Source organism: Mogibacterium sp. CM50 (assembly GCF_000293155.1).
Lineage (GTDB): Bacteria > Bacillota > Clostridia > Peptostreptococcales > Anaerovoracaceae > Mogibacterium > Mogibacterium timidum.
On the sequence record NZ_ALNL01000023.1, the window covers coordinates 1 to 57,671 of the forward strand.

Annotated in this window: 60 protein-coding genes and 1 tRNA gene (1 of these 61 running past the window's edge); 52 read left to right on the top strand and 9 right to left on the bottom strand. The window is 44.9% G+C overall.

The window, feature by feature from the left end; all coding sequences use genetic code 11:
* The 10 genes from HMPREF1152_RS03480 to thiC all read left to right on the top strand — a co-directional run.
* On the top strand, positions 1–753 hold a 753-nt coding region (locus HMPREF1152_RS03480; RefSeq protein WP_039883480.1), incomplete at its 5' end, for an EF-Tu/IF-2/RF-3 family GTPase.
* Between the two features lie 193 nt (positions 754–946).
* A complete protein-coding gene (locus tag HMPREF1152_RS03485; protein ID WP_009643808.1) occupies positions 947–2,137 on the top strand; it encodes an endonuclease/exonuclease/phosphatase family protein in 1,191 nt (396 codons plus the stop codon).
* Positions 2,138–2,250: 113 nt separating this feature from the next.
* Entirely contained in the window at positions 2,251–3,237 is a 987-nt protein-coding gene (locus HMPREF1152_RS03490) for an ornithine cyclodeaminase (protein WP_009643801.1), read from the top strand.
* A 366-nt stretch (positions 3,238–3,603) separates the two neighbouring features.
* On the top strand, positions 3,604–4,440 hold the full coding sequence (locus HMPREF1152_RS03495) for an energy-coupling factor transporter ATPase (RefSeq protein ID WP_009643792.1): 837 nt from the start codon (positions 3,604–3,606) through the stop codon (positions 4,438–4,440).
* Positions 4,431–5,291 (top strand): energy-coupling factor transporter ATPase, encoded by an 861-nt coding sequence (locus HMPREF1152_RS03500; protein ID WP_009643817.1) that lies wholly within the window; start codon positions 4,431–4,433, stop codon positions 5,289–5,291. The genes HMPREF1152_RS03495 and HMPREF1152_RS03500 overlap by 10 nt, the downstream gene beginning before the upstream one ends.
* Before the next feature lies 1 nt (position 5,292).
* Entirely contained in the window at positions 5,293–6,090 is a 798-nt protein-coding gene (locus HMPREF1152_RS03505) for an energy-coupling factor transporter transmembrane component T family protein (protein ID WP_009643835.1), read from the top strand.
* Between the two features lie 23 nt (positions 6,091–6,113).
* Entirely contained in the window at positions 6,114–8,003 is a 1,890-nt protein-coding gene (gene trmB, locus HMPREF1152_RS03510; protein WP_009643840.1) for a tRNA (guanosine(46)-N7)-methyltransferase TrmB, read from the top strand.
* 225 nt (positions 8,004–8,228) lie between these two features.
* The gene (gene thiE, locus HMPREF1152_RS03515; protein ID WP_009643820.1) at positions 8,229–9,005 is read left to right on the top strand and encodes a thiamine phosphate synthase; all 777 of its coding nucleotides are present in this window, start codon (positions 8,229–8,231) and stop codon (positions 9,003–9,005) included.
* Positions 8,998–9,912 (top strand): bifunctional hydroxymethylpyrimidine kinase/phosphomethylpyrimidine kinase, encoded by a 915-nt coding sequence (gene thiD / locus HMPREF1152_RS03520; RefSeq protein WP_009643827.1) that lies wholly within the window; start codon positions 8,998–9,000, stop codon positions 9,910–9,912. Before thiE ends, thiD begins: the two co-directional genes overlap by 8 nt.
* A gap of 12 nt (positions 9,913–9,924) precedes the next feature.
* On the top strand, positions 9,925–11,238 hold the full coding sequence (gene thiC / locus HMPREF1152_RS03525) for a phosphomethylpyrimidine synthase ThiC (protein WP_009643849.1): 1,314 nt from the start codon (positions 9,925–9,927) through the stop codon (positions 11,236–11,238).
* 296 nt (positions 11,239–11,534) lie between these two features.
* On the opposite strand, the gene HMPREF1152_RS03530 is transcribed toward thiC, so the two are convergent.
* The 3 genes from HMPREF1152_RS03530 to HMPREF1152_RS03540 form a co-directional block, all read right to left on the bottom strand.
* Positions 11,535–12,482 carry a GTP-binding protein gene (locus HMPREF1152_RS03530; RefSeq protein ID WP_009643788.1) on the bottom strand — a complete coding sequence of 316 codons (948 nt, stop codon included), beginning with the start codon at positions 12,480–12,482 and terminating at the stop codon, positions 11,535–11,537.
* 86 nt (positions 12,483–12,568) lie between these two features.
* The gene (locus HMPREF1152_RS03535; RefSeq protein WP_009643837.1) at positions 12,569–13,630 is read right to left on the bottom strand and encodes an NAD(P)-dependent alcohol dehydrogenase; all 1,062 of its coding nucleotides are present in this window, start codon (positions 13,628–13,630) and stop codon (positions 12,569–12,571) included.
* 500 nt (positions 13,631–14,130) lie between these two features.
* The gene (locus tag HMPREF1152_RS03540) at positions 14,131–14,871 is read right to left on the bottom strand and encodes a helix-turn-helix domain-containing protein (RefSeq protein ID WP_009643830.1); all 741 of its coding nucleotides are present in this window, start codon (positions 14,869–14,871) and stop codon (positions 14,131–14,133) included.
* A 498-nt stretch (positions 14,872–15,369) separates the two neighbouring features.
* Here HMPREF1152_RS03540 and HMPREF1152_RS03545 point away from each other — a divergent pair, with 498 nt between their 5' ends.
* From HMPREF1152_RS03545 to ahpC, 3 genes are all read left to right on the top strand, one after another.
* Positions 15,370–15,945 carry a peptidylprolyl isomerase gene (locus HMPREF1152_RS03545; protein ID WP_009643832.1) on the top strand — a complete coding sequence of 192 codons (576 nt, stop codon included), beginning with the start codon at positions 15,370–15,372 and terminating at the stop codon, positions 15,943–15,945.
* Positions 15,946–15,989: 44 nt separating this feature from the next.
* A complete protein-coding gene (locus HMPREF1152_RS03550; RefSeq protein WP_009643815.1) occupies positions 15,990–17,165 on the top strand; it encodes a hypothetical protein in 1,176 nt (391 codons plus the stop codon).
* 478 nt (positions 17,166–17,643) lie between these two features.
* The gene (ahpC, locus tag HMPREF1152_RS03555) at positions 17,644–18,207 is read left to right on the top strand and encodes an alkyl hydroperoxide reductase subunit C (RefSeq protein WP_009643793.1); all 564 of its coding nucleotides are present in this window, start codon (positions 17,644–17,646) and stop codon (positions 18,205–18,207) included.
* 184 nt (positions 18,208–18,391) lie between these two features.
* On the opposite strand, the gene gdhA is transcribed toward ahpC, so the two are convergent.
* Positions 18,392–19,738, bottom strand: coding sequence for an NADP-specific glutamate dehydrogenase (gene gdhA, locus HMPREF1152_RS03560; protein ID WP_009643784.1), 1,347 nt, complete (start codon positions 19,736–19,738; stop codon positions 18,392–18,394).
* Positions 19,739–20,113: 375 nt separating this feature from the next.
* On the opposite strand from gdhA, the gene HMPREF1152_RS03565 reads away from it, so the two are divergent.
* The 21 genes from HMPREF1152_RS03565 (at position 20,114) to HMPREF1152_RS03665 (ending at position 44,144) form a co-directional block, all read left to right on the top strand.
* Positions 20,114–22,441 carry an ATP-dependent helicase gene (locus tag HMPREF1152_RS03565; protein ID WP_009643799.1) on the top strand — a complete coding sequence of 776 codons (2,328 nt, stop codon included), beginning with the start codon at positions 20,114–20,116 and terminating at the stop codon, positions 22,439–22,441.
* Between the two features lie 110 nt (positions 22,442–22,551).
* A complete protein-coding gene (ligA, locus tag HMPREF1152_RS03570; protein ID WP_009643838.1) occupies positions 22,552–24,513 on the top strand; it encodes an NAD-dependent DNA ligase LigA in 1,962 nt (653 codons plus the stop codon).
* A 76-nt stretch (positions 24,514–24,589) separates the two neighbouring features.
* Positions 24,590–25,984: a magnesium transporter gene (gene mgtE, locus HMPREF1152_RS03575; protein ID WP_009643821.1), complete on the top strand. Its 1,395-nt coding sequence runs from the start codon at positions 24,590–24,592 to the stop codon at positions 25,982–25,984.
* 206 nt (positions 25,985–26,190) lie between these two features.
* Complete coding sequence (locus HMPREF1152_RS03580) at positions 26,191–27,021, top strand: transketolase (RefSeq protein WP_036380607.1); 831 nt, start codon at positions 26,191–26,193, stop codon at positions 27,019–27,021.
* Positions 27,021–27,953 (top strand): transketolase family protein, encoded by a 933-nt coding sequence (locus HMPREF1152_RS03585; protein WP_009643826.1) that lies wholly within the window; start codon positions 27,021–27,023, stop codon positions 27,951–27,953. The genes HMPREF1152_RS03580 and HMPREF1152_RS03585 overlap by 1 nt, the downstream gene beginning before the upstream one ends.
* Before the next feature lie 335 nt (positions 27,954–28,288).
* Positions 28,289–29,638 carry a peptide MFS transporter gene (locus HMPREF1152_RS03590; RefSeq protein WP_009643856.1) on the top strand — a complete coding sequence of 450 codons (1,350 nt, stop codon included), beginning with the start codon at positions 28,289–28,291 and terminating at the stop codon, positions 29,636–29,638.
* A 403-nt stretch (positions 29,639–30,041) separates the two neighbouring features.
* A complete protein-coding gene (locus HMPREF1152_RS03595) occupies positions 30,042–30,404 on the top strand; it encodes a hypothetical protein (protein WP_009643787.1) in 363 nt (120 codons plus the stop codon).
* Between the two features lie 255 nt (positions 30,405–30,659).
* The gene (locus HMPREF1152_RS03600) at positions 30,660–31,376 is read left to right on the top strand and encodes an amino acid ABC transporter permease (RefSeq protein WP_009643855.1); all 717 of its coding nucleotides are present in this window, start codon (positions 30,660–30,662) and stop codon (positions 31,374–31,376) included.
* Positions 31,376–32,095, top strand: coding sequence for an amino acid ABC transporter ATP-binding protein (locus tag HMPREF1152_RS03605; protein WP_009643795.1), 720 nt, complete (start codon positions 31,376–31,378; stop codon positions 32,093–32,095). Before HMPREF1152_RS03600 ends, HMPREF1152_RS03605 begins: the two co-directional genes overlap by 1 nt.
* Before the next feature lie 322 nt (positions 32,096–32,417).
* Entirely contained in the window at positions 32,418–33,146 is a 729-nt protein-coding gene (gene ftsE / locus HMPREF1152_RS03610; RefSeq protein ID WP_009643813.1) for a cell division ATP-binding protein FtsE, read from the top strand.
* Complete coding sequence (gene ftsX, locus HMPREF1152_RS03615; RefSeq protein WP_009643782.1) at positions 33,136–34,029, top strand: permease-like cell division protein FtsX; 894 nt, start codon at positions 33,136–33,138, stop codon at positions 34,027–34,029. Before ftsE ends, ftsX begins: the two co-directional genes overlap by 11 nt.
* An 11-nt stretch (positions 34,030–34,040) precedes the next feature.
* A complete protein-coding gene (locus HMPREF1152_RS08955) occupies positions 34,041–35,183 on the top strand; it encodes a murein hydrolase activator EnvC family protein (protein WP_009643828.1) in 1,143 nt (380 codons plus the stop codon).
* A 3-nt stretch (positions 35,184–35,186) separates the two neighbouring features.
* Positions 35,187–36,839, top strand: coding sequence for a single-stranded-DNA-specific exonuclease RecJ (recJ, locus tag HMPREF1152_RS03625; RefSeq protein WP_009643844.1), 1,653 nt, complete (start codon positions 35,187–35,189; stop codon positions 36,837–36,839).
* Positions 36,802–37,977 (top strand): S41 family peptidase, encoded by a 1,176-nt coding sequence (locus HMPREF1152_RS03630; protein WP_083844316.1) that lies wholly within the window; start codon positions 36,802–36,804, stop codon positions 37,975–37,977. The genes recJ and HMPREF1152_RS03630 overlap by 38 nt, the downstream gene beginning before the upstream one ends.
* 107 nt (positions 37,978–38,084) lie before the next feature.
* Positions 38,085–38,747, top strand: a complete 663-nt coding sequence (locus HMPREF1152_RS03635) for a 4'-phosphopantetheinyl transferase family protein (protein ID WP_009643857.1) — start codon at positions 38,085–38,087, stop codon at positions 38,745–38,747.
* A 164-nt stretch (positions 38,748–38,911) separates the two neighbouring features.
* Positions 38,912–39,451, top strand: a complete 540-nt coding sequence (locus HMPREF1152_RS08960) for a regulatory protein RecX (protein WP_009643805.1) — start codon at positions 38,912–38,914, stop codon at positions 39,449–39,451.
* A gap of 133 nt (positions 39,452–39,584) precedes the next feature.
* On the top strand, positions 39,585–40,676 hold the full coding sequence (locus HMPREF1152_RS03645) for a DNA recombination protein RmuC (protein ID WP_009643807.1): 1,092 nt from the start codon (positions 39,585–39,587) through the stop codon (positions 40,674–40,676).
* A 2-nt stretch (positions 40,677–40,678) separates the two neighbouring features.
* Complete coding sequence (locus tag HMPREF1152_RS03650) at positions 40,679–41,413, top strand: metallophosphoesterase (RefSeq protein ID WP_009643842.1); 735 nt, start codon at positions 40,679–40,681, stop codon at positions 41,411–41,413.
* Positions 41,414–41,520: 107 nt separating this feature from the next.
* Positions 41,521–42,477, top strand: coding sequence for a diacylglycerol/lipid kinase family protein (locus tag HMPREF1152_RS03655; RefSeq protein ID WP_009643845.1), 957 nt, complete (start codon positions 41,521–41,523; stop codon positions 42,475–42,477).
* A gap of 129 nt (positions 42,478–42,606) precedes the next feature.
* Positions 42,607–43,938: a D-alanyl-D-alanine carboxypeptidase family protein gene (locus HMPREF1152_RS03660; RefSeq protein WP_083844318.1), complete on the top strand. Its 1,332-nt coding sequence runs from the start codon at positions 42,607–42,609 to the stop codon at positions 43,936–43,938.
* Positions 43,939–44,052: 114 nt separating this feature from the next.
* A tRNA-Ser gene (locus tag HMPREF1152_RS03665) sits at positions 44,053–44,144 on the top strand.
* A gap of 52 nt (positions 44,145–44,196) precedes the next feature.
* Here the strand turns inward: HMPREF1152_RS03665 and HMPREF1152_RS03670 are convergent.
* From HMPREF1152_RS03670 to HMPREF1152_RS08965, 4 genes are all read right to left on the bottom strand, one after another.
* A complete protein-coding gene (locus HMPREF1152_RS03670) occupies positions 44,197–45,348 on the bottom strand; it encodes a site-specific integrase (protein WP_009643816.1) in 1,152 nt (383 codons plus the stop codon).
* 146 nt (positions 45,349–45,494) lie between these two features.
* Positions 45,495–46,442, bottom strand: coding sequence for an Abi family protein (locus tag HMPREF1152_RS03675; RefSeq protein ID WP_039883484.1), 948 nt, complete (start codon positions 46,440–46,442; stop codon positions 45,495–45,497).
* Between the two features lie 167 nt (positions 46,443–46,609).
* On the bottom strand, positions 46,610–47,674 hold the full coding sequence (locus tag HMPREF1152_RS03680) for a type I restriction endonuclease (protein ID WP_009643847.1): 1,065 nt from the start codon (positions 47,672–47,674) through the stop codon (positions 46,610–46,612).
* A gap of 67 nt (positions 47,675–47,741) precedes the next feature.
* Entirely contained in the window at positions 47,742–48,431 is a 690-nt protein-coding gene (locus HMPREF1152_RS08965) for a helix-turn-helix domain-containing protein (protein ID WP_009643786.1), read from the bottom strand.
* A gap of 116 nt (positions 48,432–48,547) precedes the next feature.
* On the opposite strand from HMPREF1152_RS08965, the gene HMPREF1152_RS03690 reads away from it, so the two are divergent.
* Positions 48,548–48,760, top strand: a complete 213-nt coding sequence (locus HMPREF1152_RS03690; RefSeq protein WP_009643846.1) for a helix-turn-helix domain-containing protein — start codon at positions 48,548–48,550, stop codon at positions 48,758–48,760.
* Positions 48,761–48,878: 118 nt separating this feature from the next.
* On the opposite strand, the gene HMPREF1152_RS03695 is transcribed toward HMPREF1152_RS03690, so the two are convergent.
* A complete protein-coding gene (locus HMPREF1152_RS03695; protein WP_039883486.1) occupies positions 48,879–49,184 on the bottom strand; it encodes a hypothetical protein in 306 nt (101 codons plus the stop codon).
* Between the two features lie 73 nt (positions 49,185–49,257).
* Here HMPREF1152_RS03695 and HMPREF1152_RS03700 point away from each other — a divergent pair, with 73 nt between their 5' ends.
* The 17 genes from HMPREF1152_RS03700 to HMPREF1152_RS03775 form a co-directional block, all read left to right on the top strand.
* Complete coding sequence (locus tag HMPREF1152_RS03700; protein WP_009643802.1) at positions 49,258–49,440, top strand: hypothetical protein; 183 nt, start codon at positions 49,258–49,260, stop codon at positions 49,438–49,440.
* 46 nt (positions 49,441–49,486) lie between these two features.
* The gene (locus HMPREF1152_RS03705; RefSeq protein WP_009643791.1) at positions 49,487–49,834 is read left to right on the top strand and encodes a helix-turn-helix domain-containing protein; all 348 of its coding nucleotides are present in this window, start codon (positions 49,487–49,489) and stop codon (positions 49,832–49,834) included.
* 76 nt (positions 49,835–49,910) lie between these two features.
* Positions 49,911–50,138, top strand: a complete 228-nt coding sequence (locus HMPREF1152_RS03710) for a hypothetical protein (protein WP_009643848.1) — start codon at positions 49,911–49,913, stop codon at positions 50,136–50,138.
* 14 nt (positions 50,139–50,152) lie between these two features.
* A complete protein-coding gene (locus tag HMPREF1152_RS09720) occupies positions 50,153–50,296 on the top strand; it encodes a hypothetical protein (RefSeq protein WP_009643796.1) in 144 nt (47 codons plus the stop codon).
* A gap of 26 nt (positions 50,297–50,322) precedes the next feature.
* On the top strand, positions 50,323–50,532 hold the full coding sequence (locus HMPREF1152_RS03715) for a hypothetical protein (RefSeq protein WP_009643809.1): 210 nt from the start codon (positions 50,323–50,325) through the stop codon (positions 50,530–50,532).
* Positions 50,523–50,918 (top strand): hypothetical protein, encoded by a 396-nt coding sequence (locus HMPREF1152_RS09825; protein WP_242822272.1) that lies wholly within the window; start codon positions 50,523–50,525, stop codon positions 50,916–50,918. Before HMPREF1152_RS03715 ends, HMPREF1152_RS09825 begins: the two co-directional genes overlap by 10 nt.
* A 27-nt stretch (positions 50,919–50,945) precedes the next feature.
* Entirely contained in the window at positions 50,946–51,299 is a 354-nt protein-coding gene (locus HMPREF1152_RS03725) for a hypothetical protein (RefSeq protein WP_009643804.1), read from the top strand.
* 8 nt (positions 51,300–51,307) lie between these two features.
* Positions 51,308–51,487 (top strand): hypothetical protein, encoded by a 180-nt coding sequence (locus HMPREF1152_RS03730; RefSeq protein ID WP_009643780.1) that lies wholly within the window; start codon positions 51,308–51,310, stop codon positions 51,485–51,487.
* Positions 51,488–51,496: 9 nt separating this feature from the next.
* Entirely contained in the window at positions 51,497–51,673 is a 177-nt protein-coding gene (locus tag HMPREF1152_RS09540; protein ID WP_009643829.1) for a hypothetical protein, read from the top strand.
* The gene (locus HMPREF1152_RS03735) at positions 51,661–52,038 is read left to right on the top strand and encodes a hypothetical protein (RefSeq protein WP_039883489.1); all 378 of its coding nucleotides are present in this window, start codon (positions 51,661–51,663) and stop codon (positions 52,036–52,038) included. The genes HMPREF1152_RS09540 and HMPREF1152_RS03735 overlap by 13 nt, the downstream gene beginning before the upstream one ends.
* Before the next feature lie 140 nt (positions 52,039–52,178).
* Positions 52,179–52,493 (top strand): Cas9 inhibitor AcrIIA9 family protein, encoded by a 315-nt coding sequence (locus tag HMPREF1152_RS03740; RefSeq protein ID WP_009643806.1) that lies wholly within the window; start codon positions 52,179–52,181, stop codon positions 52,491–52,493.
* Between the two features lie 280 nt (positions 52,494–52,773).
* The gene (locus HMPREF1152_RS03745) at positions 52,774–53,973 is read left to right on the top strand and encodes a PcfJ domain-containing protein (RefSeq protein WP_198004076.1); all 1,200 of its coding nucleotides are present in this window, start codon (positions 52,774–52,776) and stop codon (positions 53,971–53,973) included.
* Between the two features lie 18 nt (positions 53,974–53,991).
* Positions 53,992–54,915, top strand: coding sequence for a DUF3102 domain-containing protein (locus HMPREF1152_RS03750; protein ID WP_009643803.1), 924 nt, complete (start codon positions 53,992–53,994; stop codon positions 54,913–54,915).
* 306 nt (positions 54,916–55,221) lie between these two features.
* Positions 55,222–56,049 carry a rolling circle replication-associated protein gene (locus tag HMPREF1152_RS03755; protein ID WP_009643822.1) on the top strand — a complete coding sequence of 276 codons (828 nt, stop codon included), beginning with the start codon at positions 55,222–55,224 and terminating at the stop codon, positions 56,047–56,049.
* 26 nt (positions 56,050–56,075) lie between these two features.
* Positions 56,076–56,498 (top strand): DUF1492 domain-containing protein, encoded by a 423-nt coding sequence (locus HMPREF1152_RS08970; RefSeq protein ID WP_009643833.1) that lies wholly within the window; start codon positions 56,076–56,078, stop codon positions 56,496–56,498.
* Between the two features lie 43 nt (positions 56,499–56,541).
* Positions 56,542–57,483: a terminase small subunit gene (locus tag HMPREF1152_RS09235; RefSeq protein ID WP_009643836.1), complete on the top strand. Its 942-nt coding sequence runs from the start codon at positions 56,542–56,544 to the stop codon at positions 57,481–57,483.
* A 147-nt stretch (positions 57,484–57,630) separates the two neighbouring features.
* Positions 57,631–57,671 carry the start of a phage portal protein gene (locus HMPREF1152_RS03775; protein ID WP_009643810.1) on the top strand. 1,189 nt of this gene lie beyond the right edge of the window, so only the first 41 of its 1,230 coding nucleotides appear in the window; its start codon is at positions 57,631–57,633; its stop codon lies beyond the right edge, outside the window.

Below are 57,671 nucleotides of genomic sequence, written 5' to 3' on the forward strand. Positions count from 1 at the left end.
CTGGATCTCGTAGAGATGGAGGTAAGAGAGCTTCTTGACGAGTATGAGTTCCCCGGAGATGACACACCGATCGTGAGAGGATCGGCACTCAAGGCACTGGAGGATCCGGAAGGCGAGTGGGGAGATAAGATTCTCGAGCTTATGGAGGCAGTAGATACATACATTCCTGAGCCACAGAGAGCAAACGACCAGGCATTCCTGATGCCGATCGAGGACGTATTCTCGATCACGGGACGTGGAACGGTAGCAACAGGAAGAGTAGAGAGAGGAATGCTCAAGGTTGGGGACGAGGTAGAGCTCGTAGGACTGACAGAAGAGAAGAGAAAGGTAGTAGTAACCGGAGTAGAGATGTTCAAGAAGACTCTTGATCAGGCTGAGACGGGAGACAACATCGGAGCACTGCTGAGAGGTGTACAGAGAGACGAAATCGAAAGAGGACAGGTACTCTCGAAGCCGGGAACGATTCACCCGCACACAAAGTTCAAGGGACAGGTATACGTACTCAAGAAGGAAGAGGGTGGAAGACACACACCATTCTTCAACGGATACAGACCACAGTTCTACCTGAGAACAACAGACGTAACAGGAGATCTGCAGCTGCCTGAAGGAACAGAGATGTGCATGCCGGGAGATAACGTAGTAATGGAGATTTCTCTAATTACACCAATCGCTATCGAAGAGGGACTGCGTTTTGCTATCAGAGAAGGCGGAAGAACAGTAGGCTCCGGCATAGTAACGGAGATCATCGAGTAATCCCGATATAGAGGGAATACCACCAAAGGAATAAGGCAGGGGTGCGGATGCGCCCCTGTTTTTATGTTCAAACATATTTGATATGTGGTATCCTATTAGGGATATGATTAACATTCTATGATAAGCTTAACAGACGTTGTATCTTACAAGTATACACGTGTATGGCAATATATCTGCTTCGAGGAGATAAAAAATGACAGATAATTTAGCAAATATTTCTAATAGTGGATTGAACAACAAAGGCACTAACGAATTCGGCAGCAGCTCTCATAACGGAAATGATGGCAGCTCTAATAATAACGGAGGGAATGGCAGATCCGTTATTAAGAAGATACTGAAGGCCATAGCAATCATCATACTTATAATAGTGATTGCCTTTGCCGGGCTGATAGCGTTTATATCACTGACCGAATATAAGCCCGAAACAGTTGAACGCGTAGCTATCAACGGCAAGGCTGCATATGAAGTCTCACGAGGGAAAGCACTCAAGGTTATGACATGGAACATAGGGTATGGAGCACTCGGGGATAATGCAGACTTTTTTATGGACGGAGGCACACACGTCAAGACGTCCAGCAAGCAAAGAATAAAGGAAAACATCAAAGCCGTCTCGCGGGAGATAGATGAGGTATCGCCGGACATTGCGATGCTGCAGGAGGTAGACAAGGATTCAACTCGCTCTGAGCACATAGACCAAGTGTCGAGGATCGGGGCAGCTGCGGGTGACTATGAAAATTCATTTGCAAGAAATTTCAAGGCGGCGATAGTGCCTTATCCGCTACCACCGATAGGTAAGGTGGATAGCGGAGTTATGACTCTGTCCAAGTTCAAGGCCGGCGGTGCCTCGAGGGTTAGCCTGCCTGTGTCTTTCAAATGGCCGGTGCGCACAATCAACCTCAAGCGCTGCTTGCTTGTGAACCGTGCGAAAGTCAATGGTAGCGACAAGGAGTTTGTGTACATCAATTTGCATCTGGAGGCATATGACAACGGCGAGGGTAAGAAGGCCCAGACTGAGGCTCTCAACAAGCTGCTCAAGGAGGAATCGGATAAAGGAAATTACGTGATAGCGTGTGGAGATTTTAACCAGACGTTCAACAACGTATACATTGGAAACTATCCCGTGCATAAGGGGCTGTGGAAGCCCGGGAAAATAGATATCAGCGAGTATGATTCGTCATTGAATTTCGTGATGGATGGCACTAATCCTACGTGTAGGTCGCTGGACAAGCCGCTCAAGGGAGCGGACAAGTCGAAGTTCCAGTTCTATGTGATAGACGGAATGATCTATTCGTCGAATATAGAGATGAAGTCGTGTAAGACTCAGGATCTGGGCTTTAAGCACAGCGACCATAATCCGGTTGTTGCAGAGATAAGGCTAAAGTAGAGAGCGATCACTGATAGAAGCCGAGAATCTACTTTGTGGAATTTGAATAGCTGCGGTTTAAATGGCAGTTTAGATGAAAAATTTATAAACGAACTTAACGGGGGGGAGTAATCATGCTTTTATTAAATGAAAAGGATATCAGAGCTGTATTTACAATGGAAGATGCAATTGAGTCAAATATCGAGGCGTATAAGATCTTTTCGAGCGGTAATGCCGTAGTTCCGCTGCGACAGGTTTTGGCAGCAGACGGAGATAGAGGCAATTTCGCATTCATGCCTGCTTACAGCTCCAAGCTGGGGGCGGCCGGGATCAAGATAGTAAATATATTTCCGGGAAATAGAGAGCTGGGAGAGGCTACAACCAAGGGTCAGGTACTGCTCATGGATGATAGAAACGGAGAAATCGTAGCACTGATGGACGGAAGCTTTATCACTAAATTCCGCACAGGAGCGGCTTCGGGCGCGGCATTTAAGCTTTTTGCGAGAAAGGATGCTAAGGTCGGCTGTCTGATCGGCACTGGTGGACAGGCGGATTGTCAGTTGGAGGCTATGCTTGCGGCATGCGATCTGGATGAGGTTAGAATCGTCGCCAGGGATTTTGCCAAGACGGAGAAGTTTGTCGCTGATATGAAGGCGAGGTTCAAGGCTTGCGAGACAGAGCTGATCGCGTATAATGATACAGATGAGGCTGTAGACGGAGCAGATGTAATTGTAGTGGTGACAGTTGCAACTGAGCCTGTATTTGATGCCGGGAGAGTCAAGCAGGGGGCAGTTGTAAGCGGTGTCGGTTCATACACCGCCGAGATGAACGAGATTGATCCGGAACTGTTCGGCAGGGCTGACAAGATCTACTTCGATTCAAAGGATGCGTGCATTGCAGAGTCAGCTGATATTCAGATTCCTCTGCGGGAGGGAATCATAACCGAGTCGGAGCTTACAGGAGATATCGGTGAATATGCGCTTGGAGATATTGTCGGCAGGGAGAACGATGATGAGATTATTATCTTTAAGAATGTCGGGCTCGGTATCCTTGATCTCGTGATTGCAAAGCTGATTTACGACAAGGCGGATGGTAAGAATGTAGGGCTGCGGTGGGGTTAAGCGATCGGTGCCGCTGCGCCAGTATTAGATGAAGAATAGTAGAAATTTTACAATAATAAGCAAGAGGTTCACGATAAGTTTGTGAAATTGTACAAAGAATCCCATTGACAATTGAAAATTGGTCGACTATAATTTTGATATCGATAAGTGAAAAGGGTTGAAATACAGATCGATGTCACCAGGAATAGGGGAATTCCTGGTACCTCAATGCGTTCGTTATAGCCATTGCGAACAATAGCCGGAGGCGTGACCTTCGGCTTATTTATTTGCTTGCAATTGGCTTGAATTCACTCATTATTTGCCGCAATTCACTTATGCCGTTGATATAGCCAATGTGCTAATATATAATTAAACCTCGGAGGCGTTATGGCAGAGTTTATAAAAATACAAGATTTGGTTTATGAATATGCTCTCGAGCAGGGCGCGGAGACGCGGTGCCCTGCTGTTGATCATGTGTCTGCTGAGATTAGGCGTGGAGAGTTCGTAGCTATCGCCGGCTCCAACGGTTCCGGTAAATCCACGTTGGCCAGATGTCTCAACGGGTTGCTTATCCCGACAGAAGGAGAGATTTTTGTCGATGGAATGGATACGAGGGACGATAATTTGATTTGGGATATAAGAAAGACTGTCGGCATGGTGTTTCAGAATCCCGATAACCAGATTGTGTCATCGATTGTTGAAGATGAGGTCGCATTTGGACCCGAGAACCTCGGGGTAGGAAATCCCGAGCTTCGTACGCGCGTCGAGGATGCCCTTAAGGCTGTAGGCATGTATGAATATCGCAAGCGCGAGACGCACAAGCTGTCAGGTGGGCAGAAGCAGCGCATTGCCATAGCCGGTGCGGTTGCGATGCGCCCCGACTGCATAGTTTTTGATGAACCGACCGCGATGCTTGATCCGGAAGGACGCAAGCAGGTGATGAAAGCAATCAGAAGTCTCAATGAGCAAGGGATAACTATAATACTCATTACACATTTTATGGAAGAAGTCGCAGAGGCAAAGCGCGTGCTCGTCATGAAGTCGGGCAAGCTGCTGGCAGATGAAGCTCCGGAGGAGATTTTTGCAGACAAAGAGCTGGTTGTGGAGGCGGGGCTGGAGATTCCGGCGGTCGTTCTGGTGCGAGACCGGCTCAGGGAGTGCGGTGTAGCTTTGTCAAGTGATATTATCAGCAAGGATGATTTGGTGGAAGCATTATGTCAATAATTGCAAGACATCTGAAATACATATATTCCAAGGGGCTGCCCGGGGAGACGATTGCTATCGACGATATTTCGTTTGAGATTGCAGACGGTGAGTGCGTGGGAGTAATCGGACATACCGGCTCCGGCAAATCCACATTGCTGCAGCACATGAACGGCCTGCTTAGGCCACATTCCGGCGAGATATTTGTCGCTGACATGAATATCGGCGATGATTCGGTCAAGAAGGCGGATATCAGCAGAAGCGTCGGTCTGGTGTTTCAGTACCCGGAATATCAGCTGTTTGAGGAAACCGTCGAAAAAGACGTTGCGTTCGGACCTCGTAACCTGGGGGTGCCCGACCAAGAGCTCCCGACTATAGTGAGGGAATCACTCGAGCTGCTGGGGCTTGACTGCGATGAGCTCGCAGACAAGTCGCCGTTCGAGCTGTCCGGCGGTCAGAAGAGAAGGGTTGCTATCGCCGGCGTACTGGCGATGAAACCCAGGGTGTTGATTTTGGATGAGCCGACGGCCGGACTGGACCCGGCATCCAAGAGAGAGATGCTGGATGTTATCAAAAAGCTCAGGTGTGACAGGGAGCTTATAGTCGTATTTGTCTCTCACAATATGAAGGATATCGCTGAACTGTCTGACCGCGTGCTAGTTATGAATGGAGGCAAGCTGGTGATGAGCGGCACTCCGGAGGAGGTATTTGCAAGAGCCTCGGAGCTTAAAGGCATGGGACTTAGCGTGCCTCCGGTGACCGAGATAATATACGAGCTGTCGGAGAAGCTGCAGTTGCCATTTAAGGCGATTTTTGAAGAACGAGAGGCTGCAGAATACATAGCGGCTCACATGATGGGGAGGCAGGGATAATATGATCAAAGATATTACGCTTGGCCAGTATTATCCTGTGGAGTCTCTCGTGCACAGGCTTGAGGCGCGAAGCAAGGTGTTGGGAGTACTGGCGTATTTGGTCGGGCTTTTTGTTGTAAATAACTTTTGGGGCTTCGTGATTGCTGCTGTAGCAGTCGGAACGGTGATAAAGCTGTCGGGGGTTCCTTTTTCATACATGATGAGAGGACTTAAGGCAATACTGCTGATATTGCTGTTCACTATGGTGCTCAACGTGTTTATGATGGACGGGACTATACTGTGGCAGTGGAAGTTCCTCAAGATTACGTACGAAGGGCTGTATAGGGCTGCATTTATGGGAATAAGGCTGGTGCTGCTCATAATCGGCACGTCGCTGCTGACCTTCTGCACGAAGCCTACCGAGCTGACGGACGGACTCGAGAAGCTGTTAAGCCCTTTTGCAAGGGTAGGACTGCCGGCACATGAGATTGCTCTTATGATGACCATAGCGCTCAGGTTTATCCCGGTTCTTATGGATGAAGCGGACAAGATTATGAAGGCACAGCAATCGCGAGGGGCGGATTTTGAGTCGGGAAATATATTTCAGAGGGCCAAGAGCCTCATCCCTATAATTGTGCCGCTGTTTGTCAGTTCGTTCAGGATTGCCGGGGACCTCGCTCTTGCGATGGAAGCGAGATGCTACCGAGGTGGCAACGGCAGGACGAAGCTCAATGAAAGCCGCTTTGCGAAGAGGGATGCTGTCTGGGGGATCGTGCTCATGGTATTCCTATGTGCACTGTTTGCAACGAGATACATATAGAATCACAGATAAAAGGAGCATAGATGAGGCAGAGGAAGGTCAAGAATCTGGAAGAAAAATACGCGGGATTTGAGGACATATTGGTATATAAGCCGGAGGAGGTTCGCGGCAATTGGGCGGAGCGCTCGGGTCACAGCAAGGGTATATACCTTGAGGTAGGCTGCGGCAAAGGCAGATTTATCTCGCAGCTGGCGGAACGTGAGCCGGATAATTTTTTTATAGCAGTGGAAGGCAACAGGAGTGTTATGCTGCGTGCACTGGAGAAGGTACGAGAGCTGGGGCTTAGCAATGTTGTGTTCGTGCCAAACTTTATCGTCGACCTGCACGACTGGTTCGAGGATGGCGAAATTGACGGAATCTACCTTAATTTCAGCGATCCGCTTCCCAAGAACTGCTCAGCAAAAAAGAGACTGACGTATCGTGGCAAGCTAAGACAATATTTCGATGTACTCAATGAATCCGGTGTTGTCAGATTTAAGACCGATAACACGAATCTGTTCAACTATTCCATAAACGAGGTAATTGCTTCGGATTTAAGAATCACGAAGTTTACAAGAGATTTGCATGCATCCCCGTACAATGACGATAATATCATGACAGAATACGAGGGGAAATTTAGCGGCAAGGGCTTCAACATTAAGATGATGGAGATAAGCCGTATTCGTAAGAAGGGGGAGAAAATGGGTTTGGCAGCACTTAACGGCAGAGTAATTCCTGCGCAGGACAAGGTGTTTGGAATCAGCGGTAGGGCTAAAGACGCGATCAAGGCAAAGGGTCATGAAAATGTCGCAAACGCGACAATCGGAGCGCTCCTGGACGACGACGGTCGGCTTATCGTTTTATCATCTGTAGATGGGGCGGTCAAGAATCTGAAGCCGGTTCAGTATGCAGAGTATGCTCCCATCGCCGGTATCCCGGGCTTCAAGGAAGCAGTAACCAAGGCCGCGCTTGGCGACTTTAAGACTGACAGGCACATCGGTATCGTTGCTACACCGGGTGGCACGGGTGCGCTCAGAAATACGATTGCGAACTACTCTTGTCCGGGCGACAAGATTCTCACACATGACTGGTGCTGGCCTAACTACCAGAACATTGCTGCCGAACAGGGCCGCGGCTTCGAGACATTCGAGATGTTCGATGAAGCGGGAAAATTTAACTTCGCTGACCTGGAATACAAGATCAATAAGCTGCTGCGTATTCGGGACAGACTCGTGCTGATTCTAAACACTCCTGCAAATAACCCTACTGGCTATTCCTTATCCGTAGATGAGTGGCAACAGGTAGTTGCGATCCTGAACAGAGTGCCCGACGATAGAATCGTGGCACTGCTGGTGGACATAGCATATATCGATTTTGCAGGAGATGAAAAGGAAGTCAGAGCATTTCTGCCTGAACTCGAGGAACTCAGAAGCAATGTGCTGCCGATACTGGCATATAGCGCTTCCAAAACATTTACATTCTACGGATTTAGATGTGCAGCCATGCTGTGCCTGGCAGATGATGAAGAGACTGCAGATGAATTCGTCAGGGTGTGCTCGTATTCCAGCAGGTCGAGCTGGTCAAACTCGCCGCGCGGACCTCAGGAAGTAATAGCTGAAATTTACAGCGACGCCGAACTTCTTGCCAAGGTGGATGAAGAACGCAAGGGCTTCCGTGAGATGCTCTTGTCGCGTGGAAGAGCTTTTGAAGATGCTGCCGGGAAGGCAGGGCTCAAGATTGTACCGTTTAGAGCAGGCTTCTTTGTCTCTATCCCGTGTGAGGATCCGGATGCTGTGTGCAAGAGGCTGGAGGAAAACGACGTGTATTGCGTGCCTATGGACAAGGGTGTCAGAGTCTCCATTGCATCTATTTCGGCGGCTAAGTGCAGAAAGGTGCCGGCGATTATTAAGCAGGCACTGGATAGCTTCAAGTAGCTGAGAGGCGGAATTTCGCTATACTCAAGGGGGAATACTGATAAATCCGAAGAATATATTGAAGTCGATACACGACTGATATATAATGAACCGGAAATACAAATGAATACAACAAGCAAGGGGAGCGGTATCGCTGAGAGGTAATGTTGAGATACGTTACGACTCTGAACCTGATTTGGATAATGCCAACGGAGGGAGAGTGCTGATTTACTATGTGTAATACCCGTGCTTGGGCGTTACACATTTTTTAATGCGCAGAGTGGTGCAACTGTTGATAGGAACGGAATAGGTGTGAGCGATATGCGTAGTCGGGAAAGGTTAGATAAGAACAAGCTGCTGCTATATGGTATCATCGGTAGCTGCAATCTTGGTGATGTTGAATATGGCAAGGCTGTTGCGCAGGCGATTCAAGGTGGGATAACCTGCTTGCAGGTGAGGGAAAAGGACGTGACTCAGGCGGAGCTGCTCGCCATAATTCGTAAGGTCAAGCCTCTATGCGATGCTGCCGGAGTACCTCTGATAGTCAATGATGATGCACTGGTGTGCAAGCTCTCGGGAGCAGCGGGAGTCCATATCGGTCTTGGAGACGGATCGATCAGAGCTGCCGGAAAGCTGCTTGGATCAGATAAAATCATCGGAGCAACGGCTCACAACCTCGATGAAGCACTTGCTGCCCAAGCTGCAGGAGCAGACTATATCGGTGTTGGGGCAGCTTTCGGATCCAAGTCCAAAGGTAATGCAGTGAGGCTGGCTAACCTCAAGGCATACAGGGATATAACTTCAGCCGTAGACATCCCTGTAATAGCGATTGGCGGAATCAATGCCGGCAATGTCGGAGAACTTGCCGGTCTCGGGCTCTCCGGCATAGCAGTGATATCCGCGATATTCGGATCAAGAGACATCGCGGCGAGTGCGCATGAATTGAGAGCCGCAGCTCAGGCGCTTACAAGCTCACCTTGCGCAGAGGACAATTCAGAGGAGGGTACAGAGACAGATGGTTAGTTCAAAGATACCAAAGGTTCTATCCATCGCCGGCAGTGATCCTAGCGGCGGCGCAGGCATCCAGGGAGATATCAAGACAATATTTGCGGAGGGCTGTTATGGAATGGCTGCCATCACAGGAATGACAGCGCAGAACACACTGGGGGTGAAGGCAGTGATAGCTGTTCCTGACGATTTTCTGCGTATGCAGCTTGATGCAGTTATATGCGACATAATTCCTGATGCGGTCAAAATCGGCATGATATCAGAACCGTCTCACGTCAAAATAATCGTTGATATGATAGACAAGTACAAGCTGCGAAATGTCATAACGGACCCCGTTATTGCTCCGACTTCGGGTGTTAGGTTTGCGCATGATGAAGTGCTGGTAAATATGATAGATTACCTGTTTCCCGCATCGACCTTGGTGACTCCCAATATACCCGAGGCACAGACGATCGTGAGAGCGATACTTGATAAGCGCAGCCGGGCCGCCGGAGAGCCGGTTAGCGCACATAAGGGAGAACTACCGGCTTCAGAGTTAACACCTTCAGAAATGGCTGAACTGATAGGCTGTCATTGTGACTGCAGCGTTTTGGTTAAGGGCGGGCATTCTGCAGACGGAGAAGCAACAGACTGTATGTGGCATAAAGGGGAGCTTAGCATATTTAGAGGACGACGAATTGCTGCGATGAGCTCTCATGGTACAGGTTGTGCGCTGTCGAGCTCTATAGCTTCAAATTTAGCAAAAGGCGAGAGTCTTGCAGCAGCTGTTCAAATAGCCAAAGCCCACGTAACAGCCGCTATTGCCGGCAACATGAGCATCGGAAGCGGAAACGGGTCAATAGACCATGAGGCAATTTTGCAGCAGCAGAGGATACAACAGGATACAATTAATATTTTAGAAAGAAAGCCTGAGGAAAGGTAGAAATGAGGAAATATGGCTAGAAAATATTCAACCCAGATGGAAGCGGCGAGAATGGGAATTGTGACTCCCGAGATGGAAAAGGTCGCTGCGAAGGAACAGCGCGAGGTAGCTGAGCTGATGCCGCTGATGGCGGCCGGCAAAATGGTAATTCCCGCAAACATTCATCACGAGTCTATAGACCCGAACGGCGTCGGAGGGATGCTCAAGACCAAGGTGAACGTAAATCTTGGAATCAGCAGAGATTGCAAGGATTATGACATAGAGATGGAAAAGGTGATGAGTGCAGTCGAGCTCGGTGCGGAATCGATTATGGACCTGTCGAGTCACGGTGACACGCAGCCGTTTCGCCGGAAGCTGTGCGCAGAATGCCCTGCTATGATAGGAACAGTTCCGGTGTATGATTCTGTAATTCATTATCAGCGTGACCTGAACACTTTGACGGCTAAGGATTTTCTGGATGTCATAAGGCTGCATGCTGAGGATGGGGTGGATTTCGTCACGCTCCACTGCGGAATTACCCGTAAGACCATCGAACAGATTAGAAACGGCAGCCGCGAGATGAACATAGTTAGCAGAGGCGGCAGTCTCGTATTTGCGTGGATGTCTATGACGGGAGAGGAAAATCCGTTTTATGAATATTTCGATGAGATAGTTGAAATATGCCGTGAGCACGATGTGACAATCAGCCTTGGCGATGCGTGCAGGCCCGGATGTCTTGCAGATGCTACGGATAACTGTCAGATTGAGGAACTGATCAGGTTGGGCGAGCTTACGGATAGAGCGTGGGCGCGTGATGTGCAGGTCATGATTGAGGGCCCGGGACACGTACCGATGGATCAGATTGAAGCCAACATGAAGGTACAGCAGACTCTGTGCAAGGGTGCGCCTTTCTATGTGCTGGGGCCGCTTGTCACGGATATCGCGCCGGGGTATGATCATATAACAGCTGCAATCGGTGGAGCTATTGCAGCATGGACGGGGGCGGCCTTCCTATGCTATGTGACGCCGGCTGAACATCTCGCTCTTCCAAATGTAGATGACGTCCACGCCGGTATCATCGCCAGCAAAATTGCTGCGCATGCTGCCGACATCGCGAAGGGAGTTCCGTGTGCTCGTGATAGAGACGACAGGATGGCAAAAGCTCGAAAGGAGCTGGATTGGGATGCACAATGGCTGGAGGCGCTGGATCCGGCTGCCGCCAAGGCGATAAGAGAATCGAGAATGCCTGAAGAGGATCACTCGGACACATGCAGTATGTGTGGAAAGTTCTGCGCGGTAAGAAGCATGAACAAGGCACTTTCGGGAGAAGTAATAGATATCCTATAGATGGGATATCTATCATAGGATGATATGTTTTGATAAAAGCAGCAGAGAGGGTGCATCAATATCTGATTTCCTCTCTGTTGTGATTATCTAAATTCGATTTCTGCCTGCAATTTATAATTAGGGGATTTAAACGAAACTTGTTGAAACAGTTGAGGAAAGCGAACCCATAATCGATGCAATTTATAATTAGAGCTTGATTTAATTGAAACCGTATAGCTGCAGCAAAAGCAGAGGACGATAATCACGCCCTATCCCGCTCTGCAGTCTGCGTTTTAAATTGTATTTAATCATATATATTATCTGCTGAATTCTGCTGAATTTCGAGTAGCATTATTGACATTGTGCTTCAGATTAACAGGGAGCAGTTTTATCCTCAAATCACCGGTCATGATACCGTCGCCAATAAACACGCAGCCAATTTTGGAATCGGCATCTGCCTGTTCAATTATGTAATTGTTATTCGAGACATCGAATCTGATAGGTGTATTCCCTATCAGAATCGTGCCTTTTGAGCGAATGATATTACCGTATTTCTTCCTGATTAATGCTTCCAGAAAGATGACAACCTCGCCGACGGAGGACAGCACAGCATTTGAAATACTAATGCTGTCAAAGACAGTTTCTGCTTCAAACGGTTTAGCCTCGACAGTCCCGTCTCGCTTTCTCAGCAATAATTCTTCCAACGCTGTATCCGAAAGACCGCTGTAGTGCCTGCTGATTATATTTGCATCAGCATTTATGGCTTGGATTTTATCAATTACTGTATCCACATCAACATCAACAGCCCTATCGCTTTTGGATAATATGACGGTGCCGGCGCAGCTGATTTGGTCGGTAAGCAGCTCGTTGTACTGCTCAATGTACTGAAAAAAGCTGTTTGGATCTATAATCGTGACAGGGGAGAGTAATTCAATCTGTTCATATTCAATCCTTGAAATATTATTAATGACATTTGACAGAAAGCCGACACCCGTAGGTTCCACTATCAGATATTCAGGGGAAATAGTGTTTGCAATAGTGAGGATATTCATTGCAAAGTCAGCTTTACCGCTGCAGCAGATGCATTTTTCCGTAAATTCCCATACGTTAAGACCTGTATCGTCCTTAATGATATCCTTGTCAATATTTATTGAGGCATATTCATTTTCAAGAATTACAAAGTCCTTATTCAATCTGTTTGATAATGTCCTGATAAATGTGGTCTTTCCGGCTCCGAGGAATCCGGAAACAATTAATACTTTCATGAATATGCCCCTTTTTACAAGTAAGTTAAAATCCCCGGCTTGGAGAGCAGTGATATCAACGCTCGAAAAGCCGGGGATTTTATTATCTATTTGCCTATGCTCACAACCGGTTTAATGAGATCTGCCGGCTTATCCTTCATCAGCATGAGAGCATCTTCAACCTTCTCAAAGCCCTCAAATCTGTGCGTTATAAGGTGCTTGACGTTTAGCTTTCCTACCTCTATCAGGCTTGCGAGCTTTTCAAGTCTGAGCCTGCCGCCCGGCATCAATCCGCCGACAATCTGTTTGTGACCCATTCCGCAGCCCCACTCAACACGCGGTATCGTTACGTATGTTCCGGAGCCGAGATAATTGACATTGCCGATTTTACCGCCCGGCTTGAGAACCTTGATGATTGGATCAAAGGACTCAACTCCGCCACCGGCTACAATAGCTCTGTCAACACCCTTTCCATCAGTTAATTCCAAAACCTGTTCGTCGATGGGACCTTCCTTGTAGCTGATAAAATCTGTTGCACCGTATTTCTTAGCTGCTTCTCTGCATGCAGGTCTTGTTCCTACACAGATTATCCTGGAAGCCCCTTTGAGACTTGCACCTGCTACGCCCATCAGGCCGACAGGGCCGATCCCGTTTACAAGAACAGTATCACCAAAGCTTATATCTGCGAGTTCTACACCGTGGAATCCGGTCGGAACCATATCGGAAAGCATGCATGCTTCCTCAGGTGTAATAGAATCAGGCAGATGTGCCAGATTGGCGTCCGCGTCATTAACATGGAAATACTCGCCAAATACACCGTCCTTGAAATTCGAAAACTTCCATCCGGCAAGCATCCCGTTTGAATGCATCGGGTATCCGCCTTGAGCTTCAAGGGAAGACCAGTCGGGAGTAATTGCTGCAACCATTATGCGATCCCCTACCTTAAAGTCCTTGACAAGCTCACCGACTTCTTCGACGATTCCGCACCCTTCATGTCCGAGAATCATGTTGTGTCTGTTCCCCAGTGCCCCTTCCCATACAGTGTGGATGTCAGAAGTACAAGGGGATAAAGCGAGAGGCTTTATAATAGCATCAAGAGGTCCGCATTTAGGACGATCCTTTTCAATCCAGCCGGTCTTGCCGATCTCTAACATTGCAAATCCTTTCATTCTGTTACCTCCTATCTTACCTTCTATATATTTCCCTGAATCCCGATGGTGGCACGCCTTGCTGATCGCTGACAGCACGACAGTTTGTCAGATAGCAGGATTCATACTGTTACCAATATACTGACATATAAAGATTGGTAACGCAATAGAAAAATATTATGGGAATGTGGAGGTTATTCGAAAATGCTTTCACATTCATAGCGAGTGGTTAAAATTTTGGAAGGCAGATATATGTGTTTTTCGAGGATGAGGTTGATGGTCGATCAAGCTCTCTTATTGTATTAGAGGCCAAGCAATATCAATTCGACTGCTTATCTATACAATGATTTTTTGATGTTATTCATAATTGTGGGCACACTGTATGTGAGCAAGCTTTTACACAGCTTGTGATATATCCTATAGTCTTACACACGGATCGGTCAATTTCGGCGAGACTCTTAGCTGCATTAGAAGATCAATTTACAGCAAACCTCACATCTTTTCTATTGCGACAAGCAACATCATCTGATAATCAATGAATTTCTGTGCTTTAAATCATAAAAAGTGTCTTTATCCGCAATATCCAGTTCTCTGTACAATTCATCTGTCGGTTCAAGCAAGGTCGTTGAAATTATTACTTTGGTAACACTTGGGTTGCGTAAACTCTCTGAGAGACCCGTATACAGCCCAGTAGTGGTATATGTGTGCTTAAATGGAACTTTAGCACAAATGTAATCCCAGCAACCTGCATGATACACATTTTCAAGTAAAAAATATACAACGAAATCATAGTAGAATACATTCCCGTGATACACATACTTGCTTTTTCGGTAATTTGATTCAGGCATTTCACAATCACTGTATAAATATATTTCATCAGGAGCATCTTTGTTGCGTTTTATTTCAATTACGTTTACAGTTATTCCCTTGTTAGGAGCTTTGCGGTTGGATGAAAAGGAGTAATACATGTAAAATATATCTTTTTGAGCAAAAAAATGTCGATTATCTAATGAAAATAGGGAGTCGTCCGCTTGATCGGAAGTGTCAATATAATCGGTTGGAAGCAGCTGTTCTATTGTAACTTCAAGGGTTCTAGCAATTTCGCTTAAGGTGAAAATATCGATCGAAATATCACCGCTTTCATATTTTGATAACGTCGAAACGCTCTTGTTTAATTGTGCTGCAAATTCTTTAAGTGTGAATCCTCTTAATTTGCGAAAGAACCTTATTTGGCTGCCAACATGGCGACATATATTCTTCATATCACTTTATTTCTTATTTTCAGTATAAAAAGCAATATCTCTTTTAATCAATTCTAACTTTAATACTATCTTTTAGTAAAGAGTTTTCTTTAAAATACAAACTTCAGATGATAATCGTTTCTTTTTCTTAGCATTTGATAATTTTTATTCAAGAGTGTATTTTAATTACGTCAAACATGTGAATAATTTAATACATGGTAGTATAAGGATAATTTCATGCTTTTGACAGCCTGAATACACGGATATATATTGTTAATAATAGAACAGATATTGATTTTTCACATATGAGAGATGTTCTTGTTTGAAGTTTGTGTGGAATATTTCGCATAAGCTGCTTGTGAAAGGAGGCGCTCTTCGTTGAAAACGGCTCAGAGCTAACACTATATGTACAATGCATTTCATATGGCGTTAATGTAGCAGATCCCCACCACCGGCCTGACGGAACAGAACTAAAAGAGTAAGAAGCAGAATGACATATCGAATGAATGGAGGGAGGACATGAGAAATCCGATTGCAAAACTAATACTTAATAATGGAAGAAAGATTGTTCTTGAACTTAGACCGGACTATGCATACAATGAGGTGTGCAGTTTTATCAGCGCTATAAGACACGGATACTACGATAATTTTGCCATACAGAGAATAGTTCCGGGTTCATGGATTGATGCAAGCTACAATGCTTTTTTTCGCAGCGAGTGCCAGTATTTTCTTCCAAACAAAATAAGAGAAGAGAGTAAAGGGGAGATCAAAGTCCCTGAGCTCGGAGATGTTTGTCTGGGCTTCTTCTCCGATACTGAAATATCCGGAGCTGAATTTTTCTTCCCCCTGAGAAGACTGGAAGAACTGGCAGGAAAAGCTCCGGTAATTGCCCAAGTGATAGAGGGAGTTGAAGAGCTGCGTCGTATAGAGAGAGTCGAAACATACCCCAATCCGTGCGAAGCTGTTGAAATTAATGTTCCTAAAACACCTGAAATAATTGTTAGCACTGAGGTTGAAACATTTGGTGAGGAATATCCGGAACCAGACAAGATTATTCCGGATCCGATACCTAGCAACTGGCCTGTATTTGCTTAATTGTTTTAACGAAAGCTATTTTTTATATATTATGGAGGTGCGTTATGCCTGATATATTAGCGTTCACTATATTTGTACTGATATTCACCATAGGTGAATATGTTGCCGCAAAGACAAAGGCAAATGTTGATGTTGTCCTATTCGTATCAGCAGCATTACTGGTAGCGTTTTGGATCGGTTTACCCGGATCAATTTATGAGCGCTCGGGAATTATGCCTATAGCAGGAATAATTATTACACTGCTTATCGTGGGTATGGGCAATATGATTGATTTTGCCGAACTGAAGAGACAATGGAAAACAGTATGCGTTTCGATAATTGCCTTGACAACCGCCTGTTGCGCATTAGTGTTCATTGGTCGATTTGTGATCGGTCGTGATTATACTCTAGCCGGGACACCTATATTTAGTGGCGGAACAGCTGCAACAATTGCGATGAAAACTATTCTGGCAGACAAAGGCAAGAGTTATCTGTCTGTCTATATTACGCTTTTGCTCGGAATGCAGGGGCTGGTTGGAATTCCCGTGTCCTCTCAGTTCCTAAAAAGGGCAGGGGTTGCATTCAAGAAGAATAAAGATGCGTTTGCTCTATACGAGAAAACTGTTTCTCTAGATGCAAATCTTGAAAGGAAGAGGTTAATCAGCTTCCCTGAATCTTTAAACAGGCCTTCTTTTCATCTTATGAAATTGGGCGTTGTCGGTGTTGTAAGTTATTATTTTTCAGTAGTATTATTGAAACTGACAGGGTTAAATATAAGTTACATAATCGTAGCCTTAATTATGGGAACTATTTTCACTGAAATAGGATTTCTGGATAAGGACACTTTAAGTAAGACTGATGCATCAGGGTTTATTCTCTTCGCCTGTGTCATAATTCTATTTTCAGACTTTTCGACGTGCTCGCCGTCGGATGTTCTGGCTTTGCTGAAGCCTATGGCGTTCATACTGATAGTGGGTACATTCTTCGGATGTATAACAGGATATATTTGCGGAAAAATATTCAAAGTTGAACCAAATCTGGCAATCGTAATGTGCCTTACATGTATGTATGGATTTCCTGCAACCATGTATCTGTCAAAGGAAGTTGCGGAAGTTACGGGAGATACACCTGAGGAAAAGAAGATTGTCGAAAACTATTTGCTGCCAAAGATGAATATTGCAGGATTTGTAACCGGAAGCTTTGCGACTGTTCTTGCCGGAGCCTTTGGAGGAATGCTGTAGGAAACTTCTGTACCCAATAAGAATAGACGGAGCTCATCAGGTCGGTTTACAGTGTGACCAAAGGTTCTCGTCTCCGCTTGTTGCAACAAAGTCAAATGAAAGGATTATGAATAAAATATAGTTGCTTGAAATCAGGAGATTATAATTAACCAATTTCATGAGCACATATCCGGATTAATACCTTCTATGATCTATCTTGATAGATCATAGAGGATGAGTAAGCTCAGCATCAAAATGAGGATGTTTTATGAAATAGGCAATAGTACAATTCAATATTGATAGCATGATATATAATTGCGTCATCGAAAAAATGATTGACAACCTCATTATCTCGGGTTATATTACACGTAAGAGAGTTGTGAGCTCTCGTCGAAGATGTTTTTCTGTATTGAAGGAGGCAGGTCGTATATGTATGTTTCGTACCTGCCTTTTAAAGGCTGCAGTGGTTAGACGAATCTAACACAAAGAGGAGGTTGACATGTCATTGATTAATAAGGAAGTTGCGGATTTTTCTGTCCAAGCATACGTAGATGATGATTTTCAAACCGTTACAAAAGAAGATATCATGGGCAAGTGGAGCGTGTTTTTTTTCTATCCGGCCGACTTCACATTTGTGTGCCCGACAGAGCTTGAGGATTTACAAAACAAATATGCGGATTTTAAAGCTGCCGGCTGCGAGATTTATTCGGTTTCGTGCGATACGCACTTTGTGCACAAGGCGTGGCATGATAATTCCGAGATCATAGGGAAGATTACGTTTCCTATGATTGCTGACCCGACTCAGGCTCTTGCACGAGACTTTGATGTTCTCATTGAAGCTGAGGGGATTGCGGAAAGAGGTAGCTTCATAGTAAACCCTGAGGGGAAAATCGTGGTATACGAGGTAAATGCAGGAAATGTCGGTAGGAATGCTGATGAGCTTTTCCGTCGTTTGCAGGCAAGTCAGTTTGTAGCTGAACACGGCGATCAGGTGTGCCCGGCAAGATGGGCCCCGGGCGCAGCTACGCTGAAACCGGGAGTAGAACTGGTAGGCGCTTTATAACTTTATAGTGAAAGCAGAATTCAGTGAATGCTTTAATTACTGATTGCAACTCATTTTGAGAAAGGTGAATTGAGAAAGAGTTAACCTGTATAAACAATTCATCCTAAGGATAGATGTAAAACGGGGGATGCGTAACTGCATCCCCCGCGTTTTCTGTATGGTGTTATATCTCCTGAGCCAGGATTTATACAATACCCTGCATCATCATAGCATCTGCAACTCTCTCGAATCCGGCGATGTTAGCGCCTGCTACGAGGTTCTCACCGAGGTCATACTTAGCGCAAGCTTCCTCTGTGATCTTGAAGATGTGAACCATGATGTTCTCGAGCTCATCGTATACCCTCTCCTTGTTCCAGATGAGGTGCTCAGCGTTCTGTGCCATCTCGAGGCAAGAGCAAGCAACTCCACCGGCGTTAGCAGCCTTGGAAGGAGCAACCACACAGCCGTTCTCCATGAGGTACTGAACAGCCTCGTTAGTTGTAGGCATGTTGGCACCTTCGATGAGATATCTGGCACCGTTAGCAACCATTTCCTTAGCCCAATCCATGGTGATATCGTTCTGCATAGCGCATGGCATGTACAGATCAGCCTTAACTTCCCAAGGTCTCTTGCCGGGGATAAACTTAGCGTTAGGGAACTTATCTACGTAAGGAGCGCAAATATTCTTGCCGGAGTTACGTAGCTCAAGAAGTGTTTCGATCTTCTCCGGAGTTGTGATACCTTCCTCGTCGAGGATGTATCCGTCCGGTCCGGAGATCGTAATTGGCTTAGCACCTAGCTCAACAAGCTTAGTGATCGTTCCCCAGGATACGTTACCGAATCCGGAAACAACAGCAGTCTTACCCTCGAGGGAATCACCAAAGTGCTTGAGGACCTCTCTAGCGAAGAATACGATACCGAAACCGGTAGCTTCGGTTCTTCCGTTTAGTCCGCCGTTCGTAGTTCCCTTACCGGTCCAAGTTCCATCGTACTGGTTAGTGATTCTCTTGAACTGACCCATCATATATCCGATCTCTCTGCCGCCTACACCCATGTCTCCGGCAGGAACGTCTGTGTTAGGTCCGATATGTCTGTAAAGCTCTGTTATAAAGCTCTGGCAGAATCTCATAACTTCTGCATCCGACTTGCCGGCAGGATCGAAGTCAGAGCCGCCCTTGCCGCCTCCGATTGGAAGACCTGTTAGAGAATTCTTGAAAATCTGCTCGAAGCCGAGGAATTTGAGGATTCCCGGATATACGTTAGCCTGGAATCTTAGACCACCCTTGTATGGTCCGAGAGCGCTGTTGAACTGCACTCTATAGCCTCTGTTAACCTGAACCTCGCCATTGTCATCAACCCAAGGAACTCTGAAGGAAATCATTCTTTCAGGCTCAATAAGTCTCTTAACCAGACCGGCCTTCTCATACTCAGGATGAGCTTCGAGAACCGGCTCGATAGATGTTAGAACCTCTTCTACAGTCTGAAGGAACTCAGGCTCGTTAGGATAGTTCTTCTTGGCAATGTCGATGTACTTCTGTGAAATATTAGCCATTTTAAACTCCTTACAAAAAATACAATTAAAAATGCATTAAATTTGATGCACAGGCATCATACAAATGAATTTTAGCACTCGTATATGAAGCTGTCAACGTGTATACAATATCTTGCAACGTAGTAATAACAAGGGCTTGAGAGAAGGCGTATCACAATTGACAAAAAAATTTGATTATTTTGCAAGAAATTAATTGACGCTGAATTTAAAATATTTAATATCACACAAAATTTTGCGGATTTGCTTGTGGTTTTTTGTGATTTTCCGATGTATAACAGTGCGCGTTATACATGATTAAGGTTAGTCAAACGTTGGGCGCTGTGATAAAATTAAACTCCAATATTTTTATTTTGTCATAGAAGAAAGTTGAGAAAAATGGATCTGAGCAGACTTAATAGAGAGCAACAGGAAGCGGTCAGATATACTGAAGGGCCGCTGCTTATACTGGCCGGTGCCGGCAGCGGTAAGACGACGATGATGACTCATCGCGTAGCCTATATGCTGGAGCAGGGAGTGCCGCCGTATAACATTCTGGCTGTCACGTTCACGAACAAGGCTGCAGGTGAAATGAAAGATAGAATAGAAGCGTTGACCGGAATAGTCCGTGGCATGTGGGTGATGACATTCCATGCTATGTGTCTGCGCATACTCAGGAATCACGGTGAAGTGATCGGATATAATAATGGGTTTTCGGTGTATGACGAATCGGACAAGAAAGCTTTACTAAAGAGGATAGTAAAGGAACTCAAGATTGATGAAAAAATATATTCGATATCATATCTTGCGAGTGTAATCAGCTCGTGTAAGGAATCTGAGGAAGACCCGGAGACGTACGTCGAACAAAACCCCATGAATTTCAAGGCTGAGACTGTAGCAAAGGTGTATGAACAGTACATGTATGAGCTCAAACAAAATAACGCTATGGATTTTGACGACCTGTTGTGGAATGCTGTGAAGGTGCTCGAGGCTAGTGACGAGGTGCTCGAATATTATCAGAGAAGATTCCGGTATATAATGGTCGATGAATATCAGGATACCAACTATTTGCAGTATAAGATCATTCACGTGCTGGCGAGCAAAAGCCACAACCTCTGCGTGGTCGGAGACGACGACCAGTGCATATATCAGTGGCGAGGAGCGGATATTAGGAACATTCTGGATTTTGAGAACGACTTTCCGGAGACCAAGGTTATCAAGCTGGAGCAGAATTACAGATCGGATGCCAATATTCTGGAGCTCGCGAATTCCGTAATAGTCAATAATAAGAATCGCAAGGCCAAGGCCCTGTGGACAGATAAGGCTGCCGGCAGAAAGGTCACTTACAGACGACTTGAAGACGAGCAACGCGAGGCGTGGTATATCGGCGGCGAGATCCAGCGCTTACATGATGACGAAGGTATTCCGTTCAATAAAATGGCCATCCTGTATCGCAAGAATGCGCAGTCACGTCCTTTTGAAGAAAAGTTTTCATTTAGAGGTATCCCATACAGAGTGCTTGGAGGCACCAGATTCTACGATCGCAAGGAGATCAAAGATGTAATGGCGTACATGCACCTTGTCGACAATCCATGTGATGATGTGGCTATGACCAGGATCATCAATGAACCGAAGCGTGGAATCGGTGCAAAGAGCTTAGGGGGCATAGTCTCCTACGCGAAGGCGTACAGGATAAGTATATTTGAGGCACTCAAGGAACCGGAGGTGGTTGGAGCGCTGTCCGGGAAAGCTCAGACGGCAGCTGCCAATCTGGTTGATATGCTTGATGAATTGCGGGCAGAACAGGAAAACATGGAGCTGGCGGATGTATACGACAACCTGCTTAGACGTTCTGAATATCTCGCAGCGCTCGAGGCAGAGGACACCGTAGAAGCTGACGCACGCATAGAGAACATCCTCGAACTCCGTTCAGTAATCGTGGAATTTGAGAACAAAGCAGAGGGTGCAATTTTAACCGAACAGGAGGAAGAGTTCAAGGAGGAACGTGACAGACTTAGAGCCGAAGGCTTTGATGTAAAGGAGCCAACTCTTATGCAATCGTTCCTGGAGAGGATAGCGCTTCTGTCCGATATTGATAATCGCGATGACAATGAGGAAGCTGTAATCATGATGACGCTACACAGTTCCAAGGGCTTGGAATTTCCGGTCGTGTTCATGCCGGGTATGGAGAACGGTATATTTCCGGGCGCGGCAGCGATGGATGATCCCGGCAAGATGGAAGAGGAGCGCAGACTTTGCTACGTTGGAATTACCAGAGCTAAGCGCAAGCTGTATCTGACAAGTGCTGAGATGAGAATGCTGTACGGCAGGACGGACTACACCGTTGAATCGGAATTTATGCGGGAGATGAATGTGGATTTGCTGGAGGGCGATCCAACGGCGATCCAGAGAGCTGCTGCGGGTGGAGGCTTTCTGGGCGATGACGGCTTGTTTGGGACCAGGGAATTCAAAGGAAGATACGAGGGCAGCGCGGATGGCTACGATGCCGGCTTCACCAAGCCTTTTGATGCGCTGAAATTTGCCAGGAAGCAGGCATCCAAGGGTATCAGCAACGAGGGCTTTGAGGCAGGAGACAGGATTAGTCATCCTAAGTTCGGCGAAGGGCTCCTGATCGACCAGGATGCCAAGACGTTGACCATCGCCTTTGATTCTGTCGGGATCAAGAAGCTCGGCAAGGGTTTTGTCAAGCTTATCAAGGTCGAATAGCCTAGTTTGCTTGTTAGATAAACTATGGCATAGCATAAGCTGCAGCTTAGCACAAATTACGGTGCAAAATACAACTAAGGCAGCAGACAGGACTGGAAAAAGAGGGAAACATGAATCTTGAGAACAAGAAGAATCGAATAGATGAGCTGATAATCACGCTCAACAAGGCTTCGGCGGCTTACTACGACGAGGCAAGTGAGATTATGAGCAATTACAAATACGATGCGCTATATGATGAGCTCGAAGCGTTGGAGCGAGAGACCGGATACACGCCGAATGACAGTCCGACGAGGAATGTCGGCTACACAGTGCAGTCGGAGCTGCCTAAAGAGAGACATGCAAGCCGCATGCTCAGTCTGGACAAGACTAAGAGCCGTGATGAGCTGGCTGCGTGGCTGGGCGAGCACGAGGGCCTGCTCTCGTGGAAGCTTGATGGGCTGACGGTCGTGCTGACCTACGATGCAGGAAGGCTTACCAAGGCAGTAACACGCGGCAATGGCGACATAGGCGAGGTTATAACGCCTAACGCACTTGTGTTCGCAAATGTGCCTAAGCGGATAGCTTATACGGGACACGCGGTTATTCGCGGTGAGGCCGTTATCACCTACGAGGAATTTGAGAAAATCAACGAGGCTATAGATGACGCAGATGCCAAGTACAAGAATCCTAGAAACCTCTGCAGCGGCAGCGTGCGTCAGCTCAACAGCAAGATTACCGCGGCGCGCAATGTCAGGTTCTACGCTTTCACACTTAGTGAGGCTGCAGGTGTTGATTTTGCAGACCTCAGGTCCAATCAAATGGAGTGGATGAGCGCGCAGGGCTTTGACGTCGTCGAATACGTCAAGGTCGACCGGCACAGCATACCGGATGCTATCGAGAGATACGCCGAGAGGGTGCAGAGCTTCGAGCTGCCTTCTGACGGCCTTGTGCTAACGCTTGAGGATCTGCGATATGCAGCTACGCTTGGCACTACTGCAAAATTCCCTCGCGACTCGCTCGCTTTCAAATGGGCGGATCAGCAGGCGGAGACTGTTCTCCGAGACATCGAATGGAGCCCGTCGCGCACGGGACTTCTCAATCCGATAGCGATATTTGACCCGGTTGAGCTCGAAGGCACAACAGTTAAGCGCGCATCAGTGCACAACCTCAACATCATGGAGTCATTGGAATTAGGCATCGGAGATATAATCACCGTCTACAAGGCGAACATGATTATTCCTCAGATTGGTGACAACCTCACCAGGAGCAGCCATATAGAGCTGCCTTGCCACTGCCCGGTGTGCGGCGGCGATACAGAGGTTAAGGTCATGACCGGAACCAAGGTTCTTACATGTACCAATCCGGCTTGCCTGGCCAAGCAGGTCAAGAGATTTTCGCTATTCGTATCGAGAGATGCGCTCAATATAGAAGGCTTATCGGAGCAGACCTTGCTCAAGTTCATAGGACTGGGGTATATCAAATCGTTTGCAGATATATTTCGCCTTCATGAGCACAGAGATGAAATTGTGGAGCTCGACGGCTTTGGTGAAAAGTCATACGATAAGCTTGCCGCATCGATTGAAAAGGCTCGCCATACTGTACCGGCTAGGATTCTGGCGGCTGTCGGAATCCCCGGCATTGGCGTGGCAACTGCAACACAGGTCGCAAAGACTTACGAAAATAAATGGCGCAAGATTGCTGCCCTGACTTACGATGAGCTGATCACAATCGACGGTATCGGTGAAGTGTTGGCGAGAGATTATGAAGCTTTCTTTGCAGATGAACACAACAAGCAGGTTCTGTCCGATTTGATCGGAATGCTGGATATAGATGAGAGCTACGAAGCTGCCGGAAATGAACTGACCGGATCGATATTCGTAATAACAGGCAATCTGGAGCATTACAAGAGTCGCACCGAGCTCAAGAAAGAAATAGAAGCGCAAGGCGGCAAGGTTGGCAGCAGTGTCAGCAAGAACACGAGCTATCTGGTAACCAACAACCCCAATTCAGGGTCATCTAAGAACAAGTCTGCAGCGGAGCTGGGCGTCGAGATAATCACCGAGGACGAAATAAGGGCGATGCTCGGGTATTAGGGGGTTATCGTAAGGCTTATTTAGATATATAATAAATAAGTTGCAATTATAATTTTTAGAAAGCAGAGGAGGGCCAATGGAAAATAACAATCTGATTGACCAGGAACAGGCTTTCGAAGAAAGCAGAGATAAAATCTTTGAACTGCTGGCAGAGAAGAAATATTTCCGCTGCAGAGATGAACTCCTCAAATTCAACGAAGTAGATATCGCCGAGCTGCTCGAGGACGTGATGGAAGAGTACGATATGCAGAATGCCGTCATCTTGTTCCGCACGCTCCCGAAGGACATTTCTGTCGAGGTATTTGCAAACTTTGACGTTGACGACCAAGTTGAGATTATCAATATTATCACCGATCCCGAGATCAAGTACATCATCGATGCGCTGGATTTCGACGACATGATAGACGTGCTCGAGGAGCTGCCTGCCAATATCGTGGATAAGATTCTCGACAAGACACCAAAAAACGAACGCAGACAGATAAATACCTTCCTCATGTACAAGGAATATAGTGCCGGCTCGCTGATGACCCCGGATTATATCAATCTGCGCAAGAACATGACGAGACGTGAGGCACTCGACCACATACGCGATGTCGGAATGGATTCAGAGACGATTTATTCCTGCTATGTGCTGGATGGCGGACGCAAGCTCATAGGTGTCTGCTCACTCAGGAGCCTTGTGCTCGCTGACGAGAATACCAAGGTCTCAGACATCATGCGTGATGACATTATTTATGCTCATGTCGATGACGATCAGGAAGAGACGTCTGAGCTGTTCAAAAAATATGGCTTCATCGCTATTCCGGTAGTTGACAACGAGGAGCGACTCGTCGGTATCATCACGTTTGACGACATCCTGGATGTAATTGAAGACGAGAGCACAGAGGATATGGAACGTATGGGAGGTGTCATCGACAATCAGGATAGGGATTACCTCGATACCCCGGTATTGGTGCATGTCAAGGCGCGCTTGCCATGGTTGCTCGTTCTGATGTGTTCGTATGTATTTACAGGCGGAATGATAGCCAGCTTTGAGGCTTCTCTGTCAGCGGTAATCGCACTGGTAGCATACATGCCTATGCTGATGGGAACCGGAGGTAACTCAGGCACGCAGTCCTCGACCGTTATCATCACCGGTATGGCGACAGGTGCTCTGGAGCTGTCGGATATACTCAAGGTCCTGTGGAAGGAATTCCGCATAGGTATCATCGTCGGTATCTGCGTCAGCGTACTCAACTATTTCAGAATAGTATTGTTCGATCACAATGGCTCGCTGGTTGCACTGACAGTATGCTTCTCGATGGTGCTTATCGTAGTAATCGCAAAGTGCATTGGCGCGCTGCTCCCGATGATCGCCAAGAAGATCGGTATCGACCCTGCGCTCATCGCCGGGCCTATGATGGCTTCACTGACCGATATGGTTGCGCTGGGTACATACTTTACGATGGCTCGGATAGTGCTCAAGATATAGAATATTTTTACGATAATAACGGTAATATATGTAACAGGAATAAGGAAAATAAGTAGTATAGAGATAATATAAATATATTGGGAAATGCATGTTGACTATATTTCAAATATTTCAAAACCGATAATTAGTCAGGATATTTTGTTTTATATATCAACGTAATTGCTTAATTAGCTATATTAGCTACCAGAATTTAATTGCAGGAGGACATGGTGAATACTAACAACTATGCTGAGCTGGCCGAAAGGGCTCGCAGAATCAGAATCAACGCTCTCAAGGCAATTCATGCTGCAAAATCCGGACATCCGGGTGGATCGCTGTCGGCTGCCGACATTATCGCAACTCTGTATTTTGAGGTGCTCAATATTGATCCCCAGGAGCCTGATAAGGCAGATAGAGATAAATTCATAATCTCGAAAGGTCACGCTGTTCCGGCTCTCTACGCAGCTCTCGGAGAGAGAGGCTTCTACGATGTAGATGACATGATGACGCTGAGGCAGGTTGACAGCAGATTCCAAGGGCATCCCAACATGCACAAGGTGCCGGGTATCGAGATGTCTACCGGTTCTCTGGGACAGGGCTTCTCGGCGGCGGTCGGTATGGCGATAGCCGGTAAGATCGATAATAACCCCGGCCGGGTATATGTCCTGGCTGGAGATGGAGAGCTTCAGGAGGGGATCGTGTGGGAGGCTGCTATGCAGGCTGCACACAGACATCTCGATAACCTGGTTGCAATCGTTGACCTCAATGGATTGCAGATTGACGGCAAGGTTAGCGATGTCAAGGAGGTCGGCCCGGTAGATGAGAAGTTCAAGAGCTTTGGCTGGAACGTAATAGTGGTTGATGGACACAGTTATGATGAGCTTATTAGAGCTTTTGCGGAGGCTAAGGAGTGTAAGACTGCTCCAACTGCTATCATCGCACATACACACAAGGGCAAAGGCGTATCGTTTATGGAAGATAATGCAGGATGGCACGGCAAGGCTCCCGGTGATGAGGAGCTGGCTACTGCAATTGAAGAGCTTGGAGGTGACAATTAATGGCAGATAAGATCGCAACTAGAGCTGCATACGGAGAATTCCTGGTAGAGAAAGGCGCTGTACGCAGGGATCTTGTCGTAATGGATGCTGACCTGTCAGGTTCGACCAAGACAAAGGGCTTCGCGCAGGCTTACCCGGAGAGATTTATTAACTGCGGAATTGCAGAGCAGGACCTCATGGCGGAGGCGGCGGGCATCGCGCTGTCCGGACATGTGGTGTGTGCCAGCACATTTGCAATGTTCGCTACGGGCAGAGCATACGAAATTATCAGAAATTCTATAGGATATACTCATGCAAATGTAAAGGTGTGCGCTACTCATGCCGGGATCACGGTCGGCGAGGACGGTGCCAGCCATCAGACCTTTGAAGACATCGCGCTCATGAGAGAGATTCCGGGTATGACTGTTGTAAATCCGGCTGACGCTGTAAGCGCCAGGAAGCTGCTCGACGAGGTTGTTGATACTGACGGCCCTGCTTATGTAAGGCTGGGCAGATCCGGGGTGCCGGTGATTTATGGAGATGATGCAGACATCAAGGTTGGAAAGGCTAACACTGTGCGCGAGGGTACAGATGTGACAATCATTGCTACAGGCATCATGGTAGCAGATGCTCTTGAAGCAGCTGATGAACTGGCTGCAAAGGGAGTTTCAGCTCGCGTAATAGATATGCACACCATCAAACCGATAGATAGCGATGCTATAATCAAGGCTGCTGCCGATACCGGCAAAATCGTAACAGCAGAGGAGCACTCTGTAATCGGCGGACTGGGCAGCGCAGTTGCTGAGGTTCTGGTGCAAAATGAGCCGGTGAAGGTAGCGATGGTCGGACAGAAGGATACTTTCGGAGAGTCGGGCAAGCCGGATGAGTTGAGAGCAAAGTACGGCCTGACAAAGGCAGATATCATTAATGCAGTGACAAACACTCTTGAGTAAGAGAACGTCACTTGTGACGCTGTATTTACAAGGAATTGAGAAATATTAGCCGTGCTTACGTGATGAAATCTTCACATGTGCACGGTTTATTTATAAACTGAATCTATATGCAACTATAAATTTTGGTTATTATAGGTAAATATTTGCCAAAAAAATATTTAAATACAACAATATTAATTTACATTGTGATGAATAAGTGATACAATGTGTACTGTTAAAAACGAATTTGAATCCGATGTGTTCAGGTTCGGGCGCAAATGGCGGACTGCGGTATACGCAATGTATAAGCTAGTTGCTTGCAATTATCATTTTATTACTTTAGGAGGTTTTTTAAAATGGAAACTACATCAAGAAAACTCCCTTTTGGCTTTTATGTTTGCGCACTTTCGTTTACATTCGAGAGACTTGCATACTATACGGCTAAATACGGGATGGCTATCTTCCCCGTACTGGCAGTGGCAAAGGGTGGATTAGGCTTGACTCATGCTGAAGGAGCTCTCCTATCATCATGGTTCGTAGCATTCACTTATATCACTCCAGTTATCGGAGGTATTGTTGCTGATAGATGGATTAGTCCAAGGATTCTTGTGCCGGTGGGTGAAATACTTATGGGATTAGGATACCTTGTAGCATGGCAGGCTACCGGTAAAGGTTCATTGCTTCTTTGTATTCTGCTTGTAGCTATCGGTACAGGATTCTTCAAGGGTAATGTTTCTGGTATCAACGGACGTCAGTTTACAGATGAGCAGATGCTTAATAAGGTATTTTCACTACAGTATTCATTTGTTAATATCGGCTCTTTCTTAGGTACTACATTCCTTGTACTTGTGGGAACCACATATGGTTATAGAGCAATGTTTCTTGTTTGCGGATTGTTCTTATTCCTTGACACTGCATGGTGGTTATTTGGAGTGAGATTCCTTCTTAATGATGCTGGAAAGAAACCATTTCTCAATAACAGTGCGGTAGTGGATACGGCAGAAAAAGCCGTTGAGAAGAGTCCGCTAACAAGGTCAGAGAAGAAAAGAGTTACAGCAATTTTAATAGTAACTATTTTTTCAGGAATTTTCTGGTTGTTCTGGTACATGGTTTATATGCCTGTGTATTACAATTTCGGTCCTGTTGAACAGGGCGGAAAAGGTTGGGCAAACTGGGCAATAGGCAACTGGACAATGCCTACATCTTGGTTTGACTCTGCAAATGGTCTGTTCTGCATCATCCTTTGTCCTGTATTCGCTGCAATTTGGGAGAGAATGTCAAGACGAGCAAAGGGAGATTGGAGTATGTGGAGAAAAACAGCGATCGGAATTCTTCTACTTGGTATCTGCATTGTATCAATGGTATTTGCAGCTATAATGGCTAAAGAAGGTAAGGGAACACCAGCAGGTATTTGGATTATTGTTCTAACTTCTCTTCTTATGACAGTTGGTGAAGTAGTATTTTCTCCACTTGGAAATGCTTTTATTTCGGAGTATTCTCCTAAACAACTACTTGGAACTCTTCTGGGAGTATGGCCGGTTGTAATCTTCTTTGCAGGTCTTGGATATGGACCTCTATATAACTTCTTAGCTAAGTACTCATTTATTAAAGCATATGGGGCTGTTGCTATAATAATTATTGCTTGCGGATTAGTAATGCTTGCAGTTGATAAGAAGTTCATGAACCTTGTTAAGGGAGATAATTAGTACCTTATCTTATTTGTAAACTGTTATATAACGATTGTGAAGTAGAGGACAACTGTGTTGGTAAAACCCGCTGTAGCTGTTGGAATTTTAACGGCTACAGCGGATTTATCTTTTTTGAAAGAAGATATAGGATGGACAAAAGCGTAGTCGCAGTTACAAAATACTTTCAGAGAGATAAACGTACTTCATCTATATCAACTGAGGGTTATGTTGCAGTCTTGAGAGAGCTACACAAGGCACCTGAGTCTTATAGTTATTTGAATTAGCCACCAATTTCTTTATTCTATAAACCTAGAAAAGAACTAGTAATACACTTGACTTATGATATAAAAATGATATCATGATGTTGCAAGATGGAATGACTTAACGTATACTTGGCTGATTTTTGTCAGGAGGTGTTGGCATGGATACTAAGAAGAGAATTGCATATTTATTGGTAGTGGGAATCGTGTTGATCTTTGTCAGGAATCGACTAGGATCATATATGCCACAGTTTGCTTCGCTTGGTATTGCAATAATACTTACCATAGTGTCTATTGGACTGTTGATAGTGGAAAAGAGACTTGACCTACCTTTTTTTTATGGATATGCTCGCCACTGGGATGGTGGATACTTAATCAACAGTGCATTCCTGTTGGGGCTGGCGACATTTTTCTATGCAGTGACAATGATATATGGTGTGATTGCTTTAGTGCTTGAGACAGCGATATACCTGCTGCTGTGTGAGGTAATTAAGACCCACGTGACAGATTCGGCTAAACAGTGACAGTAAAACGGACTTTGTTTCGGATTTGAATTGGTAAGTCTAAATCGATAAGTATAAGATGATAATATGATCAAGGCATAAGGGTGCTGCTACTGCGGGCGGCATCCTTATGCCTTATCTGTTTAAGAATTGATGAAAATATCTGCATAAATATACTATTAAGCTAAAATAAATACAGAATAACTATTGAACTGATGACAGATAAGTGATACCATAAATCCACTGTTAGATAAGTATAGGAGTAAGGAAATTGAAATGGGAGCTTATTTAAAAGGTTTTCTGGTTGCTTGCCAGGGAATTCCGGCAACTGTGTTTGTAAGTGTATTATCTGTCATAATCGGTTCTGCAGCAGGTTTGCTGCTGGCGCTGATGCGGACATCCAAGAGCAAGGTGCTCAACTGGATTTCCAAGGTATATGTTGATATAGTGAGAGGCACACCGATGGTTGTGCAGGCGTTAATATTTGCATACGGCATACCTCAGTTTATGCAGGCGCACGTGTTATACTTCAAGTGGGCCAATCTGATTATCCCGGCCATCATCGTTTGCGGACTCAACAGTGCGGCGTATATGTCTGAGGTTATCAGGAGTGGAATTCAGGCAGTTGATAAAGGGCAGATGGAGGCGGCAAGATCGCTCGGCATGAGCAAGTCGATGGCTATGAAGCTTATCATCATTCCTCAGGCTATCAAGATTATCCTGCCTGCAGTCGGCAACGAGTTCGTAACGCTTATCAAGGAGACCTCAGTACTCAGCTTCGTCGGAGTAGTTGAGATCCTGCGTAAGGGAACTCTTCTCAATGCCGCTACTTATCAAGCGTTCCCGGCATACATAGGTGTTGCTCTTGCATATATGCTCCTGACGATCCCGCTGTCCAAGCTTATAGGTGTGATGGAGGACAGGAGCAAGAATCCAAGGCAGGTAGTGGAACTGATAGACGAAGAACCGGCGCTCGAAGGGGAGGCAGCGTAATGATAGAGATTAAGAATTTACACAAGTCATACGGGAGTAATGAAGTGCTCAAGGGCATTGACCAGACCGTTAGCGAGGCGGAGGTGCTCTGCATCGTCGGCCCGTCCGGTTCCGGCAAATCCACCATGCTCAGATGCATCAACCTGTTAGAGGTTCCGACATCCGGAGAGGTGTTCATAGATGGAGAGCTCGTTACTCAGCAGAATATCAACGAGATTAGAACCAAGATGGGAATGGTATTCCAGAATTTCAACCTGTTCCCTCATATGACGGTTCTGGATAACATCACCTGTGCTCCGATTAACGTCAAGGGTGTGAGCAAAGCGGATGCAGAAGCTAAGGCTATAGAACTCTTGACAAGGGTAGGCCTTGCGAATAAAGCAAATGCATACCCACGCTCCTTATCCGGCGGACAGCAGCAGCGTGTCGCTATTGCGAGAGCTTTGGCTATGGATCCCGAAATCATGCTTTTTGATGAACCTACATCGGCATTAGACCCTGAGATGGTCGGAGAAGTGCTTGACGTAATGAAAAATTTGGCAAAGGAAGGTCTGGCGATGATTGTCGTCACTCACGAGATGGGCTTCGCCAAAGAGGTTGCCGATAAGGTGATCTTTATGGATGGCGGAGTGATTGTGGAACAGGGTACACCTGAGGAAGTACTTGTAAATCCTGCAGAGGAGAGAACCAAGAACTTCTTATCAAAGGTGCTAAGTTAATCGTCAAGAGCCGATCCGGCTTTGAGAATTTTGCAGATGAATAAGATTAATATAAGTTGTGCTTCATATTTCATATAAAGTGTGCGTTTATTGCTTATATATAGATGATATTTTTAGAAATATTGCAGATATATTGTAGCTGAGAAACTTCACGCAACTACATTTTGCGTCATTTAGCGGTTATGTGAAGCTTGTAGCCCCAAATAGTGATTATTTAGCACGGGATAGGGATTCTATGCCGTGCTTTTGTAATGCTTTCAGTTTATTTTTAAGTACTTCTGGTGTATAATGTTACAATATGTTGGTGGGTCTAGGAGGTCATATGATCGAATTTAGAAATGTAACTAAAAATTACGGCTCGAATGTCGGACTGGAAAATGCAACTGTCCGCATCGAGAAGGGCGATTTCGTGTTCCTTGTAGGACCGAGCGGCGCAGGCAAGACTACATTCGTCAGACTGATACTTAATGAGATAAGCGCAGACAGCGGCTCCATAGCTGTCGCCGGCAAAGATATAACGAGACTCTCCAGGAGAGAGGTGCCGGAGCTGAGACAGAAGATAGGTATGGTATTCCAGGACTTCAGATTGCTTGAGAAGAAGACGGTATATGAGAATGTTGCCTTCGCGATGGAGGTAGTTCATGCCAGGCGCAAGGATATCAGGAAGCAGGTTCCTTATGCGCTTGATCTCGTAGGCATTCTCGACAAGAGGAATAGATATCCCAATGAGCTGAGTGCAGGTGAGCAGCAGCGTGTCGGCATTGCACGAGCTATCGTCAATAACCCGCGTGTACTTATCGCCGATGAGCCTACCGGTAACCTCGATCCGGTTACGGCTATGGAGATTATGGGAATTCTGGATAAAATCAATCTCCGCGGCACTACAATTCTCATGGTTACACATGCCAAGGATATCGTTGACCAGATGAACAAGCGCGTTGTGGCTATTGAGGATGGACATATTGTCCGTGATGAGCATGGTCAGTATGGCTTCTATAACGACGAAGAATTCTACGACTATGACGAGGGGGTGGATCCATATGTTTTCTAGAGCGGGATACACACTCAAGCAGTCGATATCACAGATAGGCCGTAACAAGGGTATGAACATTACAGCGGTTCTGGCTATATCAGCTATGATGCTGATTCTGGGACTGTTCTTTGTAGCCTTTGTAAATGTAGACCTCTTTGCAAATGTCATCAAGCAGGACTACAATATCGTCGAGGTTTTCCTCAGCGATGACAATACAGATGCTGTCAACAGTGGCATTGAGAATCAGCTCAAGGCTATCAATGGCGTAGACAAAGTGGAATATCGCTCCAAGGCTGATGCAATCAAGGTCATGAAGAAAAGATGGGGAGACAATGGCTATCTGCTCGATAGCTTGACGGATAATCCGCTTCCAAATTCGTATCTGATATATGTCAAGGACAAGGGGGTTGCGGATAAGCTGTCCAAGACCGCGACATCGATCAAGGGAGTAGAGGATGTTAAGTATTATCAGGACACGGTGGAGAAGCTGCAGAGGATTACAAACTTCATCCAGACTGCTTCCATCATTACGATGCTGTTCCTGATTATCGTATCGGTTGTCATCGTGGCGAACACGATTAAGCTGACGGTATTTAACCGCTCCAAGGAGATTAGTATCATGAAATACCTCGGAGCTACGGACTGGTTCGTCAGAGGACCTTTCCTCATCGAGGGAATCATCCTCGGGTTCATATCGGCGGCGATATCCACGATACTTATGTATGTTATTTATTCGAGACTTATAGGGGTTGTCGGACCGGACATCATGAGGATGCTGTCAGTTCCGGTTGTTCCGACAGGATATCTGATTCCTAACGTAATGCTGATATTCATCGCACTGGGAGTGGGAGTAGGTACCTGTGGAAGTATTATCTCGATAAGAAGGTTCCTAGATAGATAAGGAGGATACGCATGGCTAAGGTTAGTAAATCAAAGTATGTGGTAGTTCTGCTGCTCGTCTTGTCAATGGTAGTGACGACATTTGTGATGGCGACTGATTCGTACGCCACAACAGCTGCACAGAAGAAAAAGGAAGCTGCGGCAGCGGGGGAAAAGGCGGCTGATTTCAACGCAAAGGTTGGTGAAGCAACCAAGAAGGTGCAAGAACTGGAATCGAACATCAATTCTGCACAGGCTAATATTAACGCTACACAGTCCAAGCTGGAGGCCAAGAAGGCTGAGGTAAGCAGGCAGACTGAGGCTCTAAATTCGAGGCTCAGAGCTATGTACAAGACAGGTACAGCCGGGTTTATCAATATAATTCTCAGTTCAGACAATGTAAGCGAACTGATTACCAATGTCAGCATGGTGCAGAGAGTGCTATCTAATGACAAGAAGCTGCTCGGCTCACTTCAGAATGATTACAACGAGATTGATGCCCTCAAAAAGCAGCAGGTAGAGCAGGAGAAGGTCCTCAAGGATAACAAGAAGCAGGTTGAAGAGCTTCGCGATAAGTACAAGGGGCTGGCTGATGAGTACGCCAAGCAGCAGGATCAGCTCAATGCCGAGGGCGATAAGCTCGCTGCAGAGGCAATGGCAGCACAGGCAGCAGCTGAGGAGAAGCTCAGACAGCAGCAGGCGTCACAGCCTCAGTCACAGCCACAGAGCAAGCCATCCGGTGGCGGATCGAGTACCCCGGCTCGCCCAAGCACACCGGCCGTATCGTCGGGCGGCTACCAGTGGCCGGTTAGCGGTGGAACAATCACGTCACCGTTCGGATGGAGGGTTCACCCGATCTTCCATACCAAGAAGTATCACGACGGTGTAGACGTATCAGGTCTTCCAACAGGTACGCCAATCAGATCGATTGCAAACGGTTATGTTACCAAGGCGTCGTACTACGGTGGATACGGAAACTGCGTAATGATTTCTATTGGAAACGGATATACGACTCTGTACGGACATATGAGCAGATTTGCGGTATCCAACGGTCAGTATGTAACTAAGGGACAGGTTGTCGGATATATTGGCAGCACAGGATGGTCGACAGGTCCTCACCTGCACTTCAGCCTGATCAAGAACGGAAGATACATTAACCCGATGAGTATATTCTAGAGTATGAACACAGATTTTTTTAAGAACACTCCGGTGCTGTACGAGTTATTAAGAATAAGAGGGATTGAAGGTGACGAGGAACTCAAGGAGTTCCTCTCCCCCAGTCCTAAGCTCGCATATGATCCATTCCTGCTAGCAAATATGCATGCGGGGGTGGATTTATTATTAGATGCGATATACAGCGGCTGCAAGATTGTAATCTACGGAGATTATGACTGCGATGGAGTCACTTCGACGGCACTTCTGATGAAGGTTATCGGGTCGCTCACCGACAACGTGACATATTACATCCCATCCAGACTGGATGAGGGGTATGGTCTTAACAAGACGGCAATAGACCGTATATATCAGGAAGAGGGTGAGGTGATAGTAACAGTGGACTGCGGTTCTGTTTCAGCCGAGGAGGTTTTCTATGCAAACAGCCTTGGCATAGAGACGATAGTAACCGATCACCACACGGTGAAGGATGTAGTTGCACCGGGGATAGTTATCAACCCCAAGAACCCGGGCGACACGTATCCATTCAAAGGCTTGGCCGGAGTAGGCGTTGCCTACAAGCTGGCACTTGCTCTCAGCCGCAGCTGCGATATACCCAGAAGCCTCATAACAGAAGTGCTTGAGCTGGTTGCAGTCGGAACTATCGCTGATATCATGCCTCTTGTAGATGAGAACAGGTCGCTTGTAAAATATGGACTCAGGCTGATGAGACTGGGCTTTAAGAACAAGGGCTTGCGCAGACTGACCGAGATGGCAGGGGTGGATTACAGCACTATGGATTCGACCAATGTTGCGTTCGCGATCGTGCCGAGGATTAATGCTGCAGGCAGGCTGGGAGACGCTTCTCTGGGAGTCGAGATGCTCCTATCGGATGACGATGATGATATAGAACGTCTGTGCACCAAGCTGATGGAGAATAATAAGAGGCGGCGTGAGCTGCAGCGGGAGGCGTATGAAAATTGCATCGGCACAGCGGAGCGCGAGCTGGAGCGCGGGGATTTCATCATGATTGAGGCTGAGAGTGCTCATGAGGGTATCCTCGGTATAGTGGCAGGGAATCTCAAGGAGAGATTTAACAGGCCGGTGGTCATCGTTTCTCCGAGCGATGGTCAGCTCAAGGGGACCGGCAGGTCGATAGACGGGATAGATCTGTACGCTCTGTTAAATAAGCACGCAGACTGCTTCGTTAAATTTGGCGGACACAGGACTGCATGCGGATTTACTATGAAGCCGGAAGTGCTCGAACACCTACGGATAACGCTCAATGAGGATGTGGCGGAGCTGCTTGCGGATAATGATGAGTTGTTTGACAGAAAAGTGGACACGGATATGGATATAGCTGTCCCGGATATAAGTCTTGACCTGGCAAAGGGGATAGAGCTGTTTGCGCCTTTTGGCGAAGGGAACCCGGAGCCTGTGTTTAAGCTCGACAGAGCGCAGGTTGTTGACTGGAGGTTCCTGTCAGACAACAAGCATGCCAGATTCTCGGTCATGCAGCGAGGCAGCGCGGTTCAGTGCATCCTGTTCAACAAGGCGATGGACGTGTACGGTTTGGTGACTGCAAATAGACCGCTGGATATATACGGCGTGATAGACGTCAATAGATGGAAGGATAGGGAGAATGTTCAAGTCAGGGTCATCAGCATTGAGGAAGCGTAGATTATATGTGGTGTCGTTTGCCGCAGGCTTTGGCACTGCGCTCGTTTGCGTTGCCTTTATTATGCATGTCATCCTTGGGGGAAGGCTGATATCACAGCACAAGCTTGACCGTTATGTCGCAGTGGATGATGAATTTGGACAGTACTATGATATGGAGAGGCTGATAAGTAGCAAATCGTACTATAAACGCAATAGCGAGGGTACCGGCAAGCTTATCGCCGGAGGCATCCTCAAGACGGTAGACGATAAATACGCAGAGTACATGACCGGCAAGGAATACGACGCTTTTGAGCGCAGGTATCTGAGCTCGTATTCCGGCGTGGGAGTTGCACTCAAGATGGATGAGAACAACAGGATAGTGGTAAGCAGGGTTCTGGCGGGAAGCGATGCTGAGCGTTCCGGTATCACCTCAGGAGATATTCTGCTCAAGATAGATAGTAAAAACGTCAAAAGCCTCGAAGATGCAGGCAACCTGATGAATGACGCCGCCGGTAGCGAGATTGAATTCACAATCTCGCGCAGCGGAGTAGTCAAGGAATACAAGCTCAACAGATCCAAGGTAGAAGACGATGGTATAACCTATGATGTTAAGGATTCAGCTGCCCATATCGGTTATGTGAGGATCAGTACTTTTCGGAAAGGCACAGCTAAGGCATTCAGATCGGCAGTCAGCGATCTCAAGGCTAAAGGCTGTGACAAGGTGGTAATCGACCTGCGCGGTAACACGGGCGGAGTAGTAGAGGAAGCGTTTGACACAGCGGATGAGGTGCTGGGAAAGGCGAAGCTTGGAAGAATTATTTCCAAGAGTAAGACTAAGACATATAGCTCCGATTCCAAGTCACAGAGCGTAAATGTGGTAGTGCTCGTTGACGGCGATACGGCAAGCGCTGCGGAGATATTTGCAGCAGCTGTGAAGGCGAACGAGGTGAAAATTGTCGGGAGCAGAACATACGGCAAAGGCGTAATTCAGACTGTGTTTAAGCTCAAGGGCGGAGCGGTTGTCAAGTTGACTACTGCAGAATACGTTGATCCGGATGGCAAGAAAATCAACAATAAAGGCATAGAGCCCGATATAAAAGCAGATTCAGGAGAACAGGCAGAGGGAGAAGCAATCCGGATTCTCACGGGTAAGCAGTAACGCAATTGTCAGGCTGCAAATCAGCTGTGTATATAAATTTGTGCATATAAATTATTGAAGCCATGAGCGACATAAAAGGTGTATCTTGTAACGCGGAGGTTACGATTATGTATTTATTTTACACAAATGAATACCGGAGGGGCAGGAAGCATAGCCGTGAGTTGCTTGCCAAGAGCATCGCAATGTTGACTGAACAGCTCGCAAATGCTGAGTCAACCGCTGACAGCAGCTCACCGGAGGATAGCTCCGAGATCTGTCTTAGCAAGGAGCTTTACTGCATGTCGCAGGAGGAGCTCCTCATATATATTGAGAAGAATATCGGGGAAAATCAGAACGGAAAGCCTTGCATCGCAGGGGTTCCGGATTATTCCATATCACATAGTGAAAATACTTGGGCAATAGCTTTTGCAGATGTCCCATGCGGACTCGATATACAGTATAATAGAGCTGCTAAGCTCATGAGCATAGCGGAGAGATTTTATGCCGAGGAAGAGCTGTTATATGTCAAGAGGCTCAATGCGCGAAAGGAAGATGAGTTTTTTCGCATCTGGGCGAGACACGAGGCTGTGATCAAGGCAGCCGGGGGCACCGTGTTTGACGAGGTTTCAAGCACACTTAACTATGAAGTGGTTTACTGCGGAGGTATATGGCGTCTATATGATGTTGATTTCGGGTGCAGAGGTAACGAGCCTGTGCCGAAGGCAGCGGTGGCTGTTAGGGGAGATTCAGCGCTTCGAAATGTTAATGACGTAAATCTTATCAGGCTGTAGTGTGAGAGAAATATTCGTGAGATAAGAGCTGCCAGTCTATAGCGCGAGTGAAATGTCAGGATATAAGAGCTGTCAGGCTGCAGTGTGGCGGTATACGAAAATTACGCACTTGATATATAAATCTAATTTTTAATCGCAATATAATAATCGGATAGCGGACATTTATGAGGGAAAAAAGAGGTGTAGGTGACGAAGCGATGCGGTTTCTATCGCACCGCATGCGCACGGAACAGGAGATGCGGCAGCATCTGTCAGAGAGGGAATATGATGAGTCGGAGATCGAAGGTGCTATAAGGGATCTCAAGATGCACCATTACATAGATGACTATGAATATGCGTTGGCTTTTTACCGCAATTCATACGAAAAGCTGCGCGGAGGCATGAGGGCTAAGCGTGAATTGGAGCAAAAGGGTGTAGATGCGGTTGTTGCGGGAAATGCACTCGAGGACTACAGATACGAGGCGGGCATCGATGAGGTGGCGAATGCCAGACGCCTTGCGATTTATTCAGTCTACGGTTCGGAATATATTAACGGATGCGATTCGGATTTTATCGATGTGATAGCGAAATTCAAGGATATTGAAGGTGCTGAATATCTGGAAGAACGCAAGCTTGCATCGATAGCGAGAAAGCTTGAAGCGCGAGGGTACGCCTCAAGCGTGATTTGCAGGATTGTGTCGGAGGTGCGTGGCTGGAAGGTATAGTGCAGGAATGGGCCGCGGCACTGATTGTGAAGGCAATGATAGCATGATGCGCAGCCGGAAGGCGTAGGGCAAGAATGAGCTATGAGCGACTCCGGAAACACAAAATGTATCAGATAGGAGAAGATCGGCAGGGATGAATATCATTGTAATATTGTTGTTAATCGTGTGCATCGCATCGATGCTGATGAGCATACTTGTGCTGACGCGCACCGGAGAGAATGAATCGCGTATGGATTCATACTTCAAGGCTTATGGCGATGCGATAGCTAAGAGTCAGATGACGATGTCCGAGCATCAGGATTTGAGGCTCAAGGAACTCAACGACAGCATGGCGAGATTGCGCGCTGACAGCAATACTCAGATAGAGAATATCAGGCAGACGGTGGATGAGAAGCTGCAGACAACCTTGGATACGAGGCTTACGAAATCGTTTGGATTAGTCAATGATCGTTTGGAGCAGGTCTATAGGGGCATTGGCGAAATGCAGTCCGTTGCTCAAAGCGTAGGAGATCTTCGCAAAATCTTGTCTAACGTCAAGACTAGAGGTATACTCGGAGAGGTGCAGCTGGGTGCGATTTTAGAGCAGGTGCTTTCGCCCGGTCAGTATGTAAAGAATGCCAGGATGAAGGAGAACTGCAGGGAAAATGTAGAGTTTGCAATCAGGATGCCCGGTATTGATGATCATGAGGTGTTTCTCCCCATAGATGCGAAATTTCCGGGAGATGCCTACAATGCTCTCCTTGAAGCGTATGACCTGGGCGAAAAGGATCAGATAGCAGAAGCGAAAAAGAGGCTTGTAAATAGGATTGAAAGCGAAGCCAAGGATATCAATGTGAAATATATCAATCCGCCGGTTACGACGGATTTTGCTATAATGTTCCTACCGTTTGAAGGACTCTATTCCGAGGCTATTAATGCCGGGCTGATCGAGCCTTTGCAGAGAAAGTACAAGGTATCGATAGCAGGCCCTACTACTATGGCGGCACTGCTAAGCAGCCTGCAGATGGGGTTTAACACGCTGGCTATTGAGAAGAAGAGCAGTGAGGTGTGGGAACTGCTGCATGCGGTGCGCAAGGAATTTGACAGATTTGAAGCGGTAATCGCCAAGTCACAGGGACACCTCAAAATGGCGAGCGACGATATAGATGAGCTTGCAGGCGTGCGGATGCGCCGGATGAAGAGGGCTCTGCAGAGAGTAACCGATATAGACGATAAAGAGGATTAGGTATGAAAATATACGCCATTGCTGATCTGCATCTTTCCTTCGACGAGAGAATCGATAAGCCGATGGATGTCTTCGGCGCCGGCTGGGACGACCATGCGGAGCGAGTCAGAGCCGCGTGGACGGATCTGGTGACAGAAGCTGATGTAGTAATAATTCCGGGCGATATTTCGTGGGGGCTCAAGCTTGATGAGGCTATGGCTGATCTGGAGTGGATCCACAATTTGCCGGGGCAGAAGGTATTGCTCCGCGGCAATCACGATCTGTGGTGGTGCAGGATTCAGTATTTAAGGACTCTCTACGACGATATGCATTTTCTGCAAAATGACTGTTACTATATCGAGCCGCTTGACATAGCTGTCTGCGGCTCGCGCGGCTGGCCGACTCCGGACGTGATAGCGTACACTGAGCATGACCGGAAGATGTACCTGAGAGAACAGGGGCGCCTGCGCAACAGCCTAAGCGAGGCCAAGCGTATCGGAGCGTCGAGGATTATCACAGCTATGCATTATCCTCCGGCCAAGACAGAGGAGACGGAATTTACAAGGATAATGCAGGAATTTGGCGTAGAGCAGTGCATCTACGGCCATTTACACGGCATGACGGCTTGGGAAAACGGCATCAAAGGGGAGTACGGCGGTGTTGACTACAGGCTTGTGTCGCTCGACTATCTGGGTGCTAGGCCAAAACTTATATACGATAGCGAATTCGGCGCTGACGACAAGGCTGCTCGGCGGTAGAGCTGATGCATGGCCGAGAAGGTGACGCGGACTGCGATAATTACAATATTAAGCAGAGAAAGTAGCGCAGATTGTGATAATTACACGGTTAAGAGGGACCACCATATATGAAATATGCATTTATAATCAATCCTATTGCCGGGAATGGCAAGAAAGCTGAAAAGCTGTGCAAGGAAATTGAGGCTGTATCACTCGATACGGAGTACGATATCGAGGTACGCTTAACGACCGGCCCGGGTTCGGCGACTTCGATTGCGGACAGGCTCGCTAGTGCTGCAGGACATGCGGGAGAGGAAATTCGCATCTATGCGTGCGGGGGAGACGGTACAGTCAACGAGGTAGCCAACGGTATCTACGGTCATGCAAATGCTGCACTCGGTATCATCCCGATTGGCAGCGGAAATGATTTCATCCGCAACTTTGGCGGCGACAGACCGACTGATTATAGAGATCTGATGTCTCAGCTGCTTGCTGAGGAAGAGGCAATCGATGTCATGTCGTATTCCTACAAGGCAGACGGAGTTGACTGCAGAAGGATAGGTCTCAACTCTTTTAACATTGGTTTTGACGGAAACGTTGCGATTCTGGCGACGTATTTTAACAAGAGGACGGTTATCGGCGGATCCATGTCATACGCACTGTCGATATTTCTCAACCTTATAGAAAAGTCCGGACAGAATTTGCAGGTGACGGTTGACGGGGAGCGAATCTTCAAAGGCCCCCTTATGCTCTGTACGATTGCAAATGGCAGATTCTGTGGAGGCGGTATTGAGGGCAGTCCGAGAGCTCAGCTGGATGATGGCCTGGCGGATGTACTGGTAGTTCACAAAATTCCCCGTAGAACGGTGCTCAAGATCCTGCCGAGGTTCGCAAAGGGCAAGATCTTTGAGGTTGAAGCGGCTAGGGATATTATCGAGTATAGACAGGGGCAACAGATACATATACTGCCTAGAAATGGGCACATGAAGTTCGTAGTCGATGGGGAGATTATTGAGACCGGCGAGCTTGATGTGGAGATGAAGAGCAAAGCGATACGTGTATTGGTGCCTTATCTGCAGGTATAGCCGGATATGGCAGGACAGCTGAACAACGGGCAGTGGATGTCTCCGAGTCAGCTGATACGGCGAATGCGGTTGATGCAGCCGGTACAGCGGATGCAGCCTGACGGCACGTGACATGATAAATTCGATACGATGGGAGAAGATATGAGCGCCTGTAGCAATCTCAAGAGGATATGTAGAATATTGATACCGGCGGTACTGTGCATGACTATGGTTTTCAGCACAGACGTGCTTCATAGGAATTTGTATGCAGCGGATGTATCCCGGAGCGTTCAATCGGACAAAATCGCAGATGCACCTGATATAAAAGCCGAGAGTGCGGTTCTCTATAGCGAGAACACCGGGACTGTACTGTACTCGAAGAATGCGGCTAAGCGGGTTGCCCCGTTTAGCACAACCAAGCTGATGACTGCGCTGTTGGTTGTAAAGCATGAGAAGGACCTCGACAGAAAGGTCAGAATCTCCAAGAGTGCAACGGAACTCGGCGGATCTACCATGTTCCTCAAGGAGGGGGAGGTCGTCACAATCAGACAGCTGCTATACGGGTTGATGATAAATTCGGGCAATGACGCTGCTTACAGCTTGGCCGAGGCGGTTTCCGGCGGAGATATCAGGAAATTTGTAAGATGGATGAACGAAGAAGCCGATAAGCTGGGCTGTAAGGACACTCATTTCATAAATCCAAATGGAATGAAGGCGGATGGACATTATACGACTGCCGGAGACTACATAAAGGTTGCAAGAGCGGCACTGCGTAACAAACAGGTGTATAAGCTTGCCGGCACCAAGATATTCAAGATGGATGCAACGAATCTTAGCGACAGGCGTGTGATGAAGGCGCATACGGATTTATTGGGCAAGAAGGGCTCCGGTGTGGTTGCAGGTAAGACCGGCTTCTGGGATGGTGAGGCGTCAATTGTATTGTCATATAACAAGAGAGACCTGAGCATGCTGCTTGTTATGTTTGGTGACGATAAGGAAAATCGACCGAAGGATGCGGAAGCATTGTTTAGATATGCCCGCAAGCACCTCAAGACGCATATCCCTGTCGATAAGGGCGAGAAGATGGGCAAGGTGCTCGTGCGAGGCGGAAAGCATACCATGGTCGATGCTTACGCGAGCGAGACAGCTTATGCGTACACTGAGAAGGGTGACCGTGCAAAAATCAAGGTGAAGATAAAGCGCGACTGGCTCGCAAAGGCTCCACTCAAGGCCGGCGATAAAGTCGGGGTTGCGAAGGTGTATGTAGATGGCAGATACACCTCCGATGCTCTGCTGGTGGTTAAGCACGATGTCGAGTCCGGATGGTTGCCATCCAAGTTATACATATCCAATATGGCTACGATAATCATCGTAGCAGCAATTGCATTATTGATGCTGATAAGGCGAATTGTCACAAAGCACAGGCAGGCAAGAGCTGCGGTAAGGTACATGGGTAAGCATGACCGTTCTAATCATCGTTAAGATCCGTGCGCTTGCGCGTGAATGGCGGCTATGCTATAATGGCCTTCGCGGGTCGATTGATAGGTGGTTTTACCACATATTGGCCGTCTTTATCTTGATAACCGCGGAAAGTGTGGAGAGGTACCCAAGAGGCTGAAGGGACTGGCTTCGAATACCAGCAGGCGGGTAACTCCCGTGCGGGGGTTCAAATCCCCCTCTCTCCGCCAAAAGAGCCTCGCAATCTCAAGGGTTGCGAGGCTCTTAATTTATTTTCGTGACTTATTCGTGACTTTTTGTCATGCTTTGAATCATGCCATCAAACATATTTGCAACATTTCTCCCCACCTCTGCTTCATCCTTAAACAAATGTGTATAGATTGATAGAGTGGTTGATTTATTTGAATGGCCCATAAGCTGGGATAAAGTGACTAAATCAGTACCACTGCTAGCAACTATGGATGCATAAGTGTGTCGCAATTGGTGGAATGTTACGTGATCGATCCCTATCTTTTTCGCATAACGCGTTAATCGTTGCCCAACTGCATGCGGTGCAATTGGAGAGCCGTCAGCTGCTTTAATAAGATAGCTGCTGTTTATCCATGCGGATCTTAGTCTTTTCTTTTCGTCATTATGATAATTGCGTAAATTCTCGATATCAGATTTAACAAAATCCGGAATAGAGCAAATTCTTATTCCTGATTTTGTCTTTGGTTCCTTTACAAAATCGATGCCATGCTTTGTCCTGTACCTGGCTTTATCTATTACAATCTTACTTCCGATTGGCTCGTCTTTAATCCCTAAAATTTCACCTCTGCGGAGGGAACAAAAAAGAGCTAGCTCAAACAATACCTTACTATCAAGTGGTAGCGTATCAAGTCCGTTGATGAAGAGGCTTAAGTCATTTGGGCTTAAAATATGAGCTTCCTTTTTATTATTTATAGGAAGAACAATGTCATGGCAAGGACTACTAGGCAATAATTCCCAGGCTACAGCAACAGAGAAACAACGAGACAATACAAAGTAAGTTTCTTTAATGGTCTTAGGTGAATATGTGCGCTTGTTTCTAGAGATAGATTTAATTTCACTATTAGATAGCTTATCAATCCAATGCTGTATGATACGAGGTGAGAGATCTCTTGCCGGAATATCATCTAATGTTTTTACAATGCGTTCTTTGCATAAAGTATAGCCGTCAACAGTATTAGGAGATTTATTTTTTATCACGGTACTCCAGACAACATCCAATAGCTCACTAATAGAACAATCAGTTGAAACCTTGCACATAATCGTTGATTCCCACTCCTGTGCCATCTTAACAGCATCTTTCTTTTTTGATGTTGTAAATGTCTTAGTATATCTTTTCCTTTTACCATTAACTGTTTTGGAAAGAGTTGCCCTATATTTATTTGTGCTAAGCTTTATAATGTACATACCTATCTCCTTGTTTTCAAGGGCAAAAAAATGCTTTGCTTGTAATAACAAGGCATCATTGATACACTTTACTTTAAGATTTGTGTATCGCAATGATGCCAGAGATACAGCTGTTCCTGTTGGTGCGGGGATGGCTGTTTTTGTGTTTAATCAATACCGATAGGTAAATATTCTGATAGATACATTTTATCTTTTGGAAATTTTTTCAAATGTTCTTCCGCCCAATATTCAAGTCCGACTCTAAGCATTAGCGATATGTTATTGTTATCGAAAAAACTGAGTGCATTAACTAATGACATTAGCCCAGTATGCCCCTTTCCAGTACGGAAATCAGAAGAATTGATTTTCATCGTACCGTGCAAAAGCGAGTTGTATCTAAATTTAGATTTTGATTCGAAGTTATAAAGTCGACCACCGTGTGCTGCGCAATTACGATAATCAAGGCAAACGAACAATGTATCCATAAACAAGTTGTAAACATCATTATTTGAAAGAATTAGAGGCTCAGGGAAATTGTATATTAATGATATAATCTTCCTTTTTTGAGGTCCTTTTTGTAGTTTAATGAAATTTACAATATTACCGAAACTAGCTTCTTTGAGAAGAATCCAAGGAGGAACATTGCAATATGTTTCACGATAATGCTTTACAGGTTGAACCTCATCATGAATTATTTTATGAAACTTGTTAAACAGTGGGTCTATCGAATAATCAGAAGAATTTCCAATTCTTTTTCCTTGTCTGTAATTGTTTTTATCTAGGTAACTGTTTTGATCAGCAGTAAAAGCTTCTGCAATAACATGAGCTGTAGCAGTTTTCAAATGATCCTCGACATCTAACATGGCATTCATAACAACATTACGCAGTTGCCTATCTAATAAATATAACGCGTATATCTGTTCAAAAGTAGTCCCAGGTCTATAACGTTCATTACCATCAACAATAGTGATGTAAGGGTCTTTATATCCATTGATAATATTATAGTAACCATATCTTTTTAAGGCATCCATAGCAGCTTCTTCATTTTCTATGATAAGACCTCGATATTTTAAAATATCTATTTGTCTTTCAAATGTAGTAAATCCTTTATCCATATATACCTCACATATAACACAAAAGGAACCCGGATTACTCCAAGTTCCTTTTGGTAGGGCGACACCTCGCCCGCTCATTTAATTCGTTTACACATTATACCATCAGGAAATAGGGGTTTCAATAGCAAATATATTTAAATTTTTAATAAGTTTTTAATAACGGTTTATTATAAATACCTTGTGCAAGCTTCAACTATTTTGTCAGCATGGTTATATATATCATCTATGTTTTCGATATTGTATCGGATGCCTTCTTTGTTTTCTCCAGCAATTACGAGATATTTTACAGAGCGTTGTAAATATACACGACATATCCATTTCCAAGTGTTATTGTCGAGTAAAATTCCAAAATATGCGCGAGTATCTTTATAAAATATTCTGCTGCTATCAACAGTTTGGCGCAGTATTGCTTTTATGATTGCAAAAGCTTCGAGTTCTTCAAGTGTTGTTTCAATTTCAACACTATTATTTTTTTCAGGAACTTCTGGCGAAGAGTCTGTTAATGTAGATTCATCTTCGTCTTTAGCAAGTGCCGTTTTGATGCGACTATTTAAAAGATCATTTATGTATTGAGCTCCTGCTTTTTTGACTATTGGGGTAAATTTATCAATGACATTTTGTGTTTTGGCACCATGATATATACCTGCATTTAAAACACCTTTTACAAACTCAGGAGAAGGAGATTCCATTTCTGTAGCAAACCAGTCCTTTATCAATTTGCTGTACTTAAGTGTCTCTGCACTATCCAATATACGTGATACATCCACCGCATCTTTCGTAAATTTTTGCAGCTCCGGAATATCTCTATCGAGTAAGTTCTCTAAATCTATTGTAAGAAAGGGTGTAGAATCCATTTTGTTTTTCTGATCTAAATCACTGTAAAACTTATATATAACTCCATTGGTGAGGATTCCAAATCGCGCATCAGTTGTTCCAAAATATCTATATAGTTGTGAGCTATGGCGATCGAGGTTATCCTGAGCACTTTTACACTCAACGAGAATAAGAGGCTTATCATCAATGATAATTGCGTAATCCACTTTTTCACCTTTTTTGATACCGACGTCTGCTGTATACTCTGGAACAAATTCATTTGGATTTAAAACATCATAGCCTAGCACCTTAAAAAAAGGCATAATTAAAGCTTGCTTTGTCTGTTCCTCGTTCTGAACAACATCTCTATATTTTTGTACGTGAGCAATGTGTTCTTTTAACAGATCTGAAAATTCCATAATGGTCTCCTTTCGTTTCGATTGATAATTTGATGTAGTAATATCCAATACCCTTAATAAACATTATTTACCTTGCATGGTAAGTGCCCACACATTCACCAACTATGCATACATCGTCTGCATCAGCAAGTATAGCGGAGTATTCAGCATTGCAAGGTTGCAGCATAATTCTATTATCTACCTTGTATAGCTTCTTGAGAGAGGCGGATTCTTCCGCTCCCCAGCACACCGCATATATCTCACCATCTTCATAGTCAAATTCTTTACGTATAAAAGCAACATCGCCATCATATATGCCGGCATCTATCATAGAGTCTCCTTTAACCTTGAGACAGTAATCAGCCTTGATAGTGCGATCCACATAGAAATATCCCTCGAAGTTTTCCTCGCAGTAAACGCCACTGCCTGCACAAATAGTTCCAAGTATGGGAACAGCATGAGCAGAAGGAGTAATGATGTTCGATGGGAGAGGGCGTTCGGAGCTATATGGCTTTTCGTAGCTCTGTACTCCGTTCAATCCAACAGGTTGGTTTTCATCAACTTTACTTAACAGTTCATCTAAAGAAATATCCATTGCATTAGCAACCTTGTAAAAAGTTTCCAATGAAGGAACGATAGATTCTCCAGTTTTAGGATTAATATTTCTTTCAAGTTGATTTATATAGGCTGTAGATAATTTTGCAAGTTTAGCAAATTCCATTAAAGACATTTTATTATGTGCCATTCTGAAATTGTAAATTACATCACCTAAGTGCATGATTAATCCTCCTCTTCGTATAGTTAACTATACAAAATAAAAAAAGTACAGTCAACTATAAAAAGCTCTTGACATAAAATTTATAGTCGACTATAATTCAGGCAAGGAGGTAGGACATGGACTTTACAAATCTAAAAGAAATCAGGAAAGAAAAAGGGTTAAATCAAGAGGAACTATCCCAGAAGTCAGGCGTGGGCAGAATCACTATTAGTCGATTAGAAAGTGGTGCACTCAAGGAATCTAGCGTTAGCACATTAATGAAAATTGCAAAAGCTCTTGAATGTGATGTAGAAGATATAGTTGGTTCTTTTGATAATCAAAATATATAGTCGACTATATAGAGAGCTGAAGAGGGAGAAGAAATGGATAAATTCAAACACATACTAATTGAATATGTTGTTCCGCTTATAGCTGGGCTAATTGGAACGCTGATCACACTAGCAGTAATTAAGTTAAAAAATGGATTGTGATGAAAGTTGCCAATACGGAAACCGCAACAGGAACAATGAGATGACTGACAACATACTCTAAATTAAACCAACGATTAGTCTCGGTATAACGATCGTATTCTTCAGTTAACTGATAAGTACCGTCAGGGATGAAAGCACCAAATGCGTCTATTTCGCTAGTGTAAACGGGTTCAATGAGATTGTAAGAGAGCATTGTTTCGAAGTTGTAAATCGACTCCTGAGTAGAAGGATTATTACGCAGCTTTTTCAGAGAGTCAAGTTCCTTTTTGGTTAATGAAATCATAACAAGAATCCTTTCTAAAACAAAGAACTATATGGAGATTATACAGCACAGAGAACTGAGGAGGGAGAACAATATGGAAACACACAAGAACTGGAAAGAAAGAGAAGCTGGAGAGTTGGCAAATATGATTATAAATCAAATGAGAGATAAAAGACTGACATTAGAAGTGTTAAATGACAGTGTAAAACTAGTTCAAGATGTATTCACTAAAAATGCAATGCTTTTAAAATCTCCGTTATCCAAAAAGGATGATTAATGCCAGCCTTAGGAGGATTATACAACCAGGAGAAAGAGAGAAGAAGATGGATACACCAATAGAGAAAAGATATATAACGACCGCAGAAGCCTCTGAGATACTGCAGATAGATGAACAGGTGCTCCGGAAGCTAGGTCAGCAAGGAGCGAGAGGGATTTATAAAATTGGCAAACAATACAGGTTCCGACTAAAGGAGTTTGAAACTGTTAGCGCAGAATTGTCAGAAAACTTAGACAAGCTGTCACAAGAAGTTGCGGGACTTGAAACAACTTATCGTGAAATGGTTGATAGGTTTGGACTTTTTGATAAAGCGACAAAGCAGGCTCAAACGGAATTCTATACGATGCTTCGCGCACTGGAGATTATGAGAGGTGATATTGATGAGGACGTTTGATTCAGTGAAAAAACTACTGGAGCAAGCCTGCAGGGAAAAGGATTAGTAGCATAGGAGCTGATAAGGGAGAAAAACAATGAATGAAAAAAATCCAAAACCAATTATAACCGAAGAAGCTGCAGTAGATGCTGCAAAGGCAGCATATGAAAAGCATAAAAAGATGCTGTATATAAGCTTCGAAGACTGCCTTGACGGAGATTTTCCACCTGAACTAGAACCACTTGCAGAACTAATGTACTGCACAGGATATGCAAATGCGATATCAGAGGCTGCAATCACCATTGAGGTTACGGTAAAAAAATGAAGGAGAGAACGAAAATGAAGAGGTTTGCAGAATCGATTAGGTATATGTGTTCGGACGAAGATGGAAAGTTCCGGATGAGTGAGCTGATAGGAGTAATTTTGTTCGCACTGTTAATCCCGATGCTGTGGATATTCTTATACGCCATAGGGTGCAATTGATAATTGGCAAAGGAGACATAACACAAATGGAAGACAAACAGAAAATATGTAATGAGTTGCTACATGCGCTGCAACTGACGAGAGGTTTCTGTGATTTGGTATCGCTAAAGTATGAACGAGAAGGTTCATATGAGCTTGTGGTCGCAACTTTTGATAACGGCTATCAAAAGACAGCTAATGTCACTGCCGATTCCGGAACAGCGATGATCGTAGATATCATCGCACAATGCCAGTAACAATGGTAGAGATTGGGTATGTATGCGACCGGTGCGGTCATGAACATGGAACACCGGGAGTAAATCGAGCCTTCTGGTGGTGTCGCAGAATTAAAGGCACAATCTGTGATGCGTGCTGCCGGCAGTGTGAGTATTGCGACGATTGGCACTGCAGGTATGATCCGGAAGGCAGGCAGCAAATGCGCGTCCTTGCCCTCGCCAACAAGGAAGATGAACGGCGTGTAGATAAATATAAGGCGAGATTTAAAGCGTCTAAGAATCCAGACCTTAGAACGAAAAAAAGACTGGTGGAGATTATCGAAGCCAAAGAGCGTGATATCAAAGCTAGAGAAAAAGAGTATGAGCGGCTGTATGCCAGAGAAGGCGAACAAAGAGAAATGTTTTAGCAGGATAAGAGGAAGAGAGGTAAACATATGGAAGGATATTGCGTAGATTGCGGACAGATGCATCTAGTTGAGGCAAATAATGCAGAAGATGCAACGCGTCTTGCAACAGAGAGATGCGACTGCGAAAGCGAAGCAAAATGGCACAGGCTCATGGAAGCCAATGTCGAAATGTTGTGCGGAGAAAAGTCAAGAGGATTGAGGTTTACTCCGATTGATGATGCCGGCATTAGCTTTATAAAGACATCGTGCGAACTAGTCCATGCAGGAGTCATCGAAAATATAAAAATCAAGGTTGCTAATAGTGAGATAACCATCAAGGCGGCAGCTGAAAAGGTGGATATCAAGAGAGTTAGAAAACAGAGCAACCAGCTAACTATATAGGGTGATCTATGGACATCAAAAGAAGAAGGCATTGCTTCGGCGACATGCTCACCGAAGATCAATTGACAAGGACGGAACTTCAGGAAATTGAAGATGGAATAATAAAAGAACTGGCACTCCCGGTAGTTAGCTGCAAAGAGTCAGCGACTCAGGATGATGATACATGGGTGAGAGTAAAGTTCGATTAGGAGGAAAAAATGTTAAAGATTTCATGGTGGCTAATGGTTTTGGTGCTAGTGATAGGTGTAATAGCCTTACATGAATATGCTGAAAAAAGGTATAAAAATGCCAACTTGCTATTTCTCATATTCGACATAGGGGCGTTGATATCTCTTTTGCTCGCAGTTATACGTTTGATGATATGGGCGAATTAGACAATTACTATCAAAACTGCGCCTATCCAAAGCCACGGTCTGCTAAGAAGAAAAAGAAAATAAATGGGTGGAAAAACAAATCGGACAGGTTTTGCAAGTATTGTGGCAAACCTTATGCCGAACGACATGAGGTTTTTGGCGGATCAAACCGACAGATAAGCATTGACCATGAATTTCAAGTTGATGTTTGTAGAAAACATCATGAGGAACTTCATTGGAATTGCACGGAATGGGCGCAATGCGAAAACGTAAAACTGAGGCAATTCTATCAACAGCAGTACGAAAATGAATTGATAGAGCAAGGACTGACAAAAGAACAAGCACGGCGAGATTGGATGTTACTAATCGGCCGCAACTATTTATAGGAGGTATCAAGATGAATTGGACAGTAGTAACAGTAACGGCACTTGTGTGCCTAACACTCGCTTTTATGGTAGCAGTCAGCGACAAAAAGAAATAATGATGCGTGTCCAGGTAGTAAGTTGTTCTAACGAGGAGTAACGAGATGGAAAGAATAAATGAAGCAAGAGCGAAAATCACAGATGAATCGCTGGAAATAAAAAGTGCATTAGCGACGTTTATTGAAGAGACGGTAAACGAACACTGCACCACAGAAGAAGTAGCAAATAAGATCCTTAATGGCAAGAAGTCCATTAAGGATTTAATACATAGCATAACAGAAGAAGCAAGGAAGAAGGCAGTTGATAACATTGCTGCAATCTCAGATGAAGAAGTCAAAGAAATGGTGCTGAAGTATTACGAGCTCGGTGAAACAAAAGCACATATCACGGAAGTGGTAGATATCTTAGATCTGATATAGGGAGTTAATCATGAGATATATTTACGAACATTTAAAGGATACTCCGGTCGAGATAGAGTATCCGGCAGATCTGGAAAAAATAGTAAATGAAGGCTTGCAAAAGCCCCTTATCTATAATCGATATCAGAAAATAGCGCATTGCCCATACTGCGGATATACATTTAATTATATCGATAAGTTAAGAAAGGGTGACACAACTTACTGTCCGCATTGCTATACAAAAGTTGTAGCAATGCCGCACACTTGTCTTCCGATAAGCAGCTACGATAGCTATGTATGGATGTTTTACAGAAATGACACGATTTATTTTGTAGTAGCTGAGGCTGGGTGGCGATATAGCGGACAGGCGGTAGACTGCATAGAAGATGCAACGACAATAAAGTTAAATCAAATCATATGCATATCTAATCAGAGCCAACACATGTATGTATACAGATACTATCAGCAGGACTGGTATCAAAAAAAGAAAGGCGGAGTATATATTGGTCAAGGAACATACAAAAATCTCGTAAAAAAAGAGCAGTTAGAAGATACGTTCATACGATACATGAATATTGATCCGGGGAATGCAGACTACATGGCTAAGGAAGCAGCCCTATGTGCAAAGTATCCGCAAGTGGAATTTATAAAAAAGGCAGGACTTGAAGGAATAATCAGCAGTAAAATAATGCACTATCCAACATACATATTTCCGAATTGGAAAGGGAAAACGATTGCGAAGTTCTTGAGGCTATCACCTCAGGACGTGGACAAGCTCAAGAACTGGGATATGTTTGATATAGAAGGAATAGCTTTTTATAAAATCCTGTCGAAGACAAGAAAGGTGAAGAAAAGCCACTTAAAAATTGTCAGAAAAATATTTGCAGTGAATGAAATCCAATCCCAAAATGAGGACTTTGTGAGATTAGCAACTTACCTGGATAAACAAGCAAAGTTATGTAATCATCCTACACCTGCTGTAATAAACATGACAAAAATAGAGTACAAGGATTACATGAGACAACTTAAAGACATGGAATATCCAATGAATGATTATTATAAGTATCCTAAATATCTTAAGGAAGCACACGACAAAGTCTCATCTGAATATAGAGCTTCGCTTGACGAAAGAAGAAAAGCTGAAAAAGCAAAAAAGCAGAAAAAATATGAAGAAAAATACTTACCAAGCCTAAAGAAGCTTATATATATCGACGACAAATATCTCATAAGACCATTAAGAGATATACAAGATTTTAATAACGAGGGCAGAAACAACAGAAATTGTGTCGCCTCATATTATGACAGAGCTGTAGAAGGAAGAACATCGGTATTTGTTGTCAGAAAAGTTGGTGAAGAAAACGAATCTTTGGTGACAGTGGAACTAGACCTCAAAACGAAGAGTATCAAGCAGTGCTTTGGGAGAGGAAATACTATTCCGGATGACGAAGTGAGAACGTGGGTAGATAACTGGTTGAATCTGATAGTAAATCAAGGCAGATAAGAAGGTGAGGGTAGCATAATGACAGAAATAACGAACGTAGAGTATGAGGTTCAAAAGGAACTGACAGCAAAAACAACAGAGGAACTGCAGATCGAAGTCAACGGACTATATCAACAGATGGAGATGATAGGCAGCATCGCAATGATGATTGCAGCAAACGCAGGACAGCGACTACTTGTAATTAAAGAGAGGTTAAAACATGGCGAATTTGAATCATGGTGCGAATCACACCTAGATTTCTCGAAGAGGAAAGCGGAAATGATGATGTCGCTGGCCAAAAGATGTGAAGAAGAAAATAGCCTGTTTTCAAAAGCGCAAACGTTTGCGGATTTGAATATTTCCAAGGTGTTCGCGCTTTTAGCAGCACCTGAAGAGGTGGCTAAAGAGGTGGTCGAAAATAACGACATTTCTGAAATGACAGTTAGAGAACTGAAGGAAGAAATTGCAGACCTTAAGCTTCAAAATGCGGAGATAGTCGAACTAAAGAGCAGGATAAAAGAGCTCGAAGAAGAAAAGGGCGAACCAGGAGTAAGCTCTAAAGAAATTGAAGAGCTGAAAGAAAAGCTGAAGAAGGAAAAGGATAAACTAAAGAAGACCAAGAGAGACAAAGACGACGAGGTCAAGAAAGCTCTTGAAGAAGCAAGAGTTGAATTAGATAGAGAGATTGAAAAGGCTGTCGCCACAGCGAATGTTCAGGCTAAGACAGAGAAAATTAAGACAGAGAAAGAACTAGAGGAAGCGAGAGCAGAGATTGAAAAACTAAACATGGCAGCTTCTAGCGGTGAAATAATTACCGCATTTCGCATAAATGTTAAATCGATGCAGACGATATTTAACGAATGTCTAGGTCAACTTGCAAAAATGGACGAAAACACATCAAGTAAATTCAAAAAGGCTCTAACGGAAATATTAACGTCAGAGCTGGAGGCATTAAATGAATAGGTTTGATTGAAGCCAAGACAGCGGCGGAAAGGATAATGCAATGAATGTGAAATTACAGAAGCTGGATATCAGAGATTAAAAGAAGAACAATAACGATATGAACCTGTAGCAACTAATTTAATAAGGATTATAAGGATTATAAAGAGCACAACAATAATAGCTACAGATCATATAGATTGCGGGCGGCGATTAGCCGCCCGCATGATTACAGAAAAAACTACATATATATAGAAGAAAACAGTCCGGTGCAAGTCCGGGGTAAAGGTTCATTAGAGTATTAATAATAGAGCCATAAGGGAAAAGATAATGTCAAAAGTAATTAGAGAGATATGTGCAGCTGGTGCTGTGATAGATGTCGCTATCAAGATGACATTTAGAGCAACCAGAACAGGAAGAAAAGCAAAAAAGAATAAGACAAATGAGGCTGTACAGAAAAATAATGACAGACTGGCAGTCAAAATGCTGGCAAGGTTGCTGAACATGAATTTCTTTCCGGGTGACTTTCACGCCACATTGACATATGCTGTTGAGTTATCACCTGAAGAGGCTAAGCATCAGCTATCTCTATTCATCAGCAGAATGAGAAACGAATATAGAAAGCTTGGCAAAGAGTTTTATTATGTTGCGGTTACCGAATATAAAAATAAAAGAATACACCATCACATCGTGATGAATTACATAGACAGTAAAATTATCGATAAACAATGGAAACTTGGACACATATGGTTATCTACGCTGGATAGATCGCGCAATTATACAGAACTTGCAGAATACTTGGTTAAAGAGACTCAGCAAACATTTAGAGAGCCAGAGAGCTCGACAAAGAGAAGATGGGCGGCAAGTAGAAATCTGAAGAGGCCTATCGTTAAGAGAGAATATGTAAGTGTGGCACAATTATTCGCTGATCCTAAAGCGTTCAAAGGGTATCAGCTTGATAAGGATTCGATCAGAAAATTTGAGAATCCAATAACAGGACTGGAGCACAAAGAATATCAGATGGTTGCTACAGATCCGGTGCCAAGAATAAGGACGTGGCGAAAAGGAAAGATAGTAAATAGACAAGAAGGATATATCCGCATGGCTGAAATAGAGCAGGTCAGCTTTGAGGATTTAGTTAGCATAGACACTCTGTAAAGAGTGGATTATTTAGGTGGGAAATTATGACAGCAAAAGAATTCATGAATGAGTATAGACGAATCGGTGAGAGAATAACACAACTCGACAATCAGATTTTTGATATAGAACAAACGCTGGGAGTTAAGGCGGTAAGCTATGACGGAATGCCGGGCGGTGATAGTATTAGCAAGGTTACAGAAGATACAGCTGTTAGATTAGCTACTTTGAGAGAAAGGCGAAAAAAGTTAAGAGACGAACTCTGGCGGCAGCGGGTAAAAATTGAGGAGGCAATATATAAGCTGTCAAACGCAGATCATGCGGAAGTATTGCGCAGAAGATACATAAGGATGCAGACTTTTGAAACAATCGCAGAAGAAATGTATATGACCGAGCGATGGGTATATACCCTGCATGGAAGAGCATTACAGGATGTTGAAAAGCAACGAAATTACAAAAGAGTTCAGTAAAATTCAGGGTGCACTCATGCTATAGTGTATGTGGGAATAAACCATGAAGTACTCCTTAAATAATATTGAGCAAGCGGTGGCGAAAGCCATCGCATTTATTTATGCAATCATGACGAATGAAGAGAAAAAGAAAGAGGCAAAGCGGAGATATAAAGAGGGCTATTCCGTCAGTGAAATCGCTCTTGCGCTAGATGTAAATGAAAATACATTGCGCTCATGGAAGAGGCGTGGCGAATGGAAGGTAAGTGCATCGGCAAAAACCGTGCAAAAAAACAAAGAGAGAAAGACGGTTAAAAAGGAACTTAAAAAAGCACTACAGGATGAGTCGGGAAGTCTCGTCAAAAATAATTTTCTTACATCTAAGCAAAAATTATTTTGTGCTTATTATGTGACGTGCTTTAACGCCACGCAAGCTTACCAAAAAGCCTATGGCTGCAGTCGTAAAACAGCGGGTGCTGCCGGATATAATTTATTGAAAAAAATAGAAGTACAAAAGGCAATCGAGGAACTGCAGCAACAGAAAATGACATCTGCGATGGGAATATCAAGTACACGAAGAATGACTGAACCACTTGATATTAGCAGTACCGAAGCTACAGGGACAGTGAGTAAATCCTCAAGTGGAGTAGTCGCTGTTGCTTTGCAGCAAAATATACCCCGCCCTGATCAAAATAGTACCCACCGGGGGACCTTTGAAAGGAACAAGAAAAAGATTTATGCCACCCAGTCGGTTTGTGGAATCTGCGGCCGTCCCGTGGATTTTTCACTGAAGTATCCACATCCATTATCAGCATGTATTGATCATATAATTCCAGTTGCAAAAGGCGGACATCCGAGCGACATCGAGAACCTTCAACTCGCTCATTGGACTTGCAATCGGACGAAATCGGACAAGCTTCTGAACAACAAAGTAACACCGACAGGAGAGACGGAAATAATTAATAATAGAGTTCTTCCTCAAAGCGTAGATTGGAGAACTTTTTAAACATTTTAACGAAATTTTTTCAAGCTGGAAACATGGGGGCATGATACCCTACCCTGCGGCGACGGTGACCTTCACGCCGTCACTACGAAAAAAAACACACGCTACCTCGGGCGATGGGGGTGTAATAAAAAAATTTAGGAGATAAAAATGGCATACAAAGGTATCGACTATTTAAGAAAAAAATTATT

Bases quoted from the DNA above. Each gene is read 5' to 3' on its own strand.
- HMPREF1152_RS03605 (WP_009643795.1), top strand. From the start codon at position 31,376: ATGATAGAGATTAAGAATTTACACAAGTCATACGGGAGTAATGAAGTG.
- recJ (WP_009643844.1), top strand. From the start codon at position 35,187: ATGAACACAGATTTTTTTAAGAACACTCCGGTGCTGTACGAGTTATTA.
- HMPREF1152_RS03550 (WP_009643815.1), top strand. From the start codon at position 15,990: ATGCCTGATATATTAGCGTTCACTATATTTGTACTGATATTCACCATA.
- ftsE (WP_009643813.1), top strand. From the start codon at position 32,418: ATGATCGAATTTAGAAATGTAACTAAAAATTACGGCTCGAATGTCGGA.
- HMPREF1152_RS03750 (WP_009643803.1), top strand. From the start codon at position 53,992: ATGACAGAAATAACGAACGTAGAGTATGAGGTTCAAAAGGAACTGACA.
- HMPREF1152_RS03530 (WP_009643788.1), bottom strand. From the start codon at position 12,482: ATGAAAGTATTAATTGTTTCCGGATTCCTCGGAGCCGGAAAGACCACA.
- HMPREF1152_RS03590 (WP_009643856.1), top strand. From the start codon at position 28,289: ATGGAAACTACATCAAGAAAACTCCCTTTTGGCTTTTATGTTTGCGCA.
- HMPREF1152_RS03755 (WP_009643822.1), top strand. From the start codon at position 55,222: ATGTCAAAAGTAATTAGAGAGATATGTGCAGCTGGTGCTGTGATAGAT.
- gdhA (WP_009643784.1), bottom strand. From the start codon at position 19,738: ATGGCTAATATTTCACAGAAGTACATCGACATTGCCAAGAAGAACTAT.
- HMPREF1152_RS03735 (WP_039883489.1), top strand. From the start codon at position 51,661: ATGGGCGAATTAGACAATTACTATCAAAACTGCGCCTATCCAAAGCCA.
- HMPREF1152_RS03645 (WP_009643807.1), top strand. From the start codon at position 39,585: ATGAATATCATTGTAATATTGTTGTTAATCGTGTGCATCGCATCGATG.
- ligA (WP_009643838.1), top strand. From the start codon at position 22,552: ATGAATCTTGAGAACAAGAAGAATCGAATAGATGAGCTGATAATCACG.
- HMPREF1152_RS03630 (WP_083844316.1), top strand. From the start codon at position 36,802: ATGTTCAAGTCAGGGTCATCAGCATTGAGGAAGCGTAGATTATATGTG.
- ftsX (WP_009643782.1), top strand. From the start codon at position 33,136: ATGTTTTCTAGAGCGGGATACACACTCAAGCAGTCGATATCACAGATA.
- HMPREF1152_RS03485 (WP_009643808.1), top strand. From the start codon at position 947: ATGACAGATAATTTAGCAAATATTTCTAATAGTGGATTGAACAACAAA.
- HMPREF1152_RS03730 (WP_009643780.1), top strand. From the start codon at position 51,308: ATGGACATCAAAAGAAGAAGGCATTGCTTCGGCGACATGCTCACCGAA.
- ahpC (WP_009643793.1), top strand. From the start codon at position 17,644: ATGTCATTGATTAATAAGGAAGTTGCGGATTTTTCTGTCCAAGCATAC.
- thiD (WP_009643827.1), top strand. From the start codon at position 8,998: ATGGTTAGTTCAAAGATACCAAAGGTTCTATCCATCGCCGGCAGTGAT.
- HMPREF1152_RS03595 (WP_009643787.1), top strand. From the start codon at position 30,042: ATGGATACTAAGAAGAGAATTGCATATTTATTGGTAGTGGGAATCGTG.
- HMPREF1152_RS03670 (WP_009643816.1), bottom strand. From the start codon at position 45,348: ATGTACATTATAAAGCTTAGCACAAATAAATATAGGGCAACTCTTTCC.
- HMPREF1152_RS08960 (WP_009643805.1), top strand. From the start codon at position 38,912: ATGAGGGAAAAAAGAGGTGTAGGTGACGAAGCGATGCGGTTTCTATCG.
- HMPREF1152_RS03700 (WP_009643802.1), top strand. From the start codon at position 49,258: ATGGAAACACACAAGAACTGGAAAGAAAGAGAAGCTGGAGAGTTGGCA.
- HMPREF1152_RS03585 (WP_009643826.1), top strand. From the start codon at position 27,021: ATGGCAGATAAGATCGCAACTAGAGCTGCATACGGAGAATTCCTGGTA.
- HMPREF1152_RS03635 (WP_009643857.1), top strand. From the start codon at position 38,085: ATGTATTTATTTTACACAAATGAATACCGGAGGGGCAGGAAGCATAGC.
- HMPREF1152_RS03715 (WP_009643809.1), top strand. From the start codon at position 50,323: ATGGAAGACAAACAGAAAATATGTAATGAGTTGCTACATGCGCTGCAA.
- HMPREF1152_RS03710 (WP_009643848.1), top strand. From the start codon at position 49,911: ATGAATGAAAAAAATCCAAAACCAATTATAACCGAAGAAGCTGCAGTA.
- HMPREF1152_RS03745 (WP_198004076.1), top strand. From the start codon at position 52,774: ATGTTTTACAGAAATGACACGATTTATTTTGTAGTAGCTGAGGCTGGG.
- HMPREF1152_RS03545 (WP_009643832.1), top strand. From the start codon at position 15,370: ATGAGAAATCCGATTGCAAAACTAATACTTAATAATGGAAGAAAGATT.
- HMPREF1152_RS03660 (WP_083844318.1), top strand. From the start codon at position 42,607: ATGGGAGAAGATATGAGCGCCTGTAGCAATCTCAAGAGGATATGTAGA.
- HMPREF1152_RS03690 (WP_009643846.1), top strand. From the start codon at position 48,548: ATGGACTTTACAAATCTAAAAGAAATCAGGAAAGAAAAAGGGTTAAAT.
- HMPREF1152_RS03535 (WP_009643837.1), bottom strand. From the start codon at position 13,630: ATGAAAGGATTTGCAATGTTAGAGATCGGCAAGACCGGCTGGATTGAA.
- HMPREF1152_RS09720 (WP_009643796.1), top strand. From the start codon at position 50,153: ATGAAGAGGTTTGCAGAATCGATTAGGTATATGTGTTCGGACGAAGAT.
- trmB (WP_009643840.1), top strand. From the start codon at position 6,114: ATGAGGCAGAGGAAGGTCAAGAATCTGGAAGAAAAATACGCGGGATTT.
- HMPREF1152_RS03740 (WP_009643806.1), top strand. From the start codon at position 52,179: ATGGAAAGAATAAATGAAGCAAGAGCGAAAATCACAGATGAATCGCTG.
- HMPREF1152_RS03705 (WP_009643791.1), top strand. From the start codon at position 49,487: ATGGATACACCAATAGAGAAAAGATATATAACGACCGCAGAAGCCTCT.
- HMPREF1152_RS03680 (WP_009643847.1), bottom strand. From the start codon at position 47,674: ATGGAATTTTCAGATCTGTTAAAAGAACACATTGCTCACGTACAAAAA.
- thiC (WP_009643849.1), top strand. From the start codon at position 9,925: ATGGCTAGAAAATATTCAACCCAGATGGAAGCGGCGAGAATGGGAATT.
- HMPREF1152_RS03505 (WP_009643835.1), top strand. From the start codon at position 5,293: ATGATCAAAGATATTACGCTTGGCCAGTATTATCCTGTGGAGTCTCTC.
- HMPREF1152_RS03655 (WP_009643845.1), top strand. From the start codon at position 41,521: ATGAAATATGCATTTATAATCAATCCTATTGCCGGGAATGGCAAGAAA.
- HMPREF1152_RS03490 (WP_009643801.1), top strand. From the start codon at position 2,251: ATGCTTTTATTAAATGAAAAGGATATCAGAGCTGTATTTACAATGGAA.
- HMPREF1152_RS03500 (WP_009643817.1), top strand. From the start codon at position 4,431: ATGTCAATAATTGCAAGACATCTGAAATACATATATTCCAAGGGGCTG.
- HMPREF1152_RS03580 (WP_036380607.1), top strand. From the start codon at position 26,191: ATGGTGAATACTAACAACTATGCTGAGCTGGCCGAAAGGGCTCGCAGA.
- HMPREF1152_RS09235 (WP_009643836.1), top strand. From the start codon at position 56,542: ATGAAGTACTCCTTAAATAATATTGAGCAAGCGGTGGCGAAAGCCATC.
- HMPREF1152_RS03675 (WP_039883484.1), bottom strand. From the start codon at position 46,442: ATGGATAAAGGATTTACTACATTTGAAAGACAAATAGATATTTTAAAA.
- HMPREF1152_RS03725 (WP_009643804.1), top strand. From the start codon at position 50,946: ATGGAAGGATATTGCGTAGATTGCGGACAGATGCATCTAGTTGAGGCA.
- HMPREF1152_RS03650 (WP_009643842.1), top strand. From the start codon at position 40,679: ATGAAAATATACGCCATTGCTGATCTGCATCTTTCCTTCGACGAGAGA.
- HMPREF1152_RS08955 (WP_009643828.1), top strand. From the start codon at position 34,041: ATGGCTAAGGTTAGTAAATCAAAGTATGTGGTAGTTCTGCTGCTCGTC.
- mgtE (WP_009643821.1), top strand. From the start codon at position 24,590: ATGGAAAATAACAATCTGATTGACCAGGAACAGGCTTTCGAAGAAAGC.
- HMPREF1152_RS03695 (WP_039883486.1), bottom strand. From the start codon at position 49,184: ATGATTTCATTAACCAAAAAGGAACTTGACTCTCTGAAAAAGCTGCGT.
- HMPREF1152_RS03495 (WP_009643792.1), top strand. From the start codon at position 3,604: ATGGCAGAGTTTATAAAAATACAAGATTTGGTTTATGAATATGCTCTC.
- HMPREF1152_RS08965 (WP_009643786.1), bottom strand. From the start codon at position 48,431: ATGCACTTAGGTGATGTAATTTACAATTTCAGAATGGCACATAATAAA.
- HMPREF1152_RS09825 (WP_242822272.1), top strand. From the start codon at position 50,523: ATGCCAGTAACAATGGTAGAGATTGGGTATGTATGCGACCGGTGCGGT.
- HMPREF1152_RS03540 (WP_009643830.1), bottom strand. From the start codon at position 14,871: ATGAAGAATATATGTCGCCATGTTGGCAGCCAAATAAGGTTCTTTCGC.
- HMPREF1152_RS08970 (WP_009643833.1), top strand. From the start codon at position 56,076: ATGACAGCAAAAGAATTCATGAATGAGTATAGACGAATCGGTGAGAGA.
- HMPREF1152_RS03565 (WP_009643799.1), top strand. From the start codon at position 20,114: ATGGATCTGAGCAGACTTAATAGAGAGCAACAGGAAGCGGTCAGATAT.
- HMPREF1152_RS03600 (WP_009643855.1), top strand. From the start codon at position 30,660: ATGGGAGCTTATTTAAAAGGTTTTCTGGTTGCTTGCCAGGGAATTCCG.
- HMPREF1152_RS09540 (WP_009643829.1), top strand. From the start codon at position 51,497: ATGTTAAAGATTTCATGGTGGCTAATGGTTTTGGTGCTAGTGATAGGT.